Here is a 57,671-nt window from a genome sequence, read left to right as displayed (position 1 = left end):
GGATTCGCTGAATGGCACGGTGGGCGGCGTCCGCGTCGCCCCGCTGCGTCGCCAGCGGCCACATCGAGATCCACGCAATGCCCGCGTCGGGATTGCAGGTGACGGCCTGCTGGTAGTCTCGCCAGACGGCATCCGCGCTGCGCTCCGATTCAAGAACGAACTGCGGGTTTGTCACGTCGCCGCGCGTCGTGTAGGCGAAGCTGTTGCAGCCCGATGTCTTGACGGCTCGATTGGCTTGCGATGCCGCTTCCCGTGGCTTCCCATCCCGAAATAGCGCTCGAGCGAACCAGGCGTGACCGGTGGCATCATCCGGGTGCCTGTTAACCCATTGCTGTAGCCAGGGGCGGGCGTCAGCCAGATCTCCCGTTCGGCAGAGTCTAAGCGAGTCGCGAAGGGTGGCGGCTTCGACAAGGGACGAGTCGGGAGAGGTGGGTTGAACCATCGACGATTCCGCACCGGAGCAGCCGGTCAGGCAAAGTCCGAGTGCGATGATGGCTGCGAGAAAGGCGCTGGGGATGGAATGTAGATTGTCGATGGTGGATTGTGGGTTGGATTTTCGCCCTATCGGATTGCTCTGTGCCGTGGGGAGAGTCATCGGGTTTTCGGACTGCATTTGAAAAAAGCCCGACCCCCGTCACCGGAGATCGGGCCTGTAGGACGGCGCGTTGTACGCTCCTATCCACAATACTCAACCCACAATCAACTTATATAACGTCGTGCTTCTTCGCTACCTCGGTGAAGGCGTCGATGGCGCGGTTGAGCTGGTCGCGGGAGTGAGCGGCCGACATCTGTACGCGAATGCGGGCCTCGCCCTTCGGTACGACCGGGTAGCTGAAGCTGATCACGTAAATGCCACGCTCGAGCAGCTCATCGGCGATCGTTGCGCTCGTCTGCGCATCGTAGAGCATGATTGGGATGATTGGGTGATCGCCGGGCTTGATGTCGAAGCCGCGCTCCTCCATCTCGCTGCGGAAGTAGCGGGCGTTCTCCCAGATTCGTTCGCGCCGCTCCTCGTTCTCCTGGAGCATCTCCAGCACTTTCAGGCTGGCGTTCGCGATCATCGGGGCGACCGCGTTGGAGAAGAGGTATGGCCGAGACTTCTGCCGGAGCAGTTCAATGATCTCGCCCCGGCCTGTCGTGAACCCGCCGGTGGCGCCGCCGAGTGCCTTGCCGAGGGTCGAGGTGATGACGTCCACGCGGTCGAGCGCGCCCTTGGCTTCCGAAGCGCCGCGTCCGCCCTCGCCCATGAAGCCGGTGGCGTGGCACTCGTCGACCATCACCAGGGCATCGTACTCTTCGGCCAAGTCGCAGATTTCGTCGAGCTTCGCGACATCGCCGTCCATTGAAAAGACGCCGTCCGTCGCGATCATGCGTACGCGGGCGTCCTGTGCGGCCTGAAGCTGCTCCTCCAGGTCGTCCATGTCGCTATGGTCGTACACGTACCGGTCGGCTTTGCAGAGCCGGATGCCGTCGATGATCGAGGCGTGGTTCAGGCGGTCGGAGATGATGGCGTCCTCCGGGCCGAGGATGGTCTCGAAGAGGCCGGTGTTGGCGTCGAAGCACGAGTTGTAGAGAATCGTGTCCTCCTTCTCGTGGAACGCCGACAGCTCATTTTCCAGCTGCTTGTGGACGGTTTGCGTTCCGCAGATGAACCGGACGCTGGCGACGCCGAAGCCGTACTCATCGACTCCGTCCTTCGCGGCCTGCATCACATCCGGGTGGTTTGCCAGCCCGAGGTAGTTGTTCGCGCAGAAGTTGACGACGTGCTTGCCGGACTCGACCTCGATGTCGGCATCCTGCTGGGAAGTGATGACGCGCTCGTCCTTGTAAAGGCCGGCATCACGGATTTCCTGAAGCTCATCCTGAAATTCAGCGACTGCGGATTCGGGCATAATGGTTTGAAAACGGTTCAGAGTTCAGGGTTCAGGGTTCAGGGTTTTTGGGCCCTGACGTAACAACATCATGCAACGTTGTGGGGCTAATCTCACCGGGTGCGATAAACATACAAAGCAGGCGCAAGTGTCGGCGTTTTACTCAAAACGTTTCAACGCCTCAACGTCCTAACGCCCAACGTTCTAACGTTCAACCGATTCGACATCCTCGCGCTGTTGCACGGTATCGCGGAGGTGGGCGAGCATGTCGGCCGTCATGGCGTCGAGGTTGAAGTCAGGCTTCCAGTTCCAGTCGCGCCGGGCGATGCGGTCGTCGATCGTGGCGGGCCAGGCGTCGGCGATCTGCTGGCGCTCGTCCGGTTCGAAGTCGCACGTGAAGTCTGGCAGGTGGGCGCGAATGGCGTCGGCAAGCTCCTCGGCCGAGAAGCTCATCGCCGTGATGTTGTAGCTATCGCGGATCGTGATATTGTCGGCGTCGGCGTTCATGAGGTCGAGCGTCGCGCGAATCGCGTCCGGCATGTACATCATCGGAAGTCGCGTGTCGGCACGCACGAAGCACGTGTAGGAGCCGGAGCGCAGGGCTTCGTAGTACATGTCGACCGCGTAATCCGTGGTGCCGCCGCCGGGAAGCGTGGCGTAGCTGATCAGCCCGGGATAGCGGAGGCTGCGCACGTCGACGCCGAAGCGCTGATGGTAGTACTGACACAGAAGCTCGCCGCTGCGCTTCGTGACGCCGTACATCGTTGACGGGTTCAGAATTGTGTTCTGCGGCGTATCGTTGCGCGGGGTAGACGGGCCGAAGACGGCGATCGAACTCGGCCAGAAGATCCGCAGGTCGTGGTCGCGTGCGAGGTCGAGGACGTGCTTAAGTCCGTTGATGTTGACGTCCCAGGTTCGATCCGGCACCTTCTCGCCGTTTGCAGACAGAAGGCTCGCGAGATGGTAGACCGTGTCGATGTCGTACCGCTCGATGGTTTCGGCGAGCGTGTCACGATCCCGGACGTCGGCAACGACAAACGGCGCAGCTGTGCGCGACGTAGCGTTTTGCCCGTTAACCGATCCGTTCACGCTCGTCGACGAGGGCGGACGGAGATCCAGGCGGACGACGTGTTCATCGCCGTGACGGTCGCGCAGCGTTTGAACGAGTTCGCTGCCGATCTGGCCGTTGGCACCGGTGACCAGGATGGAAGACATGGCGACGGGAGTCAATAAGGAGGACAACGAAAATCAGTCTGCGCTCGGTCGAGCGACCGGCCGACAGATCGGCCATCGAGGCGGTTGGGCACAGCAGGTCTGCAACCGCCAGATTGGGACGCCGGTTTGCGCAGTCCTGCCGAAGTCTATGTCAATATGATACGTACGAGAAAAGCATCCCTGCGTTCGGAACCGCTTCCGAAGATTCAGGGAAAGGCGGCTTGCGAGCGAGGAGGTATGGGGTGTGAGGGATGTGGGCACAGATCATAGGAGACAGCGGATACCGCCAGTAGCGGGCGCATCGCAATGCGTCCGCCCCGGCACCGCCATGTGCCAAACCAGGCACCGCCCCGCCCATTCAGGGTCGCCGCGCATCCGGGCGCAAGACAAATCGATGAGGGGTTTGGCGATTTCCCAATCCTATATCCCCAATTCACGATCGATAACCCAGAGGTTTCATCTCAATTACAAAAATATTTGTGCCTTATCCTTGAAAAGGCAAAGATTGGCGATGTATATTCGGGTCGTGCCAAAATAATTAAAGGTCAGGGTACCACGTGGCAAATCGTATCGACGAGATTGACGCAACCATTCTTGAACTCCTACAGGAGCGCGGCCGGATGAAGCGCAGTGCCGTTGCCGAGGTGGTAGGGTTATCGGTTTCCGCCGTTAGCGAGCGGATGCGCAAGCTCGAAGATCGAGGCGTGCTTGAGAGCTATCACGCCGTGGTCGACCCGAAGCGTCTGCATTTCGATATCACGGCGATCATCCGTGTGTCCGTTGATGGGTCCGAACATTATCCCGCGTTCGTCGAGCAGGCCTCCTCGATGGACGAGGTCCTGGAGTTGCATTCCATCACGGGAGACGGATCGCATGTCATGAAGGTGCGCACGAAGAACACCACGACACTCGAGCGCTTCCTCTCGCGCGTTCAGGGAATTTCGGGTGTCAGCAGCACCAGCACCAGCATTGTGCTGAGCACCTTCAAGGAAACCCGCGCGCTGCCCACCGAGCCGATGGATCTGTTCGAATACGACGAGGACGACGCGTAACTCTGGCCACCGCACGGCTGCATCCCTTTCACCGCTACAAACACCGAACGAATAACCGTTCATGCCAAGCAAAGACAAAATCCTTTCTCTGATTCAGGAGGAAGGCGTTGACTTTCTGCGACTGCAGTTCACCGACATCCTCGGCACCGTCAAGAACGTGTCGATCCCAGCGCACCAAGCCGCGAAAGCGTTCGAGGACGGGATTTATTTTGACGGTTCGTCGATCGAGGGCTTTGTCCGCATTCAGGAGTCGGACATGCGCCTCAACCCGGACCCGGACACCTTCGCCATCCTGCCCTGGCGAAGCCGCCGCGAGGATTCAACCGTGTCGGCCCGACTGATCTGCGACGTGATCAATACGACGACCGGCGAGCCGTTTAAGGGCGACCCGCGGTACGTGCTGAAGCGCGCCATCGCACGAGCGAAGGACATGGGCTACGACATGAATGCGGGCCCGGAGCCGGAATTCTTCGTCTTCGAGAAGGATGAAAAAGGCCGCGCGACGACCGAAACGCACGACCACGGCGGCTACTTCGACCTGGGGCCGAAAGACCTCGCGCAGGAGATCCGCGCCGAGATCATCTACATGCTCGAGTCGATGGGCTTCGAGGTGGAGGCTTCTCACCACGAGGTCGCGCCGGGGCAGCACGAGATCGACTTCAAGTACGCCGACGCGCTCACCACGGCGGACAACATCGCGACCTTCCGTTCGGTCGTCCGCGCCGTCGCCGAACTGCACGGGGTGCACGCGACCTTTATGCCGAAGCCGATTTCCGGCATCAACGGGTCGGGGATGCACACCCACATCTCGCTCTTCGGAGACGATGGCAATGCCTTTCACGAAGAGGAAGATGAGTTCGGCCTCAGTGAGACGGCCTATCAGTTCCTCGCGGGGGTTCTGGAGCACGCGCCCGCCATCACGGCGATCTGCAACCCGACGGTCAACTCCTACAAGCGCCTCGTGCCGGGGTACGAAGCGCCGATCTACGTGGCGTGGAGCGACGTGAACCGCTCCGCCCTCGTGCGCAAGCCAGCCGCCCGCGGACCAAACGCGTCCCGCATCGAACTCCGCTCGCCGGACCCGTCCTGCAACCCTTATCTCGCCCTGGCGGTGATGCTGCACGCCGGACTCGACGGCATCGAGAAAGAGCTCGAGTGCCCGGGACCCGTGCGCGAAAACATCTACGACTTCACCGAGGAGGACCGCATCGAGCGCGGCATCGAGACGCTTCCGGGAACGCTCGGCCAGGCGATCAAAGCGCTCAACGAGGACGAGGTTATTCTCGACGCCCTCGGGCCGCACATCGCCAGCAAGTTCACCGAGGCGAAGACGCACGAGTACACGGAATTCCTCGCGTCCGTCTCGCAGTGGGAGCTGGATCAGTACCTGGAGACGTTCTAGGCTCTCGCTTACCCATTCCTAACGCGTTAACGTGTTAGGTCCGCCTCCTCTGGTCACCATGCCGGGGGAGGCGGTTTTGTTTGTCGCGAGGTTCGGGACGGTCTCGCGTACAAGAACCGTTGTTTTCCGCTAAATATGCTCTCCATGGGTAAATAATATCGACGATGTTTTGATGTATGTAAATTTAGAACATTCATGCATTTAGGTGGTGAAAACGAGTCCGGGAACGGTGTTTCCGATGCAGACCGGACCTGCAAGATAGGAGGAGATATCCATCCTGGATTCGATTTGTGTCCTCAATCTCATTTGGCTATGTCAATTACCTCCTCTTCTCCTTCGCCACCTGGTTCTGTGGTCCGGCGACTTCTTACGCTCGGTCTCGCGCTCTTCCTGTCGACGGCCGTCGGCCTGTTCGCTGGCTGCGACAACGGCCAACTCACCGCGCCGGATAGCACCTCCGCGTCCTCTGCGGATCCTATAACGTCGGCCACGAGCGACGAGCCGCGCGTTCTCATGCAGGGATTCTACTGGGACTCGCCCCAGGAGTCCGGAAGCGGCGAATGGTGGGATTTCGTGAGCGGCAAGATTCCGACCCTTGCCAGCGACGGCTTCACGGAGATCTGGCTGCCGCCGGCATCGAAAGCGCAGAACGACCCGTCCATGGGCTACGACCCGTACGATTACTACGACCTCGGCGAGTATAATCAGAAGATGGGAACTGAAACTTGGTTTGGCAGCCGGCAGGAACTCGAGTCGCTCATCAGCACGGCTCACAGCAACAACATGGACGTGATCGCCGACATCGTGGTGAATCACATGTCCGGCGGACAGCTCGAGTACAACCCGAATACCGGGACCGACACGTACACGAAGTTTCGCCCGAAGAGCGGCCGCATTCAGTTCAACTACGACAACTTTCATCCCTCGACATTCGAACAGGCGGATGCAGGAACGTTCGCAGGCTTTCCGGACCTCGCCCACGCGAATCCCGCGACGTATGATGAGGTGGAGGACTACCAGCAGTTCCTCGACTCACTCGGATACGACGGGTGGCGCTATGACTTCGTCAAGGGCATCAATCCGCAGTATATCGAGCAACTTCAGGGGGCCGTCGGCGGGTTCGGTGTCGGTGAGTACTACGACGGCAACAAGTCGAAGCTCAGTCAGTGGCTGAACGACATCAACTACTCGGCGAGCGCCTTCGACTTTCCGCTGCATTTTGCACTGAAGGATATGGCCAACAACACGAGCGGCGGCTACGACCTTCGGAATCTATGGGGCGCGGGATTGCTCTGGGATCACCCGTTCAATACCGTTACCTTCGTGTCCAACCACGACACCGACAAGGACGCGCCGATCCTCACGGACAAAATGATGGCGTATTCGGTCATCCTGACGCATGAGGGGCTGCCGACAGTTTTCTGGAAAGACTACTTCAACTACAACCTCGCCCAGCGGAATTCGGCCACCGGTATCAAACAGCTCGTGTGGGTATACCAGAACCTCGCGGCCGGCTCCACGTCGCTGCTCCATTCTGCGCCGGACCTCTACATCATTCAGCGGAACGGCGATCCGGGCCTTGTGCTCGTCTTGAACGACAACCCGGACAGCTGGAAGGGCGTGACCATCAATACGAAGTGGGCGAACACACAGCTGCACGCTTATGCCTGGAATGGCGGATCGCAGCCGCAGGATAAATGGACGGACGGTAGCGGAAACGTCGACCTGTGGGCACCGCCGCGTGGATATGCCGTCTATGCCCCGAATGGTTACTAAAATCGCCGACATTCAGGGTGCGGTGGGTGAACGGGTCAGGCCCATCACCTGCGGTACTTACTGCGGGCCGGTGATTCGAGAGAGTCATTGGCCCGTTCTGTATGTCGCGGGCACGCAGGGACCGTTCGAACGCCTCGGTAAACGCAGGGCTGCGGAAGATCGAGGCCGTGGACAGAGAGAAGGTGGGTCGTTCTGTCGCTGCCGCGCGGACTCGGATCGATAGCGCCGGCATAGGGGACGTGGTGGTCGCTGTTCGATCATACCCGGTGCTGTGACGGCACCTGGAGGGCGAAGAACCATCCGTCGGACGGTAGGCACCGATCGTGAGGATCTTTATACATCGGCGTCGGTCGCGAGGAGGGGTTTACTTTATCGTTTCTGCGTTATACGTTTATAATACGTTCATCACAAACAGGCGCAGGCAGAATCAAGCCCTGTCAACTGCGCCACTAGTCCCCACCTTCACTCACTGCTTGCCGTCTGCGCCGGATGCCCCTCGAGGGTGTCCGGCGTTTGACGTTTGGGTGTGTTGGTATAATAAAAAAGCGGCTCGCCCTTCGAAGGGACGAGCCGCCTCGTTTTTGTCATCAACCGCTCTCTTACGAGATCCGGTGGATGAGCGTCAACGATCGTGGACCTCTAGTCGAGGTAGAAGTCGTACGATCCGCTGCCGCTGTAGGAGTAGATCTCCCAGTAGAAGTAGCCGGAGCTACCGCTGTACTCGATGTCCTCGTTGGAATCCGTGGACGTCGAGCTTGCGACCTGCGACCAGCTGTACCCATTCCACTTGTAGAGGTAGAGGTCGAAGTCACCGTTGCTGGAGCGGAGGTAGCCGTTTTCGACTCCATCGCCGGCGTAGTACGTGCCGTCGGGCTGGATGTCGTTGTCGCCACTCCCGCTGAGCGTGCCGCTGTAGATGTCGCAGCTGGTGCATGGTGCATCACCGCTACCGCCATCGTCGCCGCCATCGTCACCACCGTCTCCGCCGTCGCCACCGTCACCGGTGAGCAGCGAGTAGAGCAGCAGGTTCGGCGAACCATTTACGCCCGAAATCGCACCCTGCGTTGCCGTGCTGGTCAGTGCATTGGCAACCTGCGAAGGAGACGCACCCGGGTTATTCTCGAGGTAGAGTGCGGCGCCACCTGCAACGTGAGGTGAGGCCATCGACGTACCCGAGATCGTGTTCGTTGCGCTGTCGCTCGTGTACCAGGCCGAGGTGATGTTCGAGCCCGGAGCGAAGATGTCAACGCACGAACCGTAGTTCGAGAACGAGGAGCGTGAATCCGACGATGTCGTGGAACCAACCGTGATCGCATCTGCCAGGCGGGCAGGCGACTGGTTGCAGGCGTCGGTGTCGGAGTTACCGGCAGCCACGACCGTCGTCACGCCCGCATTGATCAGGCCCTGCACGGCGTTATCGATCGAGGAGCTGGCGCCACCGCCGAGGCTCATGTTGGCCACGGCCGGCTTCGTGTGGTTCTGCGCTACGTAGTCGACACCGTTGGTCACGCTCGAGAGCGTACCACCGCCGGAGCAGTCCAGCACGCGGACGCCGTAGAGCGAAGCGTCTTTTGCAACGCCGTACTCGGTGCCACCAACCGTACCGGCGACGTGGGTGCCGTGTCCGTTGCAGTCGACGCCATTCTGGCCGTCATTAAAGGCATCATAGAACGTCGACGCATCGCTAAAGTCGTTATGCGTCGGCAGGATGCCGGTATCGATGATGTAGGCGTTCACGCCAGCACCGGTAGCCGTGTAGTTGTAGTCGCCATCCGTGCCGGAGCGTGCATCCACTCGGTCCAAGCCCCATGTGGCGCCGGACTGCGTGGCGTAGGCATGCACCGTACGGTCCTGCTCAACGAACTTGACGCGCGAGTCGGAGGACAGCATATCAGCCTGTTTCTCCGACACGCCCGCCGCGGTGAATCCCTGAAGGGCGGTGGTGTACGTGTACTGCAGGTCCGCCGACTTGCCGAGAAGCGAGGTTGCGACCGAGCGAACGGCAGCATCACTCTTGGCTGCAACGGCACCGTCTTTCAGGACGACGATGTACTGGCCGGGAATCGGCTCAGACGTTTCTTCGCCCGGAAGCTCCGTTGCACCGGGTTTGTCAGCTGGGGCCTCCTTGGAGAGCGAAGACTCTACATTCGGTTTTTGCGATTCGGAAGTAGCAGTGGGTGACGGCGAGTCGCACGCCGTTGTGAATAGCAGCAGCGCCATCACGCTCAAGGCGAGACCGCGCCGTAGTGCGGAAGCAAATTTCATACAGAGGGAAGAAAATGATTAGCATCGCGTGTCCGGAAATAAGCGCAGGCCTCACTAGGCTCATTTGCCTAAAGCCAATGGATGAGTCAGCCCCGCTCTTATTTCCTCGAAAGCACTAACAATCTTAACGGATCGGTCATAGTTACGAAACCAAAACTTTATCTTTAGTCGAATATACACAGACGTGACGGGAACCTTAGGTCTGGCTTTAGGCGGGGTGGGTATTATTTACGTGAAAAGATACCGTTTGAGTAAAATTGACTTATGTCATGCTTCGCCGGGTTCATTGATGCGAAACGTCGAATCGGCCTCTGATTCCGCTCTGCCAGCGTCTCATGCTGGAGCTTTCGGTTCAGAAATTATTACCATTTGCGTCTATCCGAATGTCGGGGTGCACGCGTGATCCACGTATCTATCATGTTCGTGGGATCAACAAACGGGCATCGGGTTGTGTACAAAAACTCAGATTCGACGTGAGTCGTTATCTGGCACATAGAAAAAGCGGCGGCCTTCGAAGGAAGACCGCCGCCGAAACGGGGCGTATCAAGGATGTACATGCGGCACGCATCGACAAGACGGCGAGCCAGCAGGCACGTGAGGTCCCCGATTAGAACGTCGTCGTTGTCGTGTTCGAGCAGGTATTTGTGCCCGCTTCGCACACGGTGTGTGTGTACGATCCACCGCCTCGGTTATTTGTCGAGTCCACGAACGAGCCGTCATTGGCGGTCGTTGTAATCAGCGAACCGTTACGGTAGACGTCCACGTCGGCCGAGGATGCACCGCTCCACGTCAGCTCGATCTGATGACGTCCGCGGTTTTTGAACCCGCTAGACGAGAGCGTAATCTCCGTCGTGCCGTCCGACACGCTCACGGTCTGTGAGGCCGAGTCGGTCGCGCCGTCATCATCGGTTACGGTGAGCGTGACGCTGTAGTCGCCCGATGCGCCGTAGGTATGCGATGGGTTTTGTGCCGTCGAGGTCGACCCGTCGCCGAAGTCCCAGCTCCAGCTGCTAATCGATCCATCGCTATCGCTGGAGAGATCCGAGAAGGATGCCGTCAGGCCATCCGTGGACGCGCTGAAGTCTGCTGTCGGTGCCGCATTCGAGGTTCCGTCATCGCCTCCGCCGTCGCCGCTAAAGTCGAGCGTGTAGAGGAGGTCATTGTTCGCGGTATTCGCATCGGCGACGATTCCTTTGGTAGTGGCGTTGTATAGAGCGTCGCGTACTTGCGTCGGGCTCGCCGACGAGTTCGACTCGAGGTAGAGCGCGGCTGCGCCGGCTGCGTGCGGGGCGGCCATCGATGTCCCGCTGATGGTATTGGTGTCCCCGTCGCTGCCGATCCAGGCCGACGTAATGTCAACGCCCGGAGCGAAGAAGTCGACGCATGAGCCGTAATTTGCGAATGAGGCTTTGGTGTCGGTGTCGTCGGTCGCGCTAATGGTCATCGCTTCGGTGACGCGGCTCGGGGAGCCGTCACACGCATCCTGCTCGCGACCGAGGAAGTCACCATTTCCAGCAGCGATAGCATACTGGACGCCGGAGGAAATGGAGTTGCGAACCGCGTCATCGAGCGACGTGCTCGTCCCGCCGCCGAGGCTCATGTTGGCCACGGCCGGTTGCTGAGCGTTCGCCGTCACCCAGTCGACGCCGGCGATGACGCCGCTGATCGAGCCGCCACCCTCACAATCGAGGACGCGCACTGCAACCAGGCTCGCGTCTTTAGCGACACCATACGTTGCGCCACCTACAGTGCCGGCGACGTGCGTGCCGTGTCCGTTGCAGTCTTGTCCATTTTGACCGTCTCCGATGGCGTCAAACCCGACGGTTGCTCGCCCGCCGAAGTCGTTATGTGAGGTGCGGATGCCGGTATCGAGGATATACGCATTGACACCTGCTCCCGTCGCATTGTACGAGTAACTGTCGTCAAGCGGGAGGTCCCGCTGGTCCGACCGGTCAAGTCCCCACGTGGCAGGGCTCTGCGTACCGATCGCGTGTACACGTCGGTCCGCCTCCACGTAGGAGACGTTCGGGTTCTTGGCGAGAGCGTTTGCCGCCTGTTCGGATGCACGAATGGAGAAGCCCTTCACCGCCGTCTCGTAGACGAAGCCGATGTCACCACCATGGGCTTTCGAAAGTGATTGTGCCTTTGCTCGTGGCTGGTTGACGCCATCGTTGAAGATGACAATGTACTGTCCAGGAATGGCGTCGCCAGAGGATGCGGATTTGCTATACGTAGAAGACTCCACGTTCGCGGAGGAATCCTGTGGTTCGACCGGCGACGCGTTATCGCACGCGGTGAACACGAGAAGAAGTAATAACAGGGTGTAGGTCACCCCGCGTGTACTGATGGGAGATATCATAATCAGAGAGAAGCATCAATGAAGTAGCGAGAGATACCTTCAGCCCACTGCGGTTGATGTAGCAGTCGGCACGCGTTGCGTGAGTAGGCGATGGGGCGTGGGGGCCCATGCGAACAGCGCGTCAGTGAAGGCGGATTGAAATTATAAGGGAGAGATGATGAGGCGAACATTAAATGTGATACTACTGTCGTCGTCCGGCGGAATATATGGTGGGGGACCGCGAGCAATGCATTCATGTCTTTAGACGAGTATAGGCGGATTTCGATACGCCGATATGGTCCCACTCGATCAAATAAGAAACGGCAGCCCCCTCGAAAAGGGGCTGCCGTGCCATCCGGAATACGCCGGATTGGGGGTGAAACCAGCGCACTAGAGCGTGGCGATCGGATCGGCGTCGCCGTCCGGATCATTGTTCACGGTGCCATCGGTCGGCGGGTTGGCGCCGGTGATAAGCAGGATACCAGCGAGGTGCGGGCTGGCCATCGACGTGCCGCTGAGCGTGGCATAGCCGCCGTCTTTGTACGTGGACTCAACATCGACGCCAGGCGAAGCAAACTCGATCGGCGGGTTGCCGAAGTTCGAGAACGAGGCGAAGGAGTCGGTGTCGTCCATTGCGGAGACGGTGTAGACGCCCGGGTACTCGACGCGCGAGGGCGAGGAGAGATTGGCGTCTTCGCCGGAGTTACCCGCAGCGAGAGCGACAAGAACACCCTGGTCGGCGAGGTTCTTCACGGCCGTGTCGAGCGCGTCAGACGTCGGGCCGCCGAGGCTCAGGTTGGCGACATCACCGGCGGATGCGTTGGCTGCGACGTAGTCGACGCCGTCGATCACGACAGAGTAGGAACCGCTGCCACGGCTGTCGAGGACCTTCACGCCGACGATCGTGGCACCGGCTGCAACGCCGACGGTACCGATGTCATTGTTGAGGGCGCCGATCGTACCAGCGACGTGGGAGCCGTGGCCGTTTCCGTCATCGGCCGACTTTGAGTCTTTGCCTTTCGCGAAAAACGTGGCGCTACGCGACGCATCGACGTTAAGGTCGGGGTGATCCAGGTCAACACCGCTGTCAATGACCCAGGCAGTCAGGCCGGTACCGTCAGCGGGGCCACCGACGCGAGTCGTGCCGTACGGCGTAACCTGTCCGGTCGAGCCACCGTCATCGCCACCGGGTCCTTTACCATCCGGCGGGGCAAGCTGGACGACACGATCCTTCTCGACGTAATCAACGCGAGGATCGCTTTCAATCTGCTCAACTTGGGCGTCAGACAGTCCGCGAGCCACGAATCCATCGAGCGCATTGGAGTACACCGCGCCGAGCTGACCGGACTTCCCGAGCAGGGAGGTCGCGACCGAGCGAACATCCGTTGCTGATTTTGACGGTGTGCCGCTAAGCACGACGATGTACTGTCCCGAAATTACATTCGGGGTAGAAGGGGCTTCTTCATCCGAGGGGGCGACTTGCGGTCCGGACGTGTCGCATCCTGCGAGGACAAGAAGGAGAGCTAGACCACTCCCTAAAAATATTCTCGTAAGCTGGTTCTGCATATTAGAGATCCGTACTAGTTCGTAAGAGGTGGATAACGACGCATTCTCCGATGAATACGCCGCGCCGGGCGAACTTCGCCTTTTCTCCGACGATCCTTGACGATTGCTGGACAAAAGCCTAACAGCCACTTAACACTCATGAAAATATTATCTTTGTATTCTCGGAAATTATATAATTCTACAGTAGAATTGTAACATCGAGCTTTGGCACGGCTTAATTCCTGTACGTTCATAAACTCGACATGGGTAAAATGTACATGTGTCACGTCCGTTTCGTGAGTTCGGAACGGCATGATCCGTTTGGATGAAGCTTCTGGCGTACTCACTTTGGTAGTGAAATGCACCGCGTTTCGGACCTGAGTCTTGAACCCTGCTTTCGTTATTTGGACGGGCATCTCCTCACACAGATTGCAAATTGAGGTTGGCATTCGGGGCGGCGAGTCCGTTACCTTGAAGCGGTACGTCCCTCGCCTTTTGCCTGTCGCTGACAACGCCCCGAGTCTGAATGATCGATCGATATACACGCCCGGAGATGGGCGCCCTCTGGAGTGAAGAGAAGCAATACGAATCATGGCTGGATGTGGAGCTTGCAGCCTGTGCTGCATGGTCGGAAATTGGCGCAATTCCGCCCGAAGACGTGGAGACGCTGTACGCGGAAGCGAGCTTTGACGTCGATCGGATCCACGAGATTGAGAAGGAGACCAAGCACGATGTCGTCGCCTTCACGCGGGCAGTGAGTGAGACGCTTGGACCGGAGAAGAAGTGGGTGCATTACGGCCTGACGAGCACCGACGTGGTGGACACAGCCTACATGGTTCGTCTGAAAAAGGCGAACAGCCTGCTCCGCACGCAGATTGATCGAACGCTGGAGGCTCTGGTGTCAAAGGCCAAGGAGCACAAGCACACGCTGACAATGGGGCGTACGCACGGTGTCCATGCGGAGCCGACGACCTTCGGGCTCAAGATGGCGCGGTACTACGACGAGATGAAGCGGCAGCGCGAGCGGTTCGAGCAGGCGGCCGAAGAGATGCGCGTCGGGAAGCTGTCCGGTGCCGTGGGCACGTTCGCCCACATTCCGCCCGAAGTCGAGCGCCTGACCTGCGAGCGGCTTGGCCTGCGTCCCGCACCGATTTCTACGCAGGTGCTTTCGCGCGACCGTCACGCAAACTACCTCAGCGTCATCGCAGGAATCGGCTCCACGCTCGAGAAGATGGCGGTCGAGATTCGTCACCTACAGCGGAGTGAGGTCCGCGAGGTCGAAGAATCGTTCGGCTCGGGCCAGAAAGGCTCTTCCGCCATGCCACACAAGCGGAATCCAGTCGGGTCCGAAAATATCAGCGGGTGCGCGCGGCTCCTGCGGGGCTACATGGTCAGCGAGTACGAGAACGTCGCGCTATGGCACGAGCGCGACATCAGCCACTCCTCGGTGGAACGCGTCGTGCTGCCGGATGCGACGACGCTGCTGCACTACGCTCTCCGCCGTTTTTCCGGCATCATCGACCGCCTGGTCGTGAAGGAAGAGCGGATGCGCTCCAACATGGAGATGACGTATGGGCTGTACAACAGCCAGCGCCTGATGCTCAAGATGATCGACAAGGGGCTCACTCGCGAAGAGGCGTACGACCGCGTCCAGCCACTCGCAATGCAGGCCTGGGAAGAAGAGCGGCCGTTCCAAGATATTGTCGCGGAGGCCGAGGAAATCACCGACGTGCTCGCGTCCGACGACATTGAGGACGCCTTCGACCCCAGCTATCACATCCGCAACGTCGACCGCATCTTCGATCGCGTCGGTCTCAACGACTGAGCCACGGGTGTTCAAGCAACAAGGTTAGGTTGGCAGCGCCCCTCTACTCCGATTGCTGCGAACGAGAAATAGCCCACCCGTCTCCTCGTTTGGAGGATGACAGGTGGGCTATTCTTTTTGTGTTCGGTAATGGCCTCCGCGGCGCCGTCGGATGGGCGAAGACGATTAACCGCAAGCAATCCAACATCCAGAACCCCCAATCTTACCTACCGGACCCTTTCATTGGGGGTATGTCATTTCAGTATTCCGCGGCGCGGCTGCTCCGAAATGGACGGGAGGATGGGGGTATGTGAGTGTGAGAGTGCGTCATGTTCGAGGATAACGCCTCATTCCCGAGACGCATGAGACGTACAAGGTCTGTTTCTCGATGACATACGAAGATATTCCGGTGGGAAATCAAACAGTCCGGTAGCTAGCCCTCAACCCGGAATCCTCAATCCGGAGTCCAGAATTCTCAATCCCCAATCCCGAATCCGTCTACCGAATCGTCTGAACGAGGTCATCGAACGTTTCGCGGGCAACCGCATCGGCCAGCGCATCGGCCAGTTTAAGTTCGAGCTCGCGTTCCTGTGCTCGCAGGTCCTCCGGGTGGAAAAGACTCAGCTCCATCCCGCTCAGGTCAAGGTTTCGCCAGTCGCCCGAAAATTCGCCGCGTACCATCCGGTCTTCGACATCAACGCCAATCGTGTTCGCGGATAACGTGCGCCCGGATCGTGTGTCGATGACGCGGATCTCTATCGTCGCGTAAAGCTCTCGGTCGTATTCTTTGACGACGAATGTGGTGTCCCTCGGACCGGTCCCGGAGCGCCCTCGGGTCGCTTCCCGGCCGTCGGGAGTGGACACCGACCACTGGGCGGTCTGCGTGACGCTTTCGATGTCATCGCGCTCCTCCCGAAATTCCACAATTTCGCCTGTGACCACAAGGTCCGATTCCAGGATGCGTCCGATGCGTGACGCCTGTTTTCGGGAGAGGATGGTTCGGTCAAGGTCATCACGGCGCACCGCCCTGCGCGTTGGCACCGGCGGGACGGAGGCGATAAAGATCGGGGGCTTAGACCAATAGCGGAGGTTGAGGACATCGTTGACTTCCCGGAGGAAGTCCGGTGGCAACGCGGCACCGGCCTGGCGAGTCTGCCAGAGGGGAAGGAATGCCGTCACCTTCGTTCCACGCGCGACGGCGGCGTCCTGCAGGGCCTCGACATTTTCGATCATCGGACTCGCCTCGGACACGTAGCTGGCAGCGACATCTGCTCGGTCGAAGGCGGATCGATACGCCCCCTGATCCATGTCCATCTCGGCCCAGGCCATGTACACATCGGCCTGACGTGCGTCGATCTCACGGAGCGCTTCGTTCGTCGGTGCAAACTCTCGGGCATTCTCGTAGGCGTCCGCTGCTACGGACCATCGCCCGTCCGTTTCTGCATTCTCCCCGCGGTCCATTAGATAGGCAAATGATTCGTCCACCGCTTCCCGTCGAAGCGATCGATACCCCGTCGGTTCGTTGACGGAAACAGAAACGGAGCGGCATGCAGACCGGAGGTTGTCAATTCGGTCAAGTGCGCCCAGGGCGTCGAGGGGAGCGTTCTGCGACAGCTTCTGGCGCGAGGTTTCCATCAGCATGTCCATTCCGGCCTGCGCCAGTTCGTTCAGCTCTTGCCGACCATTCGGCCAGCTCGAATCATCGTCCAGCACCTTCACCATCTCGAAGGCCGCTGCGACCGGCTTTCCTTGTTTCTCGTATTTCTGAACGCGTTGATACCGCTCCTTCGTGCTGACACAGCCAGCAAGAGCGGTTGCGAAGAGGAGTAAGATCAGGCTCGCTGAGTAAAACGAGATACGTCGAGTCATAACTGCGTACATCTGGAGAGAGCAGAAGGGGATAAAGCTCCGAGACTTCGTTCGTGCCGTCACGGTACGGGGCGATCGACGGGGGAACCGCAAGCTCGATTCGTCAAAACAAAGATAAGGGGGCGCCGGTGGAGAAACGAGTTCAGCACGAGAGTACCACTCCGAGTCGTCGCGCGCTATGCCTTTTACGTGCCAGTAGCATCGTGGTCAAAGGAATGAAGCACTGTGTATTGACTACATTGCGTCATTAAAATGGTTTTTTTATTGCAACGTCGAGTTGTATCTTGGCGGGTGTACCGTGATGTCTACGGGGTGTGGATTAAGAAGCCGCGCTGTACCCGTCTCTAGTATCATTCCCGATCCGTCACCAATCCTCGTTCCCGGCAGGTCTCTGTTATGACACGCTCGGTTCAAATCCTACGCCATACCGCGCTAGCTTTTCTCTTCGTTGTCGCATTGCCATTCACATCTGGGTGTGACGGATCCGGCGCCCCGGAACCCACGCCGTCCGCTTCATTTACCGCCTCTGTCACGGGCGACACGACAGCAACCCTGACCGGGAGCGCGCAAATGACGCAATCGTCTGCCGCGATTCCCGGAGGCATGATGCCCGATACATCGAGCTACACGTGGGGCGTGCCAACCGTCTCGGGTGAGCAGATGGGCACGGCGATCGTACTCGCGACGGCTGATGAAAGCCGGACAATCAGAACTGGAAGCGCCGAGGCCATTCTGCTGTATTTGCCGGGTGCGACCGACCCCACGCCGGGAGAATATGATCTTCCGAACCTGCTGATGACGGTAGCCGGGGGCGGCATTACCGATCCGTCGATGTCATCGCCCTTTGCGACCTACACGGAGGCGAGAGCCACGGCTCTTCGGATGGCTCCCGCCATCTCGGGGACCATCACGGTGGAGCGCGTAACGAGCGAGGGTGTATTCGGCTCGTTTCGATTTACGACGGTTCAGGCGCTCACGCTCGACTTCGCTCAGCCCGTCGATTCGCCCGACGACTCGAGCTTCGAGCCGGAACCGTTTGCAACGACAATGGACGGGACGTTCGAGGCGATGCGGGTCGATGTCTCGCAGGATATGCTTACCCCGATCCAGGTGCAGCGATAAATCTCGGGGCGTCGGTTCCCTCTTCTTAGGCCGTGCCGCCTGTCGGTGAGAATATAGGTCTGTCTGGGATCGACGGCCTCCGGTGATGGGTATCCGCTCCTCCGAAGAAGGCACAAGGACCGGCTATGAAAGAATGAGTGATGTTGAGTCTATAAGCCGATTTTTGAGCTACGTGCTACGGCACGATCCCGGAGCGATCGGACTTGACCTGGATGCAAGCGGATGGGCCCGCGTCGAGACGCTGATCCAGAAGGCCCGAGAAAACGGACGCTCCATTAGCTGGGAACTGGTTCAGCGCGTCCGGCGAGATACCGATAAGGATCGCTTCTCCATCCAGGACGGGCGCATTCGGGCGAACTACGGACACTCGATCGATGTCGACCTCGGCGTCGAACCGGAGGCTCCACCGGCTACGCTCTACCACGGTACGGCCCGACGGGCACTTTCATCGATTCGAGAAGACGGGCTTCGCCCGCAGTCGCGCCAGTACGTGCATCTGTCGGTCGATACCGAACGTGCTGTCGACGTTGCTCGGCGCCACGGTGAACCCGTCGTGCTTGAGATTCACGCCGGCGCTCTTCACGCGGATGGACACCCGTTCTTTCGGACCGCCGGGGATGTCTGGTTGACGACGCACGTCCCCCTGCGCGGTATCGAGTTTCCTGAATAACAGTGACGGTGTGGCTTACCGCTTCAGTTCCCGCAGAATCGGCATCTCCTCAAGGTCAGCCTCGGTCAGTGCGGCCCAGTCAAGGCCGGTCGGCGGCGCGGGCGGGTCGTCGATTTCGATCGTTGAGTCGGGCGTGACGATGACGGTGAGCGGTAGGTCGTGCGCGTCCGTCGGGACATCTTCGACGAGCTGCAGGGGGTGGACGGTCGTGGCGACGGGAACGAGGGCGTGGCCGAGTTCGAGCAGAATCGCATACTCCAGGTCGCTATAGCCCTCGCCCTTTCCGCAGCGCCGGCCGTCGCGGGTCACAGCCACAGAGCCTGTCACGATTGCGTCGAGCTGCGGCAGCTCGTTTAGATCGACGGGCTCTGCCCACGTGTCCATGTTCGAGAGGCTGGCAGCCTTCGAGTGCTTCTCAGCGGGGATCACGGCGGGGTCGAGCTTCTTGAATCCGCCTCGCAAGCGTGGGGTCGGCACATACACGACAATGCCTCGCTTCAGGGCTTCGATGCGGACGTACCGCTGCGGACTATCCGGGTTGACCTTGATGCTGTGGGCATCGGCCAGGATCGGGTGATCGAAGAGCCGTTTCGCCGCGACAGAAGCATCCTTAAAGTTCGGGATTCGTCCGTGGGGTGGAAACGGGAACCGGGCAATTCCTTCATCGTCGAGCGTGTCCCACACGTACTGCCGGGCCGCGTCTTTGTCGTCGAATCGCATCCGTTGGGGTGTGATGGCTGTTGCGCGGTGTCAAAACGTCCATTTTCCGATTCAACGTCGAGTATCGGAAGTGGGTAAAGAGAAGGGTCTCCGCTCGTCGTCGCGGAGACCCTTCGAATGTGTGCCGTGAGCGATTGGACAGAAGCCAAGGCTCGGTCAGGCCACGTTGCTTTTGCTACTCGTCGCCGGAGCTACTGGGTGTTTCTCCCTTCGACCCGTCGCCACGCGGGGTGGGAGCGCTCAGGGCCCCATCGCCCGTGTGCAGCGTGAAGTCGTCGAGGGCGAGCCCACCGATGACTGAGTCGTAGCGCGTGAGGTCGGCCGGAAGCAGGACTTCGTTGTTCTCCTTGCCGAGCTTCGCGATCGTGTTGAGGTACTGCTCGGCCAGACGCAGCTTCACGGCCTCCTCGCCGCCCGGTGCCGTCACAGCGCGTGCGACCTCTTCGATCGCCTGCGCGGTGGCTTCTGCAATCGCCTCGATCTCCTCGGCGCGACCTTCGGCCTCGTTGATCCGGCGCTGCATTTCACCTTCGGACTTGTTGATGACCTCCTGCTTGATACCTTCCGCATCGTTGACGGTCGAGCGCTGCTCACCTTCCGAGCGGGCGACCACGGCGCGCCGCTCTCGTTCGGCGGTCATCTGCCGCTCCATTGCTTTCTGCACCGTCCGCGGCGTGTCGATGTTCTTGATCTCGTAGCGGTGGACCTTAATGCCCCAGGCTTCCTCAACCTCACTAAGGACATCGACCACCGATCGGCTGATCAGTGCGCGTTCTTGAAACGTGGTGTCCAGCTCCATCCGGCCGATGACCGAGCGGGTCGTCGTCTGGGCCAGCTGGATGGCGGCGCGGCGGTAGTCCGTGACGCCGTAGCTCGCGTTCTCAGGGTTGCTGACGCTCAGGTAGATCACGCCATCGACGCGGACGCGAACGTTATCCATCGTAAAGCAATCCTGCGGCTCGACGGGAATCGCTTGCTCCCGCAGATCCTGCTGATACGGCACTTTGTCGATGAATGGCACGAGCGCATGGAAGCCCGGCTGCAACGTGCGTGTGTATTTGCCAAGCCGCTCGACGACGTACGCATTCTGCTGCGGTACGATGCGGATGGCGCGAACGAATTTGTAGATGACGAACACGAGTAGCAACCATCCGATGACGATTGCTATGTCATTTAGAATCTCAAACATATCTCAAAAAGGAGGTAAGGGTGAAAGGCGGAGAGGAGGAGGCGTGCTACTTGTGACCTTTCACGCCATCCGTAACTTTCGAGGCCCCCTCGAAGAAGGACTTCATATTGGCGGCTTCGACGGGAAGAACGCTGATGTTTGCTCCGTCGATGACCGAGCCGAGGCGGTCGATGAACTGCTCCGTCAGGCGCATCTTCACGGCCAGGGAACCGCCGGGCTGGGAGATGGCCTGCGCGACGCGCTCAATGCCTCGGGCCGACGCAGCCGCGATCAGTTCCATCTCTTTTGCCTCGCCTTTCGCTTCGTTGATTCGCTTCTGTCGTGTGCCTTCCGAGCGAAGGATCGATGCGTGCCGATCGCCCTCGGACGTATTGATTCGGGCATCACGTTCACCGGATGAGGCTACGATTTCGGCGCGCTTCTCACGTTCTGCCTCCATCTGCTGCTCCATCGTGAGGACGATGTCCTGAGACGGCTGGATGTCCTTAATTTCGTAGCGCATGACCTTCACGCCCCAGGGATTCGAGGCCTTGTCGAGTTCCGCAACGATAGCATCATTCATCGCGTCGCGCTCCGAGAAGGTGTCGTCGAGCGTGATTTTCCCGATCTCGCTACGCATCGTCGTCTGCGCGAGGTTGACAGCGGCAAGGCGATAATCGTTGATGCCGTAGCTCGCCTTCTCAGCATCCATCACCTTGAGGTAGATGATGCCATCGACGTCAACCTCAATGTTATCTTTCGTGATGCACTTTTGGTGCGGCACGTCGAGAACCTGCTCGCGGATTTCCTGCCGATAGGCAACGCGATCCACAAAGGGCGTGACGAAGTGAAATCCCGCGGTCAGGGTCGCGTGATACTTTCCGAAGCGTTCGAGAATCACCTCCTCGCGCGTTTGCACGATGATGAAGGTGTTCCAGACAATGAAGAGGGCCACCGCACCGACGGCCAGAATTGTAAAAGCCATGACAGGTGTATGCAGCTAGCGAGGAGGAGAGAAGGAAGACATCCGCGTGGGGATGTTCGAAGGGAAGAGGGGGCGGAATTCGATACCGCCTCCATGTAATAAATAATACGTCTGTACAGCTGAATCCGTTACGTGCTCGACGCGAAAGGGACGCTACGAGCGTTGCCGAGACCGTGTCTGCTGCCCAGTATCTTCGGCATCGGTGTCACCGCTGGATGTGGTGTCGCTGTTCTGTGTCGAATCAGAGGAGCTGGTGTCGATCGGTACCTTATCCGACGCCAGTGCATCTCCAAATTCGTGATCCAGGTCGGAGTGATCGGTTGGTTCGACGACCCACGTCAAGTTGTCGCGGTAGACGATCCGACCTTCTGCGCCCTCAGGCAGCGTGCCTTCCAGCGTTCGGGCATCCCAGGCGGCTCCGCGAAATCGTACGCGGCCCGTTTTGTCTTCACCGATCTCTTCGAGCACCGTGACGGTCTGTCCCATTGTTTCGGCGTCTTCGTCTGTAATGCCGATGGTCGATTCGCCTCCAAACAGACGAAGGGCAATTGGGCGAAGGGCGACCGTCAGGCCAGCCGAAAGCAGAGACCAGGCGATGAACGCCGTCATCGGGTCGACCAGCAGGCCGGCGGCTCGTAGACCGGCTACGAGAATGCCGCCAAGGCCAAGAAACAGGGCAACCCCACCGGGGATGAAGACCTCAAGGAAGAGGAGGAGAAGGCCACCGACGAAGAAGATCCACGTCAGGAGCGTCGGGTCTAGATCCATAGAGTACATCCTGCGGGACGAGGCAAAATACACGGGTCCATTCTATACGGCACATCCCGACGAAAAGTTACGTCGACGTGCCGATTTTCGGCTCGAAGCCCCGCGAGAATGTACTGTTCCTACCGGTTGACGAGGTGCAGGATGACGCTCACGAGGTCGTACCGATCGACGCGCGACGTTCCGTACTGCTCTTCGAGTGCGCGAGTGATTTCCTCCGCATCGTGGCCCTGCTCGTGCAGAGACGTGATCTCGTCGAGCAGTTCTTCGTCGCTGAGAGAAAAGGGGTCAGATGTACGCTTGGCCATGGTATCGGATCGATGAGTAGGTCAGCAGCGAGGTTGTTGCCACCGGCAACGGGTGGGAAAATATAAATCCGCATTGCCGATGACAGATCCGCATACGAGTACACGTGACATGAGACTGCGGCCGAGGGGACCGATCCAGTGTGAATCTGCTTCGATGAGAGAAAGCCATTCAATTCTCTCGATGGATGAGCCGCTGAATCGCGCTCACCAGTTGGTGTCGGCCGACCCGGTGGCGACCATACCGAATTTCGAGCGTTTCGACGATGGTTTCCGTGTTCGCCCCTCTTCGGTCGAGCTGTTCAATCTCCTCGAGCAGTTCTTCGTCACTCAGGGCAAACGGATCAGATGCAGTCTCAGACATTGCAAAAGTATCATAGACTTCCAACACGTATTATTACGGGGTAATATGAAGTAAGCATCAAGTATTCTCAACCCTGAGATGTACCTTTTCGAAAAATATAAGGCTATTATAAGGTTTTGGGTCGTGATCGTGTGGTCGTTCGTTTTGTCAGGTCGAGTGCCTTCCCGTTTCGTCGTCTGGGCCGGGATCGCGGCGGGGATCTGGAGGCGAATCGGATTCATTGAGGTCGTCCCATTTAGATCCGGGTACACTCCATGTCGATGGATGTGGCCAATAGGACGGGGGTGGTCCGTCCTCCTTCGGGGCGACGATGTGAAACGCTTCGATGGGAAGAGAGGGTGCGTCTTCATCTTTATCATCGGGCCATTCCAAGACGGCGTGACTCGCTTCGGAATCAGCGTCGTCTCGGCCCGATGTGAGAGAAGGTGGATTGGTCGGCGATTCTTCTAGATCCCGCTCGTCGCTGATTGGTGCATCGTCTGGTATGGATTCAGGTGCGGCAGCCTGTGGAGCATCGATGCTAGCATGTGAAGCGGCCGCCGATCGATCCGGAGACCGGTCGGCGGCGCGGCTTTTTTTGCCGCCTGAGGTTGAGGTATGGGATGGCGGGCCGACCGTCGACCATACAGTATCAAAACGATCGTACTCAACCCGGACGCGACAACGATTCCTCCGAGAAACCAGACCCAGACCGGAAATTCCCAATGTTCGAGCGTCCACCAAGACGGCTGCGTGACAGCTGGTGCAGGCGTGGATGCCTCCATGTCAGATGATGTCGTAGCTACGGGGGATGTCGCCTCCCCAAGTTCTTGGTCGCCCCGGTCTGCGGCAGCCGGCTCTGTTTTCTCCGCGATCATGGTATCCATTATCGAGCGCACATCGAGACCTGCCCGTTCGGCAGGGCTAAGTTGATCGAGTGCATCCGCGAACTGGGCGACGGCGAGTTGCAGCCCGTTTGGGGCAAAGGCGTGCAGCTGTAGGTGCGTATCCGTTTTCTCCAGCATCGATCGAGCAATGAGAGCCTCGCCGATCGTCTTAAAGTGACCGGCAATGAGGCGGTATGCAGTGCTTCCGCGTCCGGTTGAATCGGCGATGACCTCAACCCGGAGACCCTGAAGTCGGTATTGCAATCGCTTGCGGTTGAGGCGCTCGTTCCACAGATCAGAGGCGAGAATCCACGTGTAGCCGTCCGCGGTCGGTGTGATCGGGTCATTACTGAACAGCGCACGTCGAACATCACGTCGAGAGATGCGCGGGGTGGACGTCTGTCTCGAAGTCGCCGGTTCAGTCACGGTCCTTTCTGGCCGTCGGGTACGCACGTCGGGTAGATTGGTGGACGCTGTTACGTCGGGGCGTTGCGATACGGTGACCGTCGTCGTCATCGAGTCACGTCCCCCGGCGTTGTAGGCTATGACGGTGACTGTGTATGTCCCCGGGATCATGTACCGATGTGCGACCGGACTGCCTTCCGATGCGATGCCATCCCCAAAGTCCCACAGGAAGCCGATCGGGCGTGTTGACCCCTCGGACACCCGTGCCCGGTAGTTTGCGACGGCCCCGTCGAAGAGTGTTCGCGGGCCATGGAGCTCAAGTAGCTGAACGGCGTGTGCATCCTGAGCCTGTGCTGCCGAAAAGTTAAGCCCGGCAGTCACGAGAATCGCGAGGAGCAAATAAACAAGTCGTTTCATGGCGATCAGGGCGGCGTCATGCATAAGACGTCACGGCGCGGAAGGCGTCGTGGGCGCGGAGGGAGTAGACGAGGGTGCAATCTGGCGTAGAAACGGGATCGCAAGGGTCAGAAGAAGCCCCAGTATGAGCACGACCAGCGAGGGGTCGAGCGGGCTGAGATAGAACGACAGCGGCTGGTTCAGAACGGCGTGAAAGCCAATGACGAGCCAGAGGTTGTCGGTGCGGAGGTAGAGGACGGCGAGGAATACACCGACGAGTGCAGCGAGCACGACATAGGAGCCGATCTCGAATGGCGATAACCCCATCACGACACCGGCCGGCACGTGGTTGATTCCAAACAACACCTGAGACATCACGAGGGCGTACGTGAGGCGCTGCGTGCCCCATCGCTGTGTCAGATGAAAGAGTTGCGGAAGAAGGAATCCGCGATACATGACCTCCTCGACAGCGGCAGCGACGAGTACGCCTGGGAGGGGGCGGCCGATTTCCGCTGACGCCATCGGGTACATCCACACAGGATTCAGAGATGCAGGCACGTCCGTCAGTTCGGCCAGCCCATGCATCACGAGCTGTGTCAGTCCCCACAGACTGAGCGTCGCAAGGACCGCTGTCACCCATCCGCGCCTTCGGATGCCCACATCTCTCAGGCGCATTCCGCCAACCACGATCATGCATCCAGCGATCAGAATCGCGAACTCCAGCAGATTCGTTACGAGGACGTGTGTGGCAATTCCGTCTGTTGCTTTCGCGAAGGGCCGGCTCACGAGCACCTGAAACGCTGGCGAATAGAACAGCGCGAGCAGCACCGTGTGCACCGTGAGGACGCCCAGAATGAGTTCGCCGGACACCGGCCGGGCCGTTCGAAGCGGCCGCGCTCGGGTCAGCGAGGGAACGCGCGTCATCAGCAGTGCCTGTTTGTGGCGTCGCGAAGGTCATCGGGACGGCCGGGGGCGATAAGAAGACAGAAAAACATTTGTTATCGGCGAACCGCCCAACGTCGAAATTCGAGTATCACTGAACGGAGTCGTTCGAGAGGTTGGGCGGCATTGTAGCCGGGGTCGACAATCAAGCAAGGTCAGTCGTCAACCTTTTTCTCCAGAACCGCGTCTGGACCAAGGCTGCGGGTCACGTCCGAGTCGAAGCGACGAATCCGCTCTTCGACTTCCTTCCGACGCTTCTCGAGCAGCTGATCCGGCAGCGACTTCCGGGCACGGCTCGGAATCGGCTCTGCGACTTCAGCCTGGAGGACGATCACCAGCTCGCGGCGGGCGATGGTCTTCTGCTCGCGTCCGAAGATGTAGCGGAGACCAAACACCCACGGCGGAAGATCCTTCAGAATCGGAATGCCGCGGCGCGACGTTGTCACGTCCGAAGAGTACAGCCCTCCGATAATCGTTTGCTCGCCGTCCAGCAGGAGAACCTGCGTGTCCGCTGTGTTTCGGTCGACGGCGACGCTCGATCCGAATGGGCGGCCGCTGGATCGCTCTACATTCACATCGAGGTGAACGAAGTCGAGCTTCGGTGCGCCCACTGTATCAGCGACAGCCTGTGAGATGTGGGTCGGCGTGACATCCACGATGATTCCGGTGGAGATAAACTGGGTAATCGTGTTGCCGGCGAAGTCCCGCACCTGGATCGGAATGTCGGATCCAATCTGGATCCGCCCCTGCTCGCGACTCTGCACAGAAACGGACGGTTGTGCCAGGGTTCGGCCCACACCGTCGTCCTCCAGCGCGCGGAAGAAACGGGCGAGGTCGCCAAAGTCGATTTCGTCGGGCGTGCCCAACTCATCTTGCCGAAAGAACTCCCCGATCGCGCCACCCAGATTCTTCGGTTTGAGCTGGAATCTTGGGCCCTGCTGTCCACCCTGTTGTCCGCCTTGCTGTCCGCCCTGCTCCTGTGCAAGAAACACGCTCCAGTCCAGTCCGAGCTCGCGAACACGGGACAGGTTGACCTCAAACAGAAGCGCGCTAATTTCGACCTCCTGGGTTTCGAGTGTGGCCGGCAGGGGATCGGATGCCTTCACAGGTGTTCGCTCACGTCCTCCTGCAATCATCGAAGGATCCTCCGGTATCTGCGCTTCCTGGATGATGAAGTAGCGTTCCGTCTCGCGGTAGCTGAGACCCTGCGCCTCCAGAGCAAGTTCGAATGCGTCGAAGAACTGCATTCGCGTGATTGCTACGCCGATGGGTTCCGTGCGGGACTCAGGATCAATAACCTGCTTGCCTGTCACGTTGACGAACAGCGGATTCAGAAACTCGATAAACTGATCGAACGGAGTTGTCGGCAGGAACGACACGAGTTGCTCCGGCGGGATGTATGTCCGGAGCTGGCGCCGGTCGGGTTCCTGTGCGAACGCCGGGGTGAGCGCCGGAAGCACCGTAAACGAAAGAACAAGAACGATAACGGCGGCGCGCACGGTCAATTGTAGCCGAGAAGAAGAGAGAGAGCAGGTCATGGCAATCAGTGTCAGGGGCGAGGGGGAACTAATGGGAGGCCGCGAAGCACCTGCGAGATAGGTGCACTGGATGCTTCGCGGCGATCCAGAATCAGAGGTTATGGGTTTTGGCCGGTTTCGACGGGCACGAGGCGGTTGTCCCCCTCGGCCTGACGGTAGCTTGGCGGCGTGCTATCCATGCCGATGTCGATAATCTCGGTTTTTCCGTCAATCGTCAGGCTGGCACGAACCACGACATTGAGCGGGTCGATGCGAACGATTGTCCCATTGGCGACGGACGAGCCTTCGTAAAGGATGAACTGGGAATTGCCGTCCTGAAAAATGGCGCGGGATCCGGCGATCGACACGAGACTTGCGTGCCGCACGTCGACGAGGCCACTGTTCGACGAGGAGCTCACCGTGCGACGCTCTCGAACCAGCGGGTAGAACGAGTTGTGCGGAAGCTCCGCCGCGGGTTTCGCTTCCTCCGGCACGTCTGCGAGAAGGTCTCGATCAGTGCTCAGCCCATCGAGCCCACCGAAGTACGCGTCAAGCGTCATGGAGAACTGCACCATCTCGGTGCCTCGACTCGATCGCGATTCCTCAAAGACGGTGGTCCGTGACATCTCTAAATCGTGGATTCGGTAGAAGTCCGGTCGATTTTCGATCTGCCAGACGAACTCGTAGAGGGATTTGTATTGTCCGGTCCCGTCGATCGAGAAGCGATAGTGGTTGACGTCCGGGCTCTCCTGCACGTCTTCAAGGCGTACGTCGAACGCTTCGAAACCCTTCGGCGTGAGCTCTTCCAGGTAGTCCACGATGTCGGGGGTGGAGAGGTCGGCCGGTACGTACCGAAAGCGCGAATTCCACTTCCGGACGGTTGCGTCGGCACGGTCGGAAGATTGCTCTGCTTCGGCGAGGAGTTGAGCCACCTGCGCATGCTGCAATCGAGCGACGCGGTCGACATCCCGCAGGTGTTTCAGCGTTGCGGGCTGATTCACCTCGGTGACGTAGTAGCCGGCACCGGATATGGCCAGTGCGACGACGAAGAGGATGAGTGTGTTGAGGTAGGTTTTCATGGCAACTCGGGTGTTGAAGCAGGGCCGAAGGGGCAGCGGGTTACGGCGTGGAGGGTCCGCTCGCGTCGATTGTGTTGGCCGATACGATGGATTCAGCAGCGTCTGAATCGAGATTTCGCTCTCGGAGATAGCGCGCTGCTTCCGGAAGCTCTGTCATTCGCGGAATCGTGATCTCAAATTGATAGACACGGCGATCTTCGATGTCGGCGTAGACGACCTCGTGCACGACTCCTTCCAGGTTGCGGGCGAAGGTCGCGGCCCGGTTACGATCCAGCGCATTCCCGCGGATCGTCAACTCGTTCGGCTTGATCGACCATTCTTCGAACCAGATGCCCTCGATCGCTTCGGTCTGGTTGGCCGTTCGCTCGATAGACGTGCTCCATTCGGTGCTGCCGACGAGAAGAGAGTCCAGGACGTACAGCGAGCGCGCATACTGAGCATGAACGGCGTTCAGGCTATCGACACGCTGCTGCAAATCGGCCGGGGAGATGTCGGGAAGAGCGACCGGGTTTGCCTCAATGCGATTGCGAAGCTCGGAGATTTCGCTCCGTTGACTGACGTAGGACGAAACGAAGAAGAGCGTAACCCCGATAAGAGCGAGGAGCATGAGGACCGTGTGCCAGGCAAAGACGGGCATCGTCCGCTTTTTCTGGCGCGTCGTGACCCCGATGAGGTTGAGGTCGTCGCCGGGACCTTTGATCAGGCGAAGGCCTGCAGCAATGGCGATGCCGGAGTCTGGGGTGAGCATCGCCAGAATGTCGGGGTTGCCAGCCACATGCTCGCCCACGAGGAGCTCATGGAGACGACCGACGGCTGCATCCGGAAAGAGCGTGCGGAAGCTTCGAACAAGACGGTCGTCCTTGGTCCCACCCACAAGAACGACGGCGTCAATCCCATCAATCTGTTGCTCGTCCTGGTAGAGGAGGACGCGCGATGCGATGGTATCCGGTGCGTCGTACGAGGTCAGCGACCGTGGTTGCTCGACATGGAGCAAGTCCGGTCCGTTCATGAATAGAATGAGCGTGTCCTCCGACCCGACCCGTACGAGGGCCGTTGTATGGTCCTCGTCCGGGACGAGGTAGCGCTGCACAGTGTCGACGTGCAGGGTAATCTCGGCATCGAGTCGGGATACCGACCCGCTGACGTCGCTCTGCGGTCCAAACGCAACATTTGCTGTGGGCGTCACACTGTCGCTTGGCGTGGGGATGAGCGCGAGGTGGCGAGGAGTCCCCGATTCTGTCGGCGTCATCGGCAGGAAACCGACGCGCTTCGTGTCAAGTGGACCCGCGTATGCCGAGCGAAGGGCAGCGGTCAGCCCCGAGTCCCTCTTATCTCCGCCAAATGGGAGGAAGTTGACAGCTGCGTCCATCCAGTTCTGCGACGACGCCATCGTCTCCGGGTCGCCCGAGATCTCGACGTGAGCAATATCCGGTTGACCGGCAACGAAGATGATTTTCGGATTCGGGTGGCCGAGGTGTTCGCACTCCTTCAGGATTTCGGACAGGGCCCCTGGAAAAACACGCGGTCCCGAGCGTTCGCCCTGCATGGGGGAGCCATCGCCGGACGCTACGTCCGATCCACCCATCCTTTGCAGGCTCGGGTCCAGGTCCAGGTCGAGATCATCCTGCAGAGATCCGGCTCCTGAACCGACCTGGAGCGTAAAGTCTGTGTCCTCGCTCGATTTCAGGCCGGGTAGAGAAGTGGCGAAATCCTCCGCCATGGCGCGCTCGCCGGATCGAAGCCGTGGTCGGGCGAAGCGCCGGACGATCACGGGCTCCTCCTCTTCGACGCGCAGGAGGACGGCTTCAATGGTTTGCGGCATCAGGGCGATGCCAAGTACAGAACGTGTCGTAGATTCAGACATCGGAATCGGGGGTCAGGATAGGCAGGGGGCGTTCGAGCAGGAAGATGTGGAGATCAGGATCGCATCAGCTGGAGTAGACGACGCTTGTTGTTGGCATAGCTGAGGGCCGTTTCCGTCGTCACCTCGCCCTGGCGGACGAGACGCGTAAGGTCCTGCTCCAGCGTGATCATGCCTTGATCTTGTCCCTGCCAAATCATCTGGTAGATTTCGGGGGTGTTGCCATTCTTGATGGCAGCACGGGCAGCGGGCGTCATCCAGAGGACCTCCTTCGCGAGTGTTCGCCCGCCCCCGACAGACGGAAGCAGTTTCTGCGAGACGACACAGCGGAGCACGTCGGCAAGGCGGTGTCGAACACGGTCCTGCTCCTCCGACGGGTATTCCGCGACGATGCGGTCGATCGTCTCGATGGCGCTTCCCGTGTGTAGCGTGGAGAAGACTTTGTGGCCGGTGTCGGCCATTTCCATGGCCGTGGAGATCGTCTCCGGGTCACGCATCTCGCCCACGATCACGATGTCCGGATCCTGCCGAAGGCCCTGGACCATTCCGTCGACAAAGTTGGCGACATCCGTTCCGACCTCGCGGTGCCGGATGATGCACTTGTTGGACGTATGGATGTATTCGAGCGGCTGCGCGACGATCAGGATGTGCGCTTCCGTATCCTCGTTGTTGGCGTGCACGATGGCATCCAGTGTCGTGCTCTTACCGGAGCCCGTGACGCCCGTGAACAGGGTCAGACCATCTCGCACGTAGCGAAAGAGGAAGCCGCGCTCGATAATCGGGTGGAAGCCGAGCGAGCGTAGGGCCCGCGGTTTCCACGCCAGCAGTCGCATCGAGAGCGCGAGGTGCTGGTTGTCGAAGTAGACCGTCGTTCGGTAGCGACGATCGGGCTCGTCTTCATTCAGCGCTAGACTGTAGCTGAAATCCACGCTGAATCGCTCGAGGAGAATTTTGCGCTGATGCCCTACGAGGACGCAGAGGATCCAGACGTCCGTTGCCTCGATCTCGAATGTGCCAAGATCGGGATGCGGGGTCTTGCGTCCATCCACTCGGAACCAGGCGTTTTTCTCTGAAGCCGGTCCGCCCAGGTCGAGGTCGGATGCGTTGAGCGTGACCATCCGTTCGGCGAGCACGTCAAAGTCGTCGCGAGCCTGCCGGCGATCGGCCGCCGGAAGCTGGTTGAGGCGGGCGGCCAGCCAGCGCATGCGCATCATGCCGTGGAGATCGGGCGGCGCCTGCTGTGCCAGCGCTGCGAAGGAGGTGGGAATGTGAATCGGGGAAATGGACGCACCGTTGCCGCTCGAGTCATGCTGCATTGCCGGGGCGGCGGAGGTCGTCGCAGAGGGGGTGAGTGGTGGCGTCACGGAATCGAGTGCGTCAAGGGGGGAGAAGAACAATCGTATGTTCGTTCACGGCGCCCCCAATTAAGACATCCGGTGGACCGACTCGGTCAATCCGCAAACGAAAGATCCATGCGCCGTACCGACTCGCCATCGCGGGGACATTGGAAGCCCTGCTGTCGCTTTTGGCGCATGTGATTCATCCGAAGGAGCATGCGTTTATCCGGCGGGCCGTTTCGCGGCGCCGATGCGCCCGTTCAAGGCTCGTCCAACCGTAGCGGGTGAACGAGTTAGCCTGCTCAAATGTCGGCATGACGGATGGATGATAGAACGGTCCGAAGGCGCTCTGCGAGAAGGCAGGACACACATCGGACCGTTCTGAAACTCCGTCTTGCAGCGGTTTTCTACAGATGCTCTTCGTCCCATTCCGCATAGCCGATGAGGATGGGACCTACCGGGTCGATATTCGAATAGCCCGGTGATGTAATGAGCGTTGACGGTGCTGCATACATCAGGTTGAAGGTGCCATTGCCTTCAAAATTAGCCTGCGGAGAAAGAATATTTCCGGTCAGGTCCGGCGTGCCGTGGAAGGTGACTTCTCCATTCGCCCAGATGCTTGCGACGATCTGGTCGTTGCCGTAGACGTTGATGTCACCGGGTGTGCGTAGCATCAACGTGGTCTGGTTTTCCGGGCTCAGCCCACCGATGATGTCGTCCTTGATGATCATGCCGTCTCCGTCGGCGACCGTGCCGTTGACATCGTACTGGCCATCCGCGTACAGTACGGTGTAGCCGTCGATCTGGACGTTTTGAAGCTGAACGTTTCCTGCGACCCACCAGACGAACGGTTCGGTGGTGCCGAGAACGGGCGAACCGTTATCGTAGCATTTGCTCGCGGGGATTTTTCCTGTTGTGCAGAGCCCGTTGGTGGCATTGTAGACCTTGTCCTGGATGTCGATGACCTGTACAGTATTGCCAGCAGCACCGTAATCCAGGTTGACGAGTGTATCGACCCAGGTGACATCGGGATGCGTTGGTTCGAGAACGGCGTCCGGAATCGAGATTTCCGGGACCTGTATGACGTTGCTTTCCTCTCCGTTGTAGTCTACGCCTGGAACGAAATTATCCTCCTGATTGGTTGCGTTGCCATTCGGGTCGGAGTACGACCCATACCCCTGTACTTCGAACGCATTTCCGTTTGTAGAAAGCGTGCCGTTGGTATGGATGTTGGCGTTGTAGTTCGGGTCGAGGGACGAGATGTGGATATTCCCGCTGAGCTGAATCACGTCGTTTGTCAAGATCACCGACCGGAAGGCGGGAGGAATGCCACCCGTATCCAGCGCCCGTTCATAGCGCGCATCGATCCGGATGGAGTCGGGACCGTTGATTCCGAGGACGTACACATCCACCGTGTCCCCTGTGGCCCCGACGGGCTGCACGTCCACTTCGTACGAGCCGGAGCCGTACGGCGTCGACGACAGGTCGTACGCCGTTGCGCTCGAGGCCCACGATCCGTGTGCATCTGAAGCGAGATGTCCCACGGTCCGGCGGAGTCCGGCTGTCGCGGCTTCACGAGCAAGCTCTTTATACTGATATCGGTTGAGCGCTTCGTCGGCGTCTTTAGCGTTCGTCTCTACGTTGAGCGCGTAGAGGGAACCAGAAAAGAAGGCGCCGAGCACGAGGAAGAGAACAATGCGTTCCATAGCTATTTTCGTCGGTCAAACGGGTCTCGGAGAGAGGTCGGCGGCTATCCTTCGATGGTTAGCGCCGCCGGACGGATCGTGCTCGTCCAGCGCGTTTCTTTGATCGTGCGTGCTTCGCCCAGCGGCGTGATGGCACGCATTTCCACAAAGATCTGTCTCGTGTTCTCGAGGTTGGTAATGGCGTTGCCGGGGGACTCGAGCAAGTTGAAGGTGAGGCGCGTCAGGATGCCTGTGCTCCGTCCGTCCACGACGCCATCCACCGTTCGCGTGAAATCGTAGACCGGCAGGCGAGCGCCTGTAGAGAGTGTCACGCTGTCGACTTCGGTCCACTGGTACTGAATCGTACGTGGCGCCGTCCCACGTTCCTGTTGCGCGTAGAACCGGAAGGTTCGGGTGGTACTGGCCGTGTCCGGGGCGGCGATGATGCCGAATGTGGCGCCTCCCGGGAAGGAGTACAGGCCGCTCGATGATGTCCCTGGATGCTGGGATCCCATGTTTTTTAGATCCGACTCGATCATCTCGATGATGTCGGCAGCAGTCGTTCGTGCAGCACGATATTGCGTGGCGTCCATCGACACCTCCTGCGACCGCATCTGCACCGAAAAGAGCGTTACGGCGATAAACGCCGCAATCACAACAGCCGTTAAGTATTCAATCCAGATACTCATGGCAATCTGTTATCGCGAGCAGGGAGGCAGATGAGATTAGGGTAACTACGGCGTGGTCGTGATGCGCTCGTACGTAAAAATGCGCGACATCTCGACCTGTAATGGATTGCTGCCAAACTGATAGTCGGCAAGCGAGATTGTGAGATTGATCCGCTTGGCGAACGTCTTCGATGCGGTGGCGACGGTCGGATTGTTCGGGTCCACGTACTCTACAGCCACATCGATGGCGTAGCGCAAGCCGTCGCGTTCGATGTCGAGTTGGAGCCCGTGGAGATCGTCGACATCATCGCAAGTTTCGGGGCGGGTCGGATTCTGAATCCGCTTTTTGCCCATGTTGATATCGTCCGTGTAAATCGCAGCGGAGCACCCACCCCAGCCATCGATTCCCGTGCTCGGGGCCGCGGTCGTTGACGTGAGCTCGCCGGTCTGGCTCGTTGTGATGATCGGGAAAATGGGGGGCTGAATGTGCCAGTTAGACTCATTCACTCGCTCGTCGAACCAGTAGTCATCGGCATGGTCAAAAACCTCGTCTGCGACACCGGTGACCTGCGTCATGATCTCATTGCTCAGCATGCGCTGCTCGGACTGAGCCGACATCCGCATGGCACTGAGCGCCAGGACACCGACGAGCATCACGGAGATCAGGGAGTAGAGAAGATGCATGTGAGGTGCGAGTTGTGAGTGATGAGTTGTGAGGGCTGGGGTTGCGTGGCGTCCTTTGGGTGGGGTGTTAAAATTTAAGAGGTAGGGCGGCTGGGGCATGCCAACCTGCACATCCTGACCCTCAAATCCTCACACTCTCATGCCTCTTGCATCCAGCGGTAACGCTTGAATCGGCACCCATTTCGAACTTCGCATTTCGAACTTCGCATTCCAAATTTCGCATTCCCCCTTTCCCTCATTCGGTGGACACGACACGGATCATTTCATCAATCGAGGATTCTCCGCGCTTGACGACTTCGCGCGCAGAGGCCTGCAGCGTCAGCATGCCTTCGGCGATAGCGGTATCGCGGATCGCGTCTTCATCGATCGAACTACCGGCCTCAACGATGAGGTGGCGGATGGCGCGGGAGAAGTAGAGCGCTTCGGCGATCGCCTGGCGCCCCTTGTAGCCCTGACCGCCGCACGTTCGACAGTTGGGTGAATGCCCCGCACGGTAGAGCGTCATGCCGGCAATCTCTTCATCCGTAAACCCGAGTTCGCGGAGAAGCACGCGGTCGGGGTTCGACTCCACCTCGCGACAGGTCGGGCAGAGCTTGCGGAGTAGTCGCTGTGCAACGACGAGGTTGATGGCGTAGCCGATCAGGAACGGCTCGACGCCCATCTTGAAGAGGCGGCTCACGGCACTCGGCGCGTCGTTTGTGTGCAGCGTCGAGAAGGTCAGGTGACCCGTGTTAGCGAGCTTAATCGCGAGCTCCGCCGTCGGACGGTCGCGCATCTCACCGACCATAACGACATCGGGGTCGTGGCGCAGGATCGAGCGTAGGGCGCTCTCCAGGTTGAGCCGCGGACCGAGCTTGATCTGGCGCGCACCGCGAATGATGTACTCGACCGGATCCTCGACCGTGAGCACATTTCGCTGCGGACTGATGACGCCGTGCAAGGCCGCAGCGAGCGTCGTGCTTTTGCCCGAGCCGGTCGGCCCGGTCATGATGACCATGCCGTGCGGCTGGCTGACGGCTTTCTCGAATCGCTTGAGCGCGGTCGGGTGCAGGTTGATCGCGGAGAGGTCTGTGAAGACCTTCGAGTCGTCGAGAATACGGATGACGATGCTCTCCGACTTGACCTCGCGGTCGGCCGTCGCAATTGGCAGGATCGACACCCGGAAACGAATGAGCTTGTTGTCGACGTTTCGCTGGATGTAGCCGTCCTGTGCAGCATCGCGGTCGAATCGGTCGACGTTCATGCAGCGATCTTTGACGACCGCGAGCATCGACTCCGGGTGGACCTTGTCCTGGGTGTGCCAGAGCTTTAGCACGCCGTCGACTCGCATGTGGAATTCCGTCTGCCGCTGCTCATTTGGGAAGATGTGCACGTCAGATGCGCCAGCACGTACGCCCTCGACCAGCGTCGCTTCGAACAGGTTAATGAGTGCCGACCGGTTGATCTCTGCTTCGAGCTGATCTTCGTCGATCAGGCGAGATCCCTGTTCTTCGTAGCTCGCGCCGAAATCGAATGCCTGTGCGCTCTCGTCGGCCTCGATCCGCTCGAGGTACTCGTTGCGGCGGGGGAAGAGCTCATCCAGCAGGTCGGCAACTTCCGCTTCCGGCGCGTAGCGTAGCTCGAAGTGCTGTACGCCTGCCTCCTGCATGAGGCGGAATGCCTCGGGCTTCATCGGGTCGTGCGTGGCAAAAACGAGCTTCTTGATCCCACGCTGAGCGTCCTCCTGATGGCGAAGCGGCAGCAGGCGGAAGGCAAGCATCCGATCCTGCTGGTCGGGGGTGAGCGACTCCACCGTCTGCTTCACGAACGCCGTGTTGATGGCATCCGGATCGATTGCTTCTGCCGGAAAGGCGTAGGTCGAAGCAGCCGTGCGGAAGACCGCGTCACGGTCTACCCGCGGATGCCGGGCCAGCACGCGCCACAGCATCTCACTCTCTTTTTGTTTCTCCCAGAGGTCGACGGCCTCGCGGGCATGCAGAACAGAGATGTCGCCGCTTTTGAGAAGCTGCATCACGACGCGGTCGCGCTGCGCACTCTGCGGCAGTCGAGAGAGATCTAGCGATTCAGCATCGTTCGGTGGTTTCGAGACACTTGGATTGTCACCGTTTGCGACCCGGTTTGACGTGTCTTGAGGCAGAAGAGGGCTGGGGGCGTGCTCTACGCCATTGCTCGACACAGATTCGTCCGCATCGGGCGTCGAATCCTGTGACGTCGCTTCCGCGATGTCGAGAATGGTGCGGAGACGGTAGTTGGTCGGTTCCATGAGAGGAGGCTAATCGGTGCAGGCGAAGGTCGATTCCAGCAGTTCGTGCGATGGGTTATCGTTGGAACATGATGTCGGAGCTGCTCGGCTGGATCAGCGCCGATTCGGCCGAAATAACCGTCAGGAGGCCAACCATCAGCGAAATGATGATGGCCACGCCCGTCTTGATGGTTTCCACCGTCTGCTCCAGCTTGAGCGTCGTCTCCTTTTCGTAGAACTCCGCCATTTCCTCTGCACTTTCGCGGACGGCGCCCGTCTCGGACCCGGAGCGGAAGCGGGCAATCGTCATGCGGGTAAAGACCCCCGACGCCTGCATCGCCTCGATGAGGTCGGTGCCGCGCGCCATCATCATCGGCACGGTGATCGTTTTGACCTGGTGCTCGATGTACGAATTGCCGGTAGCCTCGGCGGCGATCTTCATCACCTCCTCGTTCTCGCCGGCGCCGCTATAAAGAACAGCAAACACGCGGCAGAACACCTCTAGGTTGAGCTTATGCAGCAGTGATCCCAGGACCGGGATCTGGATCATGTACTTGTGTATGATAAATCGACCGCGCGTAGTACGCGACCACGCCACGCCGGCGATGGTGATCAGCAAGAGAAGGCCGGTCACCCAGATCCAGTTGGCATCCATCCACGACGCAAAGTCGAGCGACATCTGCGTGAGCGGAGGTAGCGTGATGTTGTAGTCCGCAAAGAGCCCGGCGTACGCGGGAATGATGTACCAGATATACCACACGAAGGCGGCGATCGTCGCGATGAGCGTGATGGCCGGCGTAATCAGGGCGCTCCGAACGCTTTTTCTGAACTCGTCTTTGCGCTCGAGATATCGAGCCGTGGACTCGAACATCGCCGCCATGTTGCCACTCGACGCGGCCAGGCCCAGCATGTACGCGGTGAATTTGCCGAGCACGTGTTGGTGCTTCATGAAGGCGTTCTGGGCATTCATCCCGCTCTTCAGATCCGACTGCAGATCGCGCATCATCTGGCGCAGCGGCTTGCTCGACGAGTCGGCCGCGAGAAGCGTCAGGATCTCGTCGAATGGAAGCTGGCGCCGGAGCATGTTGGCCGCGAGCCGTACGAACATCACGATGTCCGTGCTCGACGGCTTCATCTGGAAGTCGAGCAGCTTCCGCTCCACCTTGACGACCTCCAGCCCCATGCGCTCCAGAGCGGCCCGGACCTCGTTGGGGTTGTACGCCTTTTGCTCGCCGGATGCGATGGACCCGGACGCATCGCGCACCTTGTACCGATACGTACGACGTTGCTCAACCTCGTCGGTGCGGAAACTATGTTTGTCGGAGAGGTCGTCGATGCGCTTGTTGGCAGCGCGTTTGCTCGGCGCGAACACGGTTCCGCGGACGGGTTCACCCAGCGTGTTAACACCACTAAATCGGTATTCTCGGACAGCCATGACGGCAGGGAGTGGAGATGCAGGGGGCGTGACAGGGCGGTCGAACGACCGACGCCGGCATGCAGTCAAGCGGCAAGCCGGGGTCGAGCGTCGGAACGACAACAATGCGGTCCCCGGGCAGGGATGCCCCGCTGCGGGGACCGCACGTCGCTTTGGGTGACTGAGAGAAAACTCCTCACTCAGCGATTACGGGGTTGTACCTCCTCCAGCGGGAGTGCACGTTGCGGTCTGATTCGTGGCCTGTCCACCCAGTTGCGTGATGGCTCCAACAACGTTCTCGTCTGAGAGACCGCAGACTTCCACCGTAACGATATTCCCTTGCTGCGTATTGGTGGCTGTAATCACGCCAGCTGCGAGTTCGTAGCTACCATTTAGATTTTCGTAGGTTGTGCCGTTTGCGGACTCGTATCCCATCAGGCGGAAATCTGCACCCGTGAAGTCCGCGGGGTCGGCGGCGGCCGTTGCATCGACGGAGCCCTGGCCGCCAAACGGAGCGGGCTTCTGCTTCCAGGCCTGGAGATCATTCGCGATGCGGACGGCATCCTGCATCATGGCGTCGGCGTTCGACTTGATCGAGTTCTCCGAGAAGGCACGGATGCCGACGACGGTAGCGAGTCCGACGATAACGGTAGCGAGAACGAGGAGGATAAGCTGCTGCTGTCCCATGGTTGATTGTTGCTATAGATAAGAGAGGGGTTGAAAGCGCTGGAACTGAGCGGGGCCTGCGTTGGGGCGCTGCCGGTTAATGGAAGCGCGTCTCCGCCCGGGGGCGGTTGATGTTTGACATCCCCGGAGCGGGGAGGCTGCCTCAGCAGCGCAGCACCATTCTACACCGACGCCACATTCGGCTCAAAGCATGATTGGCGATCTCTTGGACGTAATTATCGCGCGTAAACCGGTGCGTGTAGACGCATCGACAATCGTATATTCTTCCCCCGTATATCATCCTGTGGCTCTGTTACATGCTCCGGATATCCATTACCAAAACCTGAAATCGCCTTGCAGCTGACCTGGACCTGGTTTTGTTAGAGACGATTCCTGCCTGATGTATTTTGGTTTAGGTATATAGTTGTTGTGCTTGGCGTCTCTGGATCGGCGTTTTTGCGCCATTAATGGGAAAAATGAGCCTGAGGCAGAAGAGGAAATAACCATGTACGGTTTGTGGGGACGGCGATAGGAGGTGATCATAGAAGCCTGTCTGGATCAGGCTTTTGCATCGTCCCTTCCGCTCGTTTCCGCTCTGTCATTCGCCATGACTGTTTCGTTCTTGCCGTCGCGCGTAGCGGCGAAGGCTTGCGCGCTGCTCGTCCCTGTTTGGGTTCTGTTCTTGTGCACGAACGCGCCATCCGCCCACGCTCAGCAGCGAGCGATCCTCGATCCAAGCTTCAGGGGCGGGGCCGTAACGACCGATGTGGCCGGAGGGGCAGACGTGGGATACGCGCTGGCGCTGCAAAAAGACGGTAGTGCTTGGGTCACAGGCCGCGCATTTGAGGGGCAGGGAGGCGCGAACCTGCTATTGCTGCGGTATCGCGAGGACGGAGGTCTCGACCCGTCGTTCGGAAGCAGCGGCATGTCAACCGTCGATCTCGGACGTTCTGAGTATGGACAGAGCGTACTGGTGCAGGCGGACGGCCGGATTGTCGTCGCCGGCGTTTTCGAGGGCGGAGGAGATGAGCTCCACAACATCCTGGTCGTGCGTTTTCGCCCGAACGGTGAGCTGGATCCGACCTTCGGCACCAACGGATCTGTCGTGATTGATCTTGGCGGTACAGATGTCGCTCACGCCGTATTCGAACACAAGACGCGAGGGCACACCCGGCTGGTCGTAGCCGGAACGCGAAACGAGCAGATCGCTCTGGTTGGACTCCGTGCAAACGGTCGCCGCGACAGCACCTTTGGTCGAAACGGTGTCGTGACGACAGACCTCCCCTACCGCGGTCATGTGGGCCGTACCGTCGTGCAGCAACCAGACGGACGGATTGTCGTCGCGGGAGCCGCTGGTCGGAGCGAGAACGGGACGTTCGATCTGGTTCTGGCTCGTTACCGCGTAGATGGACAACTCGACCGCTCCTTCGGCCGCAACGGGGTGGTCACAACCGCCGTATCCGGACGCGTCGATCTGGCACAGTCGGCCGTTGTAGGTCCGGACGGCCGCATCGCGGTGGCTGTTACGGTTGTGGGCGGAGTGACATCCGGCGCGGGCCCGGTCGTCGATACATCTCCGACGACAGGCGGCCCCCGTGAACCCGGCGGTTTCGAGATCGACGACCCAGGGACGTACCATGCCGTCGTATTGCGCTACCTGCCGGATGGCCGACTCGATCCGGCGTTCGGGACAAACGGAACCGTGCGTATAGCGGCGGAGGGAAGTCACGTAGCGCGGGGTGTCGTGCGCTCCACGGATGGTAGTCTGTACGTCGTGATCGGGCGGGACATCAGTGCCGCGTCGCCTTCATCGGGCCGATCAGCCTCTGGACGCCACGAACTGCGCGTTGTGCGCATCACACCCGACGGTGCGGTAGACCCTGACTTTGTCTCCGACACATTCACTGTTCAGGCGATGTCCGGCTGGCGTGGGACGCAGGCTGTGGCGGCTCGAGACAACACGATTCTGGTGATCGGCTCCGCGGTCGGTGAGCATCGTGGTGGCGAGCACCGGGCGCCGGACGTTCAACTGATTCGGTTTGCCGTGATCGACCGGGACTGGACGATTCTTCCGACTGGGCTTTACGTACCAATTCGGCTGAGCGAGAATGGTCCACCACGCCGGATCCCTGCCCCCGTCGACTTTGGCCAGTGATCGATCGGTTGCGCGGGTTCAGGGGCCCGTTCTCGGGTCGGTTCATGCGAAACGATGCGTCCAGATCCAAGCCGCTCCCTCAGGCATCGGTCGCCCAATACATGCATGAGGACGGACGGTAGGTGTGGCGCACCGCATATCGGTTTTTCTCCCGGTCCCCTCATCCAGACCCGTGTTCGGGTGTCGCGACTTGGATGAAGTGTGTTGCGTCACATCAAGCACACAGAGCGTCATTTTCCTGTGCTGTTTACGGAGCGAATTCCTCCCCCTTCTGGTAGACCTCTCCGTACCTCCGTGATTTCTTCCGTTATGATGTATCGCTCGGGGCGTGCCCACCTGCTCGTCCTTCTTCTTACCTGTCTGATCGGAATTGGCACCCTCTCCGGCTGCAGCCTCTTCGACGATGATCCAGCCACCGCCACCATTAGCGGACAGGTCGTCAACGACGAGGGCGTTCCCCTGTCCGGTGTCGCAGTGACGGCGCAGTTCGACGACAGCCAACTCCGCAAGTTTACCGGTGACGACGGTCGGTACACGTTCGAGTTTGAAGTTGACGAAGCTGCTTCGGTTGACGTAACCGTCACCGTGCTCGTGGACGGCGAACCAGCTGGTGAGTCGGTTGTGACGGTGACCTCGGACGAGCCGACCAAGTCGAACGTCAACTTTACGGTTTCTCTGGATGATGGCGAAGGGCCGGTCGCCTCGGAGCCGTCCGGTCCGCTCTCTCGTCTCGTCCTCTCCGGGTCGCCGGACCCGGTCATTCGCGTTCAGGAAAGTGGAGGGCCGGAGACGGTTTCTCTCACGTTCGTAGGCGTTGATTCGCTCGGGCGCTCGGTCGATGCAAATAACACAGCCACGGTCCGTTTTCGCTTCGGCCAGAATCCGGGCGCAGGCCTCGAGGTGAATCCGACGGAGACGCAAACAAATGCGCGCGGCGAGGTGACCGCTGTGGTATCGAGTGGAACCCGAAGCGGTGTTGTCCAGCTCATCGCCGAGGCCGACGTGGGCGGTTCGATCGTCCGCTCGGATCCCGTCCGTATCACCATCCACGGCGGGCTCCCGGACAATGACCACTTCACCGTCGGACCCGTCCTGCGCAATATTCCAGGCCTCGTTCGTTCGAATGAGACGACAGACATCGAAGTGATCGCTGGCGACCAGTACGGGAATCCCGTCGTCCCGGGTACGGCGGTGTACTTCACCACGGATCACGGGCTGATTGACGGCTCCACCGAAACCGACGACCAGGGGCTCGGGGACGTGATCCTACGATCGGCGAATCCGCTGCCGCTGGACGATGGCATCGTCATCGTGACGGCCGAGACGGCCGATCGTGACGGAAACAGAGTGTCCGGGCAGACGCCGGTCGTGTTCTCCGGACCCACTCAGGTGTCCGTAAATCCGGGTACGGCGAACTTCGGAAGTTACAGTCTCACCGTCTTGGATCCGCTTGGCAATCCTCTTGTCGGTGGATCATCGGTGTCGGTTTCTGTCCAAGGCGAAGGGGCGGAGGTTGCCGGATTCACGAACACGACGATCGACGACACGGGCGTTACCGTGACCGATTCAAATGGAGATGGCCTACTGCAGTCTTCGGAAGTATCTGTCATCACAGGGTCGGGCATCACGGAATTTCCCTTCGTGGTGACACGTGATCCGGATTCGGCGACGCAGAATGTTGAATCGATTACCATTCTCGTGTCGAGTCCGAACGGGAACGTAGAGGTGAAACTCTTCCCGTCGGGCACCACATTCGCGACTGTGAACGGCGAGCCTGTTAATACGGAAAAACGCGCGGGCGGCGTCGTGCACGTGACCGCCGAGGTCGTGCAGTAGGCGAAGTATACACAGGGTCGTCTACCATACGTCACCCCGACGGGCCCATCGTGGCCGGTCGGGGTGACGTGCATTTTGGTCTGTTCTCTTCCCGCTCCGCTACTGTTTCGCTTTCACACCGAGTACCTCGAGGAGTGCGTGGGCTGCGGGCGCCGACGATGCGGGGTTTTGTCCGGTCACGAGGTTGCCGTCCATGATGACGAACGACTCCCAGTTCTTGCCGTGTTCGAAGCCCGCGCTGACCTCTCGAAGCTCGTCGGCAAGGGAGAACGGAACGACGTCGGCGAGACCGACTGCCGCTTCCTCAGTATTGGTAAAGGCTGTCAGCGTCTTGTCGCCGAGGTATTTCCGCGCATCCTGCTCCGACAGGCTGGTGAAGACCGCCGGGCCGTGGCAGACAGCGCCGATCGGTTTGTCGTTGTCGAAGAAGCTGGAGAGGAGGGTTGCGGCCGTGTCGCTCGTCGCCAGATCCCACATCGGGCCATGCCCGCCAGGAAAGAACACAGCGTCGTAATCGGACGGATCGATGCGGTCGAGTCGCTTTGTTTTATCGAGTCGGTTCTGCGCCTCCGTGTCGGCCTTGAACCGTTCCGTCGCTTCCGTCTGGGCATCTTCCTCGTCGGACGTCGGATCGAGCGGAGGACGTCCGCCCGCCGGGGAGGCCAGCGTCACGTTCGCGCCTGCATCGACGAATGCGTAGTACGGTGCGGCGAGTTCTTCAAGCCAGAATCCGGTCTTGTTACCGGTGTCGCCGAGCGAATCGTGCGACGTAAGAACCATCAGGATCGATGGAGTTGACGAAGATGTGCTCATAAGATGGAGTCGTTTAAAAGAAAAACCGTTCGACCGACCGGGCCGGCCTGCTTCCGTGTGTGATTCTGGAATGACTGGTATGGAACGACCGTTTCGTCGTTGCGGTACCTACACCACGAACAGGGGCGAGATGTCTCGAATGTTCATACGATTCGGACGTCTTTGCGAATGCCATTCGAGACTGACATCTGCGTCCCGTTCGACCGCTTGTGCTCATGCAACCAGTGATTGCTTCCACCTATGCCGCGCACCAAAGAGTTCGACCCTGACGCTGTGCTTGATCGTGCGATGTGCCAGTTCTGGGAAGAAGGGTATGAGCGGACCAGCGTTCAGGATCTCGTAGAAGCGACAGGACTCAGTCGGTCCAGTCTGTACGAAACGTTTGGTAACAAGCACGAGCTGTACCTGGCAGCCCTAGATCGGTATCGGGACCGGGAGACCAAGCAGCTCGTGGAACGGCTTGAGGACGGCTCGTCGCCTCTGTCGTGCATTCGAAGCGTGTTTGAAGACGCACGGTCTGCCTGTGCAGGGGATGATGGGCGAGGCTGCTTCGTCGTCAATGCGACGGTCGAGCGCGCCCGGTGCGACGAAGACATCGGGCGGCGCACCGCGGCGAGTCTGCAGGGGATGGAGAATGCCTTCGCCATGGCGGTGCGGAGGGGACAAACAGCCGACGAAGTTGACGCCTCCCTCGACCCGGTCGCGGCGGGGCGGTTCCTCGCCAACGCATATCGTGGGATTCACGTTACATCGCAGCTTCGCCCCGACCGCGCCGTCCTCGACGACGTGATCGATGCCACGCTGTCGGTGCTGACTCCGTCGTGAGGATTGGCACATGGAACGAAAACGACGGGAGACCGAACCGTTACGTCTGGTTTTGGAACGACCGTTCCTGTTTGAGGTAGCAGGCACCGCGTTATCGGATGGTCTCGTCGATGGCGTGTTTTCGTTTCGAATCTTAAGACTGAATAGCACAAATTATGTCATCCCCTCTCTTTCGTTCGCTCCAAGCTGGTGACCTTTCCCTTCCGCATCGTGTGTTGATGGCGCCTCTGACCCGGAATCGTGCGGGGGAAGGCAACGTGCCGGGAGAAATGAACGCCGAGTACTACCGGCAGCGTGCCTCTGCCGGCGTTATCATCACGGAGGCGACGCAGGTCACGCCCCGGGGGCAGGGATACCCGCGCACGCCAGGCATTCACAGCGACGAGCAGGTGGAGGGCTGGAAGCTTGTCACGGATGCTGTGCACAAAGAAGACGGGCGCATCGTGCTCCAGTTGTGGCACGTCGGGCGGATCTCGCATTCGTCCTTCCACGGTGGAGAGAAGCCGGTTGCACCGTCGGCCATCGCGGCCGAGGGCGAGACGCTCACGGCCAACATGGAGATGAAGCCGTTCGAGACGCCGCACGCGCTTGAGACCGACGAGGTTGAGCAGGTGGTCGAACAGTATCGCCGGGGAGCCGCACGGGCTCGCGAGGCTGGATTCGACGGCGTCGAAATTCACGGGGCGAATGGATACTTGATCGATCAGTTCTTGCGCTCCGGCTCGAATCAGCGAACGGACCGGTACGGCGGATCGGTCGAAAACCGGGTTCGTTTCCTGAAAGAGGTCATTGAGGCGGTCGTCGGCGAATGGGGCGAAGGTCGAGTAGGACTCCGGCTCTCGCCGCTTGCCAGCTTCAACTCGATGTCGGACGACACGCCGGTAGAAACCTTCACCGCGGCCGCACAGGCGGCACAGGACGCGGGCCTCGCGTATCTCCACCTCGTGGAGCCGTCCGAGCCGAAGCCTCCCATCAACGGTGAGGACGAGGTCAAGGCTGTCTTCACTGCCATCCGCGAGACGTATGAAGGCGTCCTCGTTGGAAACGGAAACTACGATGTCGAGGGCGCAGAGGAGGCTATTGAATCCGGCTACGCTCAGGCCATCGCATTCGGCCGTGCGTTCCTCGCCAATCCGGATCTCCCGCGCCGACTGCGCGAGGGGCTTTCGCTCAACGAACCAGATCCAGACACCTTCTACAATGGAGGCGAGAAAGGATACACCGATTATCCGACGTGGAATGAAATCCAGAACGGACAGGCGGATCAGGATACGCTCGATCGACTCGCCGACCTGGAAGCTCGTGGATGATTTCCGACTGAGTACGTTCCACGTGAGGGTACGCTGGACTTAGCCCTGCACCGCGTAGTCGCACAAAAACGCCCGCCCCGGTCAAGAGCCGGTGGCGGGCGTTTTGATATCTTGAACCGTGGTGAGCGGCGTTAAGTGGTTACTCGGGCTCACCCATCGTCACGATCTCTGTCGCGAGGTCGCGCAGCTCACTGTCGAGATGCGAGGCCACGATTCCGATGCCGCCGTCGGAGACGAACTCTTCAACCATGTCGATCGTCGCGTCGGTGGTGGCGCGGTCGAGCGAGCGCAGCGGTTCGTCCATCAAAAGAACCTTCGGGCGAGCGATGAATGCGGCACCGATCTGGACCTTCTTGAGCATTCCGCTCGAGTACGTGCCGAGGAGGTTGGCACGCCGCTCGTCGAGACGAAGCCGATCGAGAAGGCCGCTGACCTGGTCGGTACCGTTCGCGCTCCACGTATTGCGGCTGCGGGCGACCCATTCCAGCAGCTCCACGGCCGTCAGGTGCTCCGGAAGGCCGGCCTCGGCATGGACGACGCCGACGTGCTGCAGGTAACGGTAGGGGGAGTCGTGGACGTTCAGGTCGTCGTACCGGACCTCACCGGCCGTCGGGTAGGCGAGCACCGAAAGCATCCGTAGCAGCGTCGTCTTGCCGGCTCCGTTCGGCCCGACGAGCATCGTCAGCGTGCCGGGTTCGAACGTGTGCGACATCGATTCGATGACGGGCTCGTGCTGGCCGTACTGCTTCGTGACGGAGTCGAGGACGAGCATAGAGCAGAAAAGGGGCGAAGGAAAATCCAGAGAGTCGTTCGAGAGCGCGTGTGCGGCCGCTACCGGAACTGGCGCCGGGTGCGGCCTTCGACGGCCAGCGTCGTGAGTCCGGCGGCGACAACGGCTGCGATGAGGTTGATGACCGCCCAGACGCCCAGGCTCGACCACGGCATCGCGTTGCTCACCGTGGCGACGACGGCCAGGCTTGCGAGGAGCGGAGCCATCCATCGGAGGTTAGCAAGCGTGCGCGCGCCCCACCAGTGCATCGGCGAGTGAAGCGTGAGCTGTAGCGTGGGAGCCGACATGCGTTCACCGGCAAGCAGTCCGATTACGCCATTCTGAAGGCCGACAATTAGCAGCAACGTCGAGGTGATCGCGGCGGTGGCGGCTTCCTGAGCGAGCAGGATCCAGAAGACCACGTGGCCGAGGGCGACCAATCGGCCGAGCGGAAGGCGCCGGTCGAGTTGCCGGAGGCTCATCCACGCTGCGGGGCGGAAGCGGTGAGGAATCCAGTATAGACTGCTAATCTCGACCGGTTCGCGCGTCGACGGCCCGACGGATCCGCCGCCGAGCACCTCATCGTAGAAGGCGTTCGTGTGATAGTAATGTCGGTCGAAGGCCAAACGGTGACGCAGGATCCGCACCGTACTCCAGATCAGGAAAAGTACGCCGGGCAACCACGCGAGGGCAGGGGCTGCGCCAAAGAGTGTCGCCCCCACGAGCACCACGATAATACCGGCGCCGAAGCAACGGACCGTGGCAAAAAGTGCCGGGACGAGGCCCATTGGAACGTCGAAGCCGTAGCCCGACTGCTTCACGGACTGGTACCAGTCGCCCCGTTTGCCTTCATGCCACTCCTGCGAGACCGCACCGATGGTGGCGTATACGTCGAAGGAGTACAGGCCGGTGGCGAGGACAACGCCGGTCGCCTGAAACGCGAGACTGAGCTTTGCGCCGAGGTGGGCCATGGGCGTCGCGGTGTCGAAGAACGCAAGCACCCACACCGGCAACACGAAGAGAGTGAGCACCGCGCCCCACCGTTTCAACTGCTGGCTCAGGAGTTGTAGCGGCGTCCGGTTCAGGAGCTGCATTACCGGCGCGTTCGGATCTGGAGCCAACACGTTCGGTGCGGCCACGGCGAAGACGCCCGCGGAGAAAAGAGCCCACATGCGGAGCCCGACACGTCGACCGTCGATCGCCACGTCCCCCGCGAGCAGCGCGGCGACGTAGATCATGATGCCGAGCAGCAGCGCATAGGCGATGCGGCTTGTGGCCGACGATGCCTGACGGGTCGGAGGCGGAAGGTGAGGGGCAGCGTCCACGGGCGAAGAGACTCTCAAAGGGCGCTCGAGATCGGACCGTTGGACGGTTTCTGGCACTACATCTGCATGATCTGGTGCTGGGTCCAACGTGAACAGCAAAGATATACGGTGCTCGTGGCACATCCAACCATTCACCTTGCTGTAAGCGTGAAGACAGAACGCATTTATCGAAACACGCCGCAGGAACACCCGGATACGATCGACACCAGGAGATGTCGTTCATCGAATCGCATTCCGTTCTGAAAAACGTTTGCCGGATGCGTACGTTATGGATTCTGGTGTCACCCCCCGGTTTTTGCCGGCTCTCTTCCTCAATCTGCTCTCGTCCGACGCCCGATGTCTAGTTCCATCGCCGACCCGCTGTACGAACGTCTTCTGTCGTCGTACCCATCCGGGCAGTCGTATGCTCGGGCTGACCTGCAAGACGGCCCCATGCCCGGAGCCATTCAGCATTTCCTGTCCCAGCTGCTGGATCACCAGATCCGGCACGAGAGCCAGCGCCTGCGCCGTGCGGGGAGTCAGTGGATCGACTACGACGCCCCACAGGTGCATGAGGCGCTGAGTGACGTGCAGGACGTGCTTTCCAGGCACGCTCGCATCCCGAGCGATGAATGGACGGGCGCGCTGCAACAGGCCTGTCGCTACGTGACCGCTTATCTTCTGCAGCCGGCTCCCGTCCTCACTGACTTTGTGTTCGGTAAGCGCGGAGAGGCTCTTCCCCTGGACCGCATTCGGTGGCGGATGAGGTTTTTTCAGCCCTACTCGTATTTGCAGAATGCCGTCGAAGCGTACGCCAAGCGAAAAGGAGTGAGCGAGTTCGATCGATCGACCTTTCTCCGGTTTCTTCTCAAGATCGATGAGCGGCTTACGAGCGACTACTCGCGGGAGCAGTGGATGGATCTGCTGCAGCCGCTTCTCCACCTGACAGAAACAGCCACGGGCCGGGCCGAAATACCGATTCGCCCGTTGCAGTCGTTCTTTGAAGAGAAAGGGCACGAAAAGGCGGTTCATCGGCTGCATCAGCTGGAGGCAGATGGGCAGTCGCGTATCGGAGCCTCCGGGTTGCGTCGAATTCTGAACGAGCAGCGCTCCATCGACGAGCGCGCCCCGGAGGCGGAGCCGCTGCGTCCGAAGGACGAATCCGCACCGTGGGATGACGACGATTGGGGACTCGGGACATCGGCGGCCAGCGAACCCGATGATGGGTCCACGCCCCTCTGGAAACGATTTCAGCAGGGGCCATCCGCATCATCACGGGGAAATGGACACTCAAGCGAGAGCGGCCAGCCCCTCTGGGCTCAGTATCGTCGGGGGCAGCAGGGAGCCGGGCGCCGATCGCAGGCATCCGAAGAGCAGCCGTCGCTCTCTTCTCCGTTCGATGACGCAGAGCCGACGGTCTCTTCGGAGCCGTCCACCCGCCATCAGGCGTCCGATGCCTCGACGACCGGTGCTCAAAATGGGGGATCGCCGGTGCAGATGAGTGCGGACGAGAAAGCAGACATCGAGGCACTCGAGCGGGAGGTATTCGGGAAAAGCAACCCGCCCCAGCGTGGCGTCTTCGTCCGGCAGCTATTTAACGGTGACCTCGACGACTACGAGCAGGTTTTGCTGCGTTTGCAGCACGCAGAATCCTGGAACGAGGCGTCGCAGATCATTGCCCGTGATGTCTTCCGCGCGCATAAAATCAATATCTATAGCGACGCTGCCGTACATTTCACCAACGCCGTCGAGGCGCGCTTCCGGCGCGGATAGAAGATGCCTTTTCACCAGCTTCTGCTGCCGTACGTGAGCGGTGTCCGGCGTCGGGGCTGCGATTTCTGAAATGATCGACGCATCCCCTCACTCCTTCTTCATTGACGCCGTTGGCGCTGAAACCTACTTTCCGTTTATGAATCGTCGTCGGTACGGTCGATCCGCTGCGGAGCCTGCGATGCTCTAGACGACGCCGATTCTGTGACCGCGTAGGCCGTGGAAGAGCAGCCCGCGGCTCGCCGTTTTGAATTTCCACTCCAGACACCCTGCCATGAGCGATTCCGAGCCGCGTACGACGACCGATAGCCCGTCCGATACCGCCCCGTCTGGGAACGGCGTTCCGCCTGATGCCACGCATGAGGAACTTCACGATGACCTTGACCGGCGGCGGGACGAAGCAAAGCTGGGCGGAGGCGAGGCGCGCATTCAGCGTCAGCACGATAAAGACAAGCTGACCGCCCGTGAGCGCATCGACATCCTGCTCGACGACGATTCGTTCGTCGAGATGGGTACCTTCGTTCGGCACCAGGAGTCGGACTACGGACTGGAGGACAACCGCCCGTATGGCGATGGCGTCGTGACAGGCCACGGGACCATCGACGGGCGCCTCGTTTACGTCTTCAGCCAGGACTTCACGGTGTTCGGGGGCTCGCTCGGTCGCGCCCACGCCGACAAGATTGTTCGGCTGATGGAAACGGCCATGGAGAATGGCGCTCCTGTAATCGGGCTCAACGACTCTGGCGGTGCGCGCATCCAGGAAGGCGTCAAGTCGCTCGGCGGCTATGCCGACATCTTCAAGCTGAATGTTGACGCCTCGGGGGTCATCCCGCAGATTTCGGCCATCATGGGCCCGTGCGCGGGTGGTGCGGTATACAGCCCCGCGATCACGGACTTCACCTTCATGGTGGAGGGCTCCAGCTACATGTTCGTGACCGGCCCGCACGTCGTGAAAACGGTCACCCAGGAGGAGGTCACCAGCGATGAACTTGGCGGCGCCCGAACGCACGCGAGCAAGAGCGGCGTATCGCACGTGACGTGTAGCAACGACGTCGATTGCCTGCTCCGGATCCGCAAGCTGATGGGCTACCTGCCGCTCAACTGCGAGGAGGATCCGCCGAAGCAGCCACGCAAGCAGGCCAACAACTCGCTCGATGCATCCGCGCTCGATACGCTGGTCCCGGCGTCGCCGAACAAGCCGTACGACATGCGCGAGGTGGCTCGCCACATCGTCGACGACGCCGACTTCTTCGAAATCATGCCTGACTTCGGTGAGAACCTGATCACCGGCTTCTCCCGTCTCGGCGGACGTCCGATCGGTATCGTGGCCAATCAGCCGGCCGTTCTCGCTGGCGTCTTGGACATCGATGCGTCCATCAAGGGCGCACGATTCGTTCGATTCTGCGACGCGTTTAACATTCCGTTGCTCGTGTTCGAGGACGTCCCGGGATTCCTTCCGGGCACGGATCAGGAGTGGAACGGCATCATCAAGCACGGGGCGAAACTCCTGTATGCGTTCTGCGAGGCGACCGTGCCGCGCATCACCGTCATTACCCGAAAGGCATATGGTGGCGCCTACGACGTCATGAACTCCAAGCATATCGGCGGAGACATTAACCTCGCTTGGCCGACCGCCGAGATCGCCGTGATGGGACCGGAGGGGGCCGTCGAGATTATCTACCGGCGAGAAATCGCGAATGCTGAGGACCCGCAGGCGAAAAAAGATGCCTTCATCGAGCAGTATCGGGAGAAGTTTGCAAACCCGTACGTTGCAGCCGAGCATGGATACATCGACGACATCATCAAACCGAGCGAAACGCGCGAACGCCTGATCCGCGGATTCGACATGCTGGAGAACAAGGTCGTCAACAACCCGCGCAAGAAGCACGGCAACCTTCCCCTTTAACGTACATTCTTTTTCCGTTGTGTAGCGGAAGGGAGATTTTCATTCGGCTCTGGATCATGGGCGGGTCTTGCGGAAGCGGGGCCTGCCCATCCGAGTTTTTGATGGAACCGCAACGATCCTCTCTTCGCTATACAAACACATTTTCATTCAGTATCTTATTCAAAGTAGTGCAGGTTGTCTTCAGGTGAAACGCCGTAAGATGAGATGCTGCATCGCTGTGCGTGACGGCGTCATTTGAAAACGATTGCACACGCCCTCTTCCTCGTGTTACCCCTGTTCGGTCGCCGTGCCTCGCTCTATCAACACTCCCTTCCATTCGTCCTTCGTGTCGGGCGGGCACATGTCCGTATGTGCTGCTCCGGTCGTGTTTGGGCGAAGCGCCGGCGGGGGACATCGGTTTGCACTGGCGGGAATCCTCTTCGTGATGCTCATCACAACGGGGTTTGGCACTGCATTCGGCCAGTCGGCATCGGAACGCGTCTTTCCGCAGGGACTTCCCCATCCGGTCGTCCACTACGATCCGGACGATACGCCCGCCGAGCGGCAGGTGTGGGACATCGCGCAGGATTCCAGCCGGGTGGTGTACGTCGCGGGGAGCCATCGCGGGGTCCAGGCATTTGACGGCGAGCACTGGTTGACCATCCCGATCGACTCAACGGAGGAGGGAGCGGCCGTCGGCACTGCTAGGGTGGTGACGCAGGGACACGACGGCCGGATGTACGTCGGCTCGAATGATGACATCGGCGTGCTGGAGCCGGATGATCGCGGCGTCCTGCGCTTTCGCTCGCTACTTCCGAATCTCCGTGCATCCGATCGTTCGCCTGACTCGGATGGGACCGGCACCGTGTGGTTTGCAGGCGCGACTGACACGTACACGTACTTTCAGACGCAGCGGGCCATTTATCGATGGGATGGCGACGCGCTGGACGTCTGGCGAAGCGACGGCACCTTTCACACGGCCCATCTGGTAGACGGTAGGCTCTTCGTTCGTGACTTCGATCGAGGGCTCCTTGAGCTTGTTGGTGGTATCCTCCGCCCCGTTTCTGGCGGGAATGCGTTCCAAAACCGGTCCATCCATTTCCTTGCGCTTCATCCGAGTGGTGGGATGATGGCGGTGACGGGGTCACAGGGCGCATATCTGGTCAGTGAGGACGGGGCACAGCCTGTATCGATCGAGGCCGACTCGATCCTGCGCACGACGCGTGTCTACGCCGGATCCACCATCCGCATGGGGCGGGGAGAGCCCCTCTACGCGCTCGCCACCCTCGGTCGCGGCGTCATTATCATGGATTCGGAGGGGGCGATCGTGTACCACCTCCGGCCCGGGCACGAGCTTCCTGACGGCGTGGTGAACGCGATTCATCCGGGGATGCAAGGTGAAATCTGGATCGGTTTCAACAACGAGGGAGTGATGCGGCTCGGGGGGCTATCCCGCGTCAAATATTATGGCGAACGATCGGGGCTCCGCGGTCAGATTGAGGCCATCGCATCCCATCGCGGCGAGCTGTACGTGGGTACGGGATCGGGCCTGTTTCGCATGCGAAAACAAGTCGAGAACGCTCTCCCGCTCGAGTCGACTCCGTTTGAGCGCGTGGCCGGTTCGTCCGTCGTAAACGGGCTGACGACGACAAAATGGGGACTCCTGGTCGACGATCTATCACGGGCGTGGATGCTCGGCTCCGACGATGAGCAGATCGACATTCTTCGACGGAATATGCAGACCGCGCTCTTACCCTCAAGCCATCCGGACCAGCTCCTCCTGGCGACCATGCGAGGAGGATTGGTTATTGCCGAAAACAAGGGCCAGACGTGGTCCACTTCGTACGCAGAGAACGCCGACGCCTCGATTCACAGCCTGGCGGAGTATGACGGAGAAATATGGGCGGCCGTCGATCCAGGCACGATTCTTCGATTTCGGATTGATGAAGGGCCTGAGATCAGTGCGGTCCGCCATATGTCCCTGGATCCGACGACGGCGGTCGAGGGCTTTGCGTTCACCGTCGTTGAAAACAATTTACTGCTGGTGTCCCGGTCGGGGATTTATCGGTGGAATGAGGAATCGGGTAGGTTCGTGCAAGAGCACTCGCTCGTGCCAGGAGACAGCAAACCGGTTCGGACATTTCGGTATGTTTCTGACCAAAAGAGAGCATGGCTCGTCGCAGGAGAGCGGTTGTATGCCGGCACTATACCCGAGGGCGACTCAATTCGGCTTGATGCTTTCGAATGGACCCCGGTTTCAGGTCTAAGCTTTCCGGGAAACGAAACGGTGCGTCTCCGCGAGGCATCGTCCGGGGGACTCTGGATTGGCCGCGGAGATGACCTGCTCTTTTACGACCCACAGGATCCAGCCTCTTCTGATGAGGCGCCTCCCGTGTTGGTTCGTCGAGTCGTTGCCGGATCGGAGAAAACCGTCGTACGAGGCAGTCGTGCTGATCGGAGTGCCCCTCTATCGCTTTCGCATTCCATGAACAGTCCCGTCATCCAGTTCGCTGCGCCTAACTTTGATGCCGAGTCGCCTCCGCTCTATCGCACCCGACTCATCGGGCGAAACGCCGAATGGTCCGACTGGTCCCGACGCGCGGAGATCGGCTATCCCCGGCTTCGCGAACGGGTATACCAGTTTGAAATCCAGGCCCGCACCGTGGACGGCGTCACGAGTACATCCTCTCGGCTGGAGTTTATCGTCGCGCCGCCGTGGTATCGTACGACCGCAGCCTACGTGGCGTATCTGCTGATCATCGCGGGACTCGCTGTGTCAATCTGGCGATATCGGGTGGCCGTGCGACGCCGACGCCGAGCCGAGGAGCGGACGAGCAAGACGGAGGCTCAGTTGCAGGCTGAGCAGCAAGTCACGCAGAGCCTGACGAGGGCGAACGAGCGGTTGCGCGAACTGAATCGGATGAAAGAGTACTTCCTGGCCAACACCTCGCACGAATTGCGAACGCCCCTCACGAACATAATCGGCTTTGCTCAGGTCTTGCAGGACGATGTCCCGCACGGGGTCGCGATGTACCTGAAACTAATCGAGAAGAACGGCTACCGACTTCTCCATACCCTGAACGCGGTGCTCGACCTCGCGGGTTTACGATCGGGAACGATCCGTCCCGTGCAAAAATGGGTCGATTTGCGCACACCCGTCAACACGGTGGTGACCGAACTGTCGCCGAACGCAGAGCAGAAGACCCTCGGATTCAACGTTTCGATCCCGGATGACAAGTTGTATGCGTACGTCGACCCTCACTTTGTCGAACGAATTGTCCACCACCTCGTCGATAATGCAATCAAGTTTACGGAGGAGGGCAACGTCGGGGTAGAGCTCTGGCGGGATGACGCCGAGGTGGGGATCACCGTTCGAGATACAGGGATTGGCATCGATCCAGCGTTCATGCCCAATCTGTTCGTCGGATTCGAACAGCAGTCGCGGGGGATGGCGCGGGCATATGAAGGTAGCGGAATCGGCCTCGCCGTTGCCGGACAACTCGTGGACGTGATGAACGGTCGGATCGTTGTTGACTCGGTGGAGGGAGAAGGCAGCAGCTTCCACGTTTCATTTCCTCGGCAAGACCCAAAAAGGGAGCGCGACGAGCCTCCTACCGCCCCTCAGGGCCGAGCAAGTTCAAGTGCATCCACGAGATCCCGTGTCGCAGGGGAATAATTGTAAGGTTGGGCGGTCAGCCCACAAACGGCCTGTAGAAAAAACCGACGTGCAATCGGTAAGAAGAGAATGAGGGCCGTTCTCTTGCGCCGTTAACTTGGAGCATTCGTAACGGAAAGGGCCGTCGTCGTATGATTAACGATGACGAAACCGCCGGTTGTATCTTGAAACTGATGGGGGACGGGCTGGTTGGCGCACTCCAATCTCGAAAAAACATAGGTCATTTTACCACCACTGCGTGTAGTGGGGAAAAGGAAACGTGTGACGTCTCCGATACATGCAGCGGCTTTAAAAAAGGAAATGACACCGTCGCTCTCGTCGTCTCACGCCGTTGTTGGAGAGATCCACAGGTGAGAAGAGCAGATGATGACCGAAACGAAGCCGTTTCTTCGGCTCGCGTTTTGCCGTCAAGGTGCAGCGCGCAGGTCTGTTCATAATACCCTCTTCTCTGAGAGGGAAATGGATGACAAAGCGAACGTTACTGCTTTCAATTGCACTTCTTAGCCTCGCTGTCTCCGCGTGGATCAATCAATCCGCCGTGGCTCCGTCGCACGTCAACCCGGACACAGCGTGGACGTGGATGGATGCACAGACCAATCGGGTCGTGTATGCCAATCATCCGGTCGCTACCGATTCGGTCTCCAAGCAGGAGGCATTTCGTCATATCGAACGCCTGTACCGCCACCAGGCTCGACTGATGTCAATGCAGGCTCGTGGCGACACAGTGAAAAGCCGTCGGGTGCTGGATACGGCCATTCGTGACCTGGCCACATTGATCCGCCGTCCCGGTCTCGCTCATCAGCCCCGGTTCCAGAGCGTCTTCCAGGCCATTACGTCAGAATATCGGGAGGTGTACGGTGTCCCTGATACGCTCGATCTGCCGCGCGGAAGCATTTACGACCTGCGCAAAGGTGTTTTTACGGCAGTCAACCAGTCCGACGACCCGCGTCTGGAGAATGCCCTCCCGTCGGACCTTCGCGAGATGGATACCGACGTTCCGATGACCGTGAACCCACGGGTGAGGGAGGCAATGGCCTTCCTGTTGAAGAATCGGAATTTGCATCTGTATCCGTGGCTTCGCCGGGCGGAGACGTACTTTCCGATGATCGAACACATCTTTGCGGAGGAGAATGTCCCGGATGAACTGAAATATCTCGCGCTGGTCGAGAGTGGTCTGAACCCGTACGCGCATAGTCATGCGAGCGCCGGTGGACTCTGGCAGTTCGTTGCGGAAACGGGCCGGCGTTACGGTCTCACGATCGATCCGTGGGTCGACGAACGTCGCGATCCGGAAAAGGCAACGCGCGCTGCTGCTCGACACCTCCGAGATCTGCATGACATGTTTGGAGGTGACTGGCATCTGGCGCTTGCCGGCTACAACGTGAGTCCAGCCCGGGTGAAGCGCGAGCTGGCGAAAGCGCGCCGCCGAATGCATCGTGAACCGACGTACTGGGACATTTACGATGACCTGCCGGAGGAGACGCGGAATTACGTCCCGCTCTTCATCGCGACATCGATCATCATCTCCAATCCGGCTGCCTTTGACCTGAAGCGTGTTACGCCGGGGCCTCGCTATGCCTTCGACCACGTGCCGGTGGATGCGACGATGGAGCTTGAGCAGGTTGCCCAGCTCGCGGAGGCCGATGTGCAGACCGTTCGCGCCCTGAACCCGGAGCTCCGGGCCGACCGCGTTCCGCCTTCAGACGAGCCGTACTACATTCGATTGCCCTACGGGAGCTATCCGACGTTCAAGAGCAACTTCGATGCTCTCTCGGAAGCAGAGCGCACCTCCCACCTGAAACATGCGGTTCAGACGGGAGAAACCGCGGGGCACATTGCGAAACGGTATCATGTGAGTCGGCCGTCGTTGCTGCAGGCCAATAACGTGCACCCCGCCGAGATTGAGGTGGGACGTATGCTTACGGTGCCTGCGGCGAAGTATCTCGGCAACAGCGAGATCGTCTCCAGTGCCGACGCCCGACCGATTCGCGTTCGCTACGGCAGCCGCGCCACCCGCCCCATCGCGGTGCCGGCGCTTCCAACAGCCGACGCCAAGGACTCGAAGCATAAAGCCGCAAGCGGTCAACTCGCCTCTACGAGGTAGTTCACAGTTCAGAGTTCAGGGTTCAGAGTTCAGGGTTCAGAGCTAGCTACCGGACAGTTTCAGATTTGATACAAAACGGCTGTTGCATCACCGGCGACGCACACGAAGGTTGAGGGTGGACACCCACTCACTTCTCCGTGTGGACCGATGAGCAACAGCCGACGCCTTCAAGATAGCATCGAGCGAGCCATTTGCCAACAGCTTCCTCCACTGCGTAAGACCCGGA

43 protein-coding genes (1 of these 43 running past the window's edge) are annotated in these 57,671 nt (G+C 59.8%); 15 read left to right on the top strand and 28 right to left on the bottom strand.

Features of this window, described 5'->3' with window-relative positions:
• The 3 genes from CRI94_RS15350 to CRI94_RS15340 form a co-directional block, all read right to left on the bottom strand.
• Nucleotides 1-595, bottom strand: partial view of a tetratricopeptide repeat protein gene (locus CRI94_RS15350; RefSeq protein WP_143815435.1) — the beginning only. Its footprint begins 752 nt before the window's first position; the window shows 595 of its 1,347 coding nt (coding positions 1-595); its start codon is at nt 593-595; its stop codon lies beyond the left edge, outside the window.
• A 109-nt stretch (nt 596-704) separates the two neighbouring features.
• Nucleotides 705-1,892 carry a glycine C-acetyltransferase gene (gene kbl, locus CRI94_RS15345; RefSeq protein WP_098077863.1) on the bottom strand — a complete coding sequence of 396 codons (1,188 nt, stop codon included), beginning with the start codon at nt 1,890-1,892 and terminating at the stop codon, nt 705-707.
• A gap of 183 nt (nt 1,893-2,075) precedes the next feature.
• The gene (locus tag CRI94_RS15340) at nt 2,076-3,086 is read right to left on the bottom strand and encodes an NAD-dependent epimerase/dehydratase family protein (RefSeq protein WP_098077860.1); all 1,011 of its coding nucleotides are present in this window, start codon (nt 3,084-3,086) and stop codon (nt 2,076-2,078) included.
• A 557-nt stretch (nt 3,087-3,643) separates the two neighbouring features.
• On the opposite strand from CRI94_RS15340, the gene CRI94_RS15335 reads away from it, so the two are divergent.
• The 3 genes from CRI94_RS15335 to CRI94_RS15325 all read left to right on the top strand — a co-directional run bounded on the left by CRI94_RS15335 (nt 3,644) and on the right by CRI94_RS15325 (nt 7,316).
• Nucleotides 3,644-4,138, top strand: coding sequence for an Lrp/AsnC family transcriptional regulator (locus CRI94_RS15335; protein WP_098077857.1), 495 nt, complete (start codon nt 3,644-3,646; stop codon nt 4,136-4,138).
• 61 nt (nt 4,139-4,199) lie between these two features.
• Nucleotides 4,200-5,540 carry a type I glutamate--ammonia ligase gene (glnA, locus tag CRI94_RS15330; RefSeq protein ID WP_098077854.1) on the top strand — a complete coding sequence of 447 codons (1,341 nt, stop codon included), beginning with the start codon at nt 4,200-4,202 and terminating at the stop codon, nt 5,538-5,540.
• A 312-nt stretch (nt 5,541-5,852) separates the two neighbouring features.
• Nucleotides 5,853-7,316, top strand: coding sequence for an alpha-amylase domain-containing protein (locus CRI94_RS15325; RefSeq protein WP_179862345.1), 1,464 nt, complete (start codon nt 5,853-5,855; stop codon nt 7,314-7,316).
• A gap of 639 nt (nt 7,317-7,955) precedes the next feature.
• On the opposite strand, the gene CRI94_RS15320 is transcribed toward CRI94_RS15325, so the two are convergent.
• Nucleotides 7,956-9,581: a S8 family peptidase gene (locus CRI94_RS15320; RefSeq protein ID WP_098077848.1), complete on the bottom strand. Its 1,626-nt coding sequence runs from the start codon at nt 9,579-9,581 to the stop codon at nt 7,956-7,958.
• A gap of 335 nt (nt 9,582-9,916) precedes the next feature.
• Here CRI94_RS15320 and CRI94_RS17535 point away from each other — a divergent pair, with 335 nt between their 5' ends.
• Nucleotides 9,917-10,192: a hypothetical protein gene (locus CRI94_RS17535; protein WP_143815434.1), complete on the top strand. Its 276-nt coding sequence runs from the start codon at nt 9,917-9,919 to the stop codon at nt 10,190-10,192.
• Here the strand turns inward: CRI94_RS17535 and CRI94_RS15315 are convergent.
• Together CRI94_RS15315 and CRI94_RS15310 are read right to left on the bottom strand one after the other, a co-directional pair.
• On the bottom strand, nt 10,189-11,940 hold the full coding sequence (locus CRI94_RS15315) for a S8 family serine peptidase (RefSeq protein ID WP_179862344.1): 1,752 nt from the start codon (nt 11,938-11,940) through the stop codon (nt 10,189-10,191). The two genes, CRI94_RS17535 and CRI94_RS15315, sit on opposite strands and share 4 nt — an antisense overlap.
• A gap of 369 nt (nt 11,941-12,309) precedes the next feature.
• Nucleotides 12,310-13,485, bottom strand: coding sequence for a S8 family peptidase (locus CRI94_RS15310; protein WP_098077845.1), 1,176 nt, complete (start codon nt 13,483-13,485; stop codon nt 12,310-12,312).
• Between the two features lie 505 nt (nt 13,486-13,990).
• Here CRI94_RS15310 and purB point away from each other — a divergent pair.
• The gene (gene purB, locus CRI94_RS15305; RefSeq protein WP_098077840.1) at nt 13,991-15,289 is read left to right on the top strand and encodes an adenylosuccinate lyase; all 1,299 of its coding nucleotides are present in this window, start codon (nt 13,991-13,993) and stop codon (nt 15,287-15,289) included.
• Between the two features lie 477 nt (nt 15,290-15,766).
• On the opposite strand, the gene CRI94_RS15295 is transcribed toward purB, so the two are convergent.
• A complete protein-coding gene (locus CRI94_RS15295; protein ID WP_143815433.1) occupies nt 15,767-17,137 on the bottom strand; it encodes a hypothetical protein in 1,371 nt (456 codons plus the stop codon).
• 396 nt (nt 17,138-17,533) lie between these two features.
• Here CRI94_RS15295 and CRI94_RS15290 point away from each other — a divergent pair, with 396 nt between their 5' ends.
• Complete coding sequence (locus CRI94_RS15290; RefSeq protein ID WP_098077828.1) at nt 17,534-18,259, top strand: hypothetical protein; 726 nt, start codon at nt 17,534-17,536, stop codon at nt 18,257-18,259.
• A 172-nt stretch (nt 18,260-18,431) separates the two neighbouring features.
• Nucleotides 18,432-18,929, top strand: coding sequence for an RNA 2'-phosphotransferase (locus CRI94_RS15285; RefSeq protein WP_218919410.1), 498 nt, complete (start codon nt 18,432-18,434; stop codon nt 18,927-18,929).
• Nucleotides 18,930-18,944: 15 nt separating this feature from the next.
• Here the strand turns inward: CRI94_RS15285 and CRI94_RS15280 are convergent, their stop codons facing one another.
• From CRI94_RS15280 to CRI94_RS15190, 18 genes are all read right to left on the bottom strand, one after another.
• Nucleotides 18,945-19,649 carry a 5-formyltetrahydrofolate cyclo-ligase gene (locus CRI94_RS15280; RefSeq protein WP_098077822.1) on the bottom strand — a complete coding sequence of 235 codons (705 nt, stop codon included), beginning with the start codon at nt 19,647-19,649 and terminating at the stop codon, nt 18,945-18,947.
• Nucleotides 19,650-19,824: 175 nt separating this feature from the next.
• Complete coding sequence (locus tag CRI94_RS15275) at nt 19,825-20,838, bottom strand: SPFH domain-containing protein (RefSeq protein ID WP_098077819.1); 1,014 nt, start codon at nt 20,836-20,838, stop codon at nt 19,825-19,827.
• A 46-nt stretch (nt 20,839-20,884) separates the two neighbouring features.
• A complete protein-coding gene (locus tag CRI94_RS15270; RefSeq protein WP_098077816.1) occupies nt 20,885-21,802 on the bottom strand; it encodes an SPFH domain-containing protein in 918 nt (305 codons plus the stop codon).
• Nucleotides 21,803-21,955: 153 nt separating this feature from the next.
• A complete protein-coding gene (locus CRI94_RS15265) occupies nt 21,956-22,570 on the bottom strand; it encodes an NfeD family protein (RefSeq protein ID WP_098077813.1) in 615 nt (204 codons plus the stop codon).
• Between the two features lie 119 nt (nt 22,571-22,689).
• Entirely contained in the window at nt 22,690-22,875 is a 186-nt protein-coding gene (locus CRI94_RS15260) for a hypothetical protein (protein ID WP_098077809.1), read from the bottom strand.
• Nucleotides 22,876-23,044: 169 nt separating this feature from the next.
• Nucleotides 23,045-23,236 carry a hypothetical protein gene (locus CRI94_RS15255; protein ID WP_098077806.1) on the bottom strand — a complete coding sequence of 64 codons (192 nt, stop codon included), beginning with the start codon at nt 23,234-23,236 and terminating at the stop codon, nt 23,045-23,047.
• A gap of 446 nt (nt 23,237-23,682) precedes the next feature.
• Nucleotides 23,683-24,924 (bottom strand): PKD domain-containing protein, encoded by a 1,242-nt coding sequence (locus CRI94_RS15245; RefSeq protein WP_179862343.1) that lies wholly within the window; start codon nt 24,922-24,924, stop codon nt 23,683-23,685.
• Between the two features lie 30 nt (nt 24,925-24,954).
• A complete protein-coding gene (locus tag CRI94_RS15240; protein ID WP_098077796.1) occupies nt 24,955-25,827 on the bottom strand; it encodes a CPBP family intramembrane glutamic endopeptidase in 873 nt (290 codons plus the stop codon).
• A gap of 173 nt (nt 25,828-26,000) precedes the next feature.
• On the bottom strand, nt 26,001-27,383 hold the full coding sequence (locus tag CRI94_RS15235; protein WP_098077793.1) for a type II secretion system protein GspD: 1,383 nt from the start codon (nt 27,381-27,383) through the stop codon (nt 26,001-26,003).
• A gap of 98 nt (nt 27,384-27,481) precedes the next feature.
• Entirely contained in the window at nt 27,482-28,441 is a 960-nt protein-coding gene (locus CRI94_RS15230) for a hypothetical protein (RefSeq protein WP_098077790.1), read from the bottom strand.
• 40 nt (nt 28,442-28,481) lie between these two features.
• Nucleotides 28,482-30,305, bottom strand: coding sequence for a PilN domain-containing protein (locus CRI94_RS15225; protein WP_098077785.1), 1,824 nt, complete (start codon nt 30,303-30,305; stop codon nt 28,482-28,484).
• A 53-nt stretch (nt 30,306-30,358) separates the two neighbouring features.
• Complete coding sequence (locus tag CRI94_RS15220; RefSeq protein WP_245846223.1) at nt 30,359-31,666, bottom strand: type IV pilus twitching motility protein PilT; 1,308 nt, start codon at nt 31,664-31,666, stop codon at nt 30,359-30,361.
• Between the two features lie 380 nt (nt 31,667-32,046).
• The gene (locus CRI94_RS15215) at nt 32,047-33,345 is read right to left on the bottom strand and encodes a hypothetical protein (RefSeq protein WP_098077779.1); all 1,299 of its coding nucleotides are present in this window, start codon (nt 33,343-33,345) and stop codon (nt 32,047-32,049) included.
• A 44-nt stretch (nt 33,346-33,389) separates the two neighbouring features.
• Complete coding sequence (locus CRI94_RS15210; RefSeq protein WP_098077776.1) at nt 33,390-34,013, bottom strand: hypothetical protein; 624 nt, start codon at nt 34,011-34,013, stop codon at nt 33,390-33,392.
• A 45-nt stretch (nt 34,014-34,058) separates the two neighbouring features.
• Entirely contained in the window at nt 34,059-34,676 is a 618-nt protein-coding gene (locus CRI94_RS15205; RefSeq protein ID WP_098077773.1) for a hypothetical protein, read from the bottom strand.
• A 235-nt stretch (nt 34,677-34,911) separates the two neighbouring features.
• Nucleotides 34,912-36,939, bottom strand: coding sequence for a GspE/PulE family protein (locus CRI94_RS15200; protein WP_245846222.1), 2,028 nt, complete (start codon nt 36,937-36,939; stop codon nt 34,912-34,914).
• A gap of 55 nt (nt 36,940-36,994) precedes the next feature.
• Entirely contained in the window at nt 36,995-38,353 is a 1,359-nt protein-coding gene (locus CRI94_RS15195) for a type II secretion system F family protein (RefSeq protein ID WP_098077770.1), read from the bottom strand.
• Between the two features lie 186 nt (nt 38,354-38,539).
• Nucleotides 38,540-39,019 carry a hypothetical protein gene (locus CRI94_RS15190; protein ID WP_098077767.1) on the bottom strand — a complete coding sequence of 160 codons (480 nt, stop codon included), beginning with the start codon at nt 39,017-39,019 and terminating at the stop codon, nt 38,540-38,542.
• Nucleotides 39,020-39,605: 586 nt separating this feature from the next.
• Between CRI94_RS15190 and CRI94_RS15185 the strand changes: the two genes are divergently transcribed.
• Nucleotides 39,606-41,153, top strand: a complete 1,548-nt coding sequence (locus CRI94_RS15185; RefSeq protein WP_098077764.1) for a delta-60 repeat domain-containing protein — start codon at nt 39,606-39,608, stop codon at nt 41,151-41,153.
• A 294-nt stretch (nt 41,154-41,447) separates the two neighbouring features.
• Nucleotides 41,448-42,989 (top strand): carboxypeptidase-like regulatory domain-containing protein, encoded by a 1,542-nt coding sequence (locus CRI94_RS15180; protein WP_143815431.1) that lies wholly within the window; start codon nt 41,448-41,450, stop codon nt 42,987-42,989.
• A gap of 99 nt (nt 42,990-43,088) precedes the next feature.
• Here the strand turns inward: CRI94_RS15180 and CRI94_RS15175 are convergent, their stop codons facing one another.
• Complete coding sequence (locus CRI94_RS15175) at nt 43,089-43,802, bottom strand: type 1 glutamine amidotransferase domain-containing protein (protein ID WP_098077757.1); 714 nt, start codon at nt 43,800-43,802, stop codon at nt 43,089-43,091.
• 240 nt (nt 43,803-44,042) lie between these two features.
• On the opposite strand from CRI94_RS15175, the gene CRI94_RS15170 reads away from it, so the two are divergent.
• Together CRI94_RS15170 and CRI94_RS15165 are read left to right on the top strand one after the other, a co-directional pair.
• A complete protein-coding gene (locus tag CRI94_RS15170; protein ID WP_098077753.1) occupies nt 44,043-44,627 on the top strand; it encodes a TetR/AcrR family transcriptional regulator in 585 nt (194 codons plus the stop codon).
• A gap of 155 nt (nt 44,628-44,782) precedes the next feature.
• On the top strand, nt 44,783-45,937 hold the full coding sequence (locus CRI94_RS15165) for an alkene reductase (protein ID WP_098077748.1): 1,155 nt from the start codon (nt 44,783-44,785) through the stop codon (nt 45,935-45,937).
• Nucleotides 45,938-46,076: 139 nt separating this feature from the next.
• Here CRI94_RS15165 and CRI94_RS15160 read toward each other — a convergent pair whose 3' ends face one another.
• Nucleotides 46,077-46,709 carry an ATP-binding cassette domain-containing protein gene (locus tag CRI94_RS15160; protein WP_098077745.1) on the bottom strand — a complete coding sequence of 211 codons (633 nt, stop codon included), beginning with the start codon at nt 46,707-46,709 and terminating at the stop codon, nt 46,077-46,079.
• Nucleotides 46,710-46,768: 59 nt separating this feature from the next.
• Nucleotides 46,769-48,031: a hypothetical protein gene (locus CRI94_RS15155; RefSeq protein WP_098077742.1), complete on the bottom strand. Its 1,263-nt coding sequence runs from the start codon at nt 48,029-48,031 to the stop codon at nt 46,769-46,771.
• A 336-nt stretch (nt 48,032-48,367) separates the two neighbouring features.
• On the opposite strand from CRI94_RS15155, the gene CRI94_RS15150 reads away from it, so the two are divergent.
• The 4 genes from CRI94_RS15150 (at nt 48,368) to CRI94_RS15135 (ending at nt 57,445) form a co-directional block, all read left to right on the top strand.
• Nucleotides 48,368-49,783: a hypothetical protein gene (locus CRI94_RS15150; RefSeq protein ID WP_098077739.1), complete on the top strand. Its 1,416-nt coding sequence runs from the start codon at nt 48,368-48,370 to the stop codon at nt 49,781-49,783.
• A 271-nt stretch (nt 49,784-50,054) separates the two neighbouring features.
• Nucleotides 50,055-51,686, top strand: coding sequence for an acyl-CoA carboxylase subunit beta (locus CRI94_RS15145; RefSeq protein WP_098077736.1), 1,632 nt, complete (start codon nt 50,055-50,057; stop codon nt 51,684-51,686).
• Between the two features lie 340 nt (nt 51,687-52,026).
• A complete protein-coding gene (locus CRI94_RS15140) occupies nt 52,027-55,341 on the top strand; it encodes a sensor histidine kinase (RefSeq protein WP_098077732.1) in 3,315 nt (1,104 codons plus the stop codon).
• A gap of 463 nt (nt 55,342-55,804) precedes the next feature.
• Nucleotides 55,805-57,445 (top strand): lytic transglycosylase domain-containing protein, encoded by a 1,641-nt coding sequence (locus tag CRI94_RS15135; protein WP_098077728.1) that lies wholly within the window; start codon nt 55,805-55,807, stop codon nt 57,443-57,445.
• Nucleotides 57,446-57,671: the final 226 nt, after the last annotated feature.

It is taken from the genome of Longibacter salinarum (assembly GCF_002554795.1).
GTDB classification, from domain to species: Bacteria; Bacteroidota; Rhodothermia; order Rhodothermales; family Salinibacteraceae; genus Longibacter; species Longibacter salinarum.
This window is presented reverse-complemented; position numbering and strand designations above follow the sequence as displayed.

What these genes read in the sequence shown, in the direction of transcription:
- kbl (WP_098077863.1), bottom strand. Translation starts at nt 1,892, where the DNA reads ATGCCCGAATCCGCAGTCGCTGAATTTCAGGATGAGCTTCAGGAAATC.
- CRI94_RS15340 (WP_098077860.1), bottom strand. Translation starts at nt 3,086, where the DNA reads ATGTCTTCCATCCTGGTCACCGGTGCCAACGGCCAGATCGGCAGCGAA.
- glnA (WP_098077854.1), top strand. Translation starts at nt 4,200, where the DNA reads ATGCCAAGCAAAGACAAAATCCTTTCTCTGATTCAGGAGGAAGGCGTT.
- CRI94_RS15325 (WP_179862345.1), top strand. Translation starts at nt 5,853, where the DNA reads ATGTCAATTACCTCCTCTTCTCCTTCGCCACCTGGTTCTGTGGTCCGG.
- CRI94_RS15320 (WP_098077848.1), bottom strand. Translation starts at nt 9,581, where the DNA reads ATGAAATTTGCTTCCGCACTACGGCGCGGTCTCGCCTTGAGCGTGATG.
- CRI94_RS17535 (WP_143815434.1), top strand. Translation starts at nt 9,917, where the DNA reads ATGCTGGAGCTTTCGGTTCAGAAATTATTACCATTTGCGTCTATCCGA.
- CRI94_RS15315 (WP_179862344.1), bottom strand. Translation starts at nt 11,940, where the DNA reads ATGATATCTCCCATCAGTACACGCGGGGTGACCTACACCCTGTTATTA.
- CRI94_RS15310 (WP_098077845.1), bottom strand. Translation starts at nt 13,485, where the DNA reads ATGCAGAACCAGCTTACGAGAATATTTTTAGGGAGTGGTCTAGCTCTC.
- purB (WP_098077840.1), top strand. Translation starts at nt 13,991, where the DNA reads ATGATCGATCGATATACACGCCCGGAGATGGGCGCCCTCTGGAGTGAA.
- CRI94_RS15295 (WP_143815433.1), bottom strand. Translation starts at nt 17,137, where the DNA reads ATGACTCGACGTATCTCGTTTTACTCAGCGAGCCTGATCTTACTCCTC.
- CRI94_RS15290 (WP_098077828.1), top strand. Translation starts at nt 17,534, where the DNA reads ATGACACGCTCGGTTCAAATCCTACGCCATACCGCGCTAGCTTTTCTC.
- CRI94_RS15280 (WP_098077822.1), bottom strand. Translation starts at nt 19,649, where the DNA reads ATGCGATTCGACGACAAAGACGCGGCCCGGCAGTACGTGTGGGACACG.
- CRI94_RS15275 (WP_098077819.1), bottom strand. Translation starts at nt 20,838, where the DNA reads ATGTTTGAGATTCTAAATGACATAGCAATCGTCATCGGATGGTTGCTA.
- CRI94_RS15270 (WP_098077816.1), bottom strand. Translation starts at nt 21,802, where the DNA reads ATGGCTTTTACAATTCTGGCCGTCGGTGCGGTGGCCCTCTTCATTGTC.
- CRI94_RS15265 (WP_098077813.1), bottom strand. Translation starts at nt 22,570, where the DNA reads ATGGATCTAGACCCGACGCTCCTGACGTGGATCTTCTTCGTCGGTGGC.
- CRI94_RS15260 (WP_098077809.1), bottom strand. Translation starts at nt 22,875, where the DNA reads ATGGCCAAGCGTACATCTGACCCCTTTTCTCTCAGCGACGAAGAACTG.
- CRI94_RS15255 (WP_098077806.1), bottom strand. Translation starts at nt 23,236, where the DNA reads ATGTCTGAGACTGCATCTGATCCGTTTGCCCTGAGTGACGAAGAACTG.
- CRI94_RS15245 (WP_179862343.1), bottom strand. Translation starts at nt 24,924, where the DNA reads ATGAAACGACTTGTTTATTTGCTCCTCGCGATTCTCGTGACTGCCGGG.
- CRI94_RS15240 (WP_098077796.1), bottom strand. Translation starts at nt 25,827, where the DNA reads ATGACGCGCGTTCCCTCGCTGACCCGAGCGCGGCCGCTTCGAACGGCC.
- CRI94_RS15235 (WP_098077793.1), bottom strand. Translation starts at nt 27,383, where the DNA reads ATGACCTGCTCTCTCTCTTCTTCTCGGCTACAATTGACCGTGCGCGCC.
- CRI94_RS15230 (WP_098077790.1), bottom strand. Translation starts at nt 28,441, where the DNA reads ATGAAAACCTACCTCAACACACTCATCCTCTTCGTCGTCGCACTGGCC.
- CRI94_RS15225 (WP_098077785.1), bottom strand. Translation starts at nt 30,305, where the DNA reads ATGTCTGAATCTACGACACGTTCTGTACTTGGCATCGCCCTGATGCCG.
- CRI94_RS15215 (WP_098077779.1), bottom strand. Translation starts at nt 33,345, where the DNA reads ATGGAACGCATTGTTCTCTTCCTCGTGCTCGGCGCCTTCTTTTCTGGT.
- CRI94_RS15210 (WP_098077776.1), bottom strand. Translation starts at nt 34,013, where the DNA reads ATGAGTATCTGGATTGAATACTTAACGGCTGTTGTGATTGCGGCGTTT.
- CRI94_RS15205 (WP_098077773.1), bottom strand. Translation starts at nt 34,676, where the DNA reads ATGCATCTTCTCTACTCCCTGATCTCCGTGATGCTCGTCGGTGTCCTG.
- CRI94_RS15200 (WP_245846222.1), bottom strand. Translation starts at nt 36,939, where the DNA reads ATGGAACCGACCAACTACCGTCTCCGCACCATTCTCGACATCGCGGAA.
- CRI94_RS15195 (WP_098077770.1), bottom strand. Translation starts at nt 38,353, where the DNA reads ATGGCTGTCCGAGAATACCGATTTAGTGGTGTTAACACGCTGGGTGAA.
- CRI94_RS15190 (WP_098077767.1), bottom strand. Translation starts at nt 39,019, where the DNA reads ATGGGACAGCAGCAGCTTATCCTCCTCGTTCTCGCTACCGTTATCGTC.
- CRI94_RS15185 (WP_098077764.1), top strand. Translation starts at nt 39,606, where the DNA reads ATGACTGTTTCGTTCTTGCCGTCGCGCGTAGCGGCGAAGGCTTGCGCG.
- CRI94_RS15175 (WP_098077757.1), bottom strand. Translation starts at nt 43,802, where the DNA reads ATGAGCACATCTTCGTCAACTCCATCGATCCTGATGGTTCTTACGTCG.
- CRI94_RS15170 (WP_098077753.1), top strand. Translation starts at nt 44,043, where the DNA reads ATGCCGCGCACCAAAGAGTTCGACCCTGACGCTGTGCTTGATCGTGCG.
- CRI94_RS15165 (WP_098077748.1), top strand. Translation starts at nt 44,783, where the DNA reads ATGTCATCCCCTCTCTTTCGTTCGCTCCAAGCTGGTGACCTTTCCCTT.
- CRI94_RS15160 (WP_098077745.1), bottom strand. Translation starts at nt 46,709, where the DNA reads ATGCTCGTCCTCGACTCCGTCACGAAGCAGTACGGCCAGCACGAGCCC.
- CRI94_RS15150 (WP_098077739.1), top strand. Translation starts at nt 48,368, where the DNA reads ATGTCTAGTTCCATCGCCGACCCGCTGTACGAACGTCTTCTGTCGTCG.
- CRI94_RS15145 (WP_098077736.1), top strand. Translation starts at nt 50,055, where the DNA reads ATGAGCGATTCCGAGCCGCGTACGACGACCGATAGCCCGTCCGATACC.
- CRI94_RS15140 (WP_098077732.1), top strand. Translation starts at nt 52,027, where the DNA reads ATGTCCGTATGTGCTGCTCCGGTCGTGTTTGGGCGAAGCGCCGGCGGG.
- CRI94_RS15135 (WP_098077728.1), top strand. Translation starts at nt 55,805, where the DNA reads ATGACAAAGCGAACGTTACTGCTTTCAATTGCACTTCTTAGCCTCGCT.